Source organism: Altererythrobacter sp. Root672 (assembly GCF_001427865.1).
Classification (GTDB): Bacteria; Pseudomonadota; Alphaproteobacteria; order Sphingomonadales; family Sphingomonadaceae; genus Croceibacterium_A.
In genome coordinates, this window is the sequence record NZ_LMHH01000001.1 from 2189013 (window position 1) to 2246683 (window position 57671).

Annotated in this window: 52 protein-coding genes (2 of these 52 cut by a window edge); 18 read left to right on the forward strand and 34 right to left on the reverse strand. The window is 63.9% G+C overall.

Features of this window, described 5'->3' with window-relative positions; all coding sequences use genetic code 11:
• From ASD76_RS10590 to ASD76_RS10615, 6 genes are all read left to right on the forward strand, one after another.
• Window positions 1-147, forward strand: partial view of a DUF6644 family protein gene (locus tag ASD76_RS10590; protein ID WP_055922283.1) — the 3' portion only. 687 nt of this gene lie to the left of the window's left edge; only the last 147 of its 834 coding nucleotides appear in the window; its start codon lies off the left edge, out of view; it ends in the stop codon at window positions 145-147.
• A gap of 109 nt (window positions 148-256) precedes the next feature.
• Window positions 257-1603, forward strand: a complete 1347-nt coding sequence (locus tag ASD76_RS10595; RefSeq protein ID WP_082553725.1) for an SMP-30/gluconolactonase/LRE family protein — start codon at window positions 257-259, stop codon at window positions 1601-1603.
• Window positions 1604-1645: 42 nt separating this feature from the next.
• Window positions 1646-4111 carry a TonB-dependent receptor gene (locus ASD76_RS10600; RefSeq protein ID WP_055922286.1) on the forward strand — a complete coding sequence of 822 codons (2466 nt, stop codon included), beginning with the start codon at window positions 1646-1648 and terminating at the stop codon, window positions 4109-4111.
• A gap of 11 nt (window positions 4112-4122) precedes the next feature.
• Window positions 4123-4542 carry a DUF6152 family protein gene (locus ASD76_RS10605; protein ID WP_055922289.1) on the forward strand — a complete coding sequence of 140 codons (420 nt, stop codon included), beginning with the start codon at window positions 4123-4125 and terminating at the stop codon, window positions 4540-4542.
• The gene (locus ASD76_RS10610) at window positions 4542-5336 is read left to right on the forward strand and encodes a hypothetical protein (protein WP_055922292.1); all 795 of its coding nucleotides are present in this window, start codon (window positions 4542-4544) and stop codon (window positions 5334-5336) included. The genes ASD76_RS10605 and ASD76_RS10610 overlap by 1 nt, the downstream gene beginning before the upstream one ends.
• Window positions 5333-6316 (forward strand): hypothetical protein, encoded by a 984-nt coding sequence (locus ASD76_RS10615; RefSeq protein WP_055922296.1) that lies wholly within the window; start codon window positions 5333-5335, stop codon window positions 6314-6316. The genes ASD76_RS10610 and ASD76_RS10615 overlap by 4 nt, the downstream gene beginning before the upstream one ends.
• Window positions 6317-6448: 132 nt before the next feature.
• Here ASD76_RS10615 and ASD76_RS10620 read toward each other — a convergent pair whose 3' ends face one another.
• From ASD76_RS10620 to ASD76_RS10665, 10 genes are all read right to left on the reverse strand, one after another.
• The gene (locus tag ASD76_RS10620) at window positions 6449-6760 is read right to left on the reverse strand and encodes a hypothetical protein (protein ID WP_055922299.1); all 312 of its coding nucleotides are present in this window, start codon (window positions 6758-6760) and stop codon (window positions 6449-6451) included.
• Entirely contained in the window at window positions 6757-7953 is a 1197-nt protein-coding gene (locus tag ASD76_RS10625; protein ID WP_055922302.1) for a molybdopterin-dependent oxidoreductase, read from the reverse strand. The genes ASD76_RS10620 and ASD76_RS10625 overlap by 4 nt, the downstream gene beginning before the upstream one ends.
• Window positions 7950-8987, reverse strand: a complete 1038-nt coding sequence (locus tag ASD76_RS10630; RefSeq protein ID WP_082553726.1) for a LysR substrate-binding domain-containing protein — start codon at window positions 8985-8987, stop codon at window positions 7950-7952. Before ASD76_RS10630 ends, ASD76_RS10625 begins: the two co-directional genes overlap by 4 nt.
• 230 nt (window positions 8988-9217) lie before the next feature.
• Complete coding sequence (locus ASD76_RS10635) at window positions 9218-10756, reverse strand: hypothetical protein (RefSeq protein ID WP_235506620.1); 1539 nt, start codon at window positions 10754-10756, stop codon at window positions 9218-9220.
• A gap of 135 nt (window positions 10757-10891) precedes the next feature.
• Window positions 10892-11989 (reverse strand): amidohydrolase family protein, encoded by a 1098-nt coding sequence (locus tag ASD76_RS10640; protein ID WP_055922308.1) that lies wholly within the window; start codon window positions 11987-11989, stop codon window positions 10892-10894.
• A gap of 11 nt (window positions 11990-12000) precedes the next feature.
• The gene (gene glsA, locus ASD76_RS10645; protein WP_055922311.1) at window positions 12001-13050 is read right to left on the reverse strand and encodes a glutaminase A; all 1050 of its coding nucleotides are present in this window, start codon (window positions 13048-13050) and stop codon (window positions 12001-12003) included.
• A gap of 27 nt (window positions 13051-13077) precedes the next feature.
• Window positions 13078-14484 (reverse strand): DcaP family trimeric outer membrane transporter, encoded by a 1407-nt coding sequence (locus tag ASD76_RS10650; RefSeq protein ID WP_200943066.1) that lies wholly within the window; start codon window positions 14482-14484, stop codon window positions 13078-13080.
• Window positions 14485-14680: 196 nt separating this feature from the next.
• A complete protein-coding gene (locus tag ASD76_RS10655; RefSeq protein WP_055922313.1) occupies window positions 14681-16090 on the reverse strand; it encodes an efflux transporter outer membrane subunit in 1410 nt (469 codons plus the stop codon).
• Complete coding sequence (locus tag ASD76_RS10660; protein ID WP_055922316.1) at window positions 16087-19290, reverse strand: efflux RND transporter permease subunit; 3204 nt, start codon at window positions 19288-19290, stop codon at window positions 16087-16089. Before ASD76_RS10660 ends, ASD76_RS10655 begins: the two co-directional genes overlap by 4 nt.
• Before the next feature lie 6 nt (window positions 19291-19296).
• Window positions 19297-20490 (reverse strand): efflux RND transporter periplasmic adaptor subunit, encoded by a 1194-nt coding sequence (locus ASD76_RS10665; RefSeq protein WP_055922320.1) that lies wholly within the window; start codon window positions 20488-20490, stop codon window positions 19297-19299.
• Between the two features lie 233 nt (window positions 20491-20723).
• Between ASD76_RS10665 and ASD76_RS10670 the strand changes: the two genes are divergently transcribed.
• Both ASD76_RS10670 and ASD76_RS10675 read left to right on the forward strand, forming a co-directional pair.
• The gene (locus ASD76_RS10670) at window positions 20724-22217 is read left to right on the forward strand and encodes a DUF4403 family protein (protein ID WP_055922324.1); all 1494 of its coding nucleotides are present in this window, start codon (window positions 20724-20726) and stop codon (window positions 22215-22217) included.
• An 83-nt stretch (window positions 22218-22300) separates the two neighbouring features.
• Window positions 22301-22792, forward strand: coding sequence for a DUF3617 domain-containing protein (locus tag ASD76_RS10675; RefSeq protein ID WP_055922326.1), 492 nt, complete (start codon window positions 22301-22303; stop codon window positions 22790-22792).
• Window positions 22793-23077: 285 nt separating this feature from the next.
• Here the strand turns inward: ASD76_RS10675 and ASD76_RS10680 are convergent, their stop codons facing one another.
• Window positions 23078-24571, reverse strand: coding sequence for an aldehyde dehydrogenase family protein (locus ASD76_RS10680; protein WP_055922329.1), 1494 nt, complete (start codon window positions 24569-24571; stop codon window positions 23078-23080).
• A 142-nt stretch (window positions 24572-24713) separates the two neighbouring features.
• Here ASD76_RS10680 and ASD76_RS10685 point away from each other — a divergent pair, with 142 nt between their 5' ends.
• Both ASD76_RS10685 and ASD76_RS10690 read left to right on the forward strand, forming a co-directional pair.
• A complete protein-coding gene (locus ASD76_RS10685; RefSeq protein WP_055922332.1) occupies window positions 24714-25127 on the forward strand; it encodes a DUF6152 family protein in 414 nt (137 codons plus the stop codon).
• 19 nt (window positions 25128-25146) lie between these two features.
• The gene (locus tag ASD76_RS10690) at window positions 25147-25872 is read left to right on the forward strand and encodes a hypothetical protein (RefSeq protein WP_156457643.1); all 726 of its coding nucleotides are present in this window, start codon (window positions 25147-25149) and stop codon (window positions 25870-25872) included.
• A 463-nt stretch (window positions 25873-26335) separates the two neighbouring features.
• Here ASD76_RS10690 and ASD76_RS10695 read toward each other — a convergent pair whose 3' ends face one another.
• The 12 genes from ASD76_RS10695 to ASD76_RS10750 form a co-directional block, all read right to left on the reverse strand.
• Window positions 26336-28267: a PQQ-binding-like beta-propeller repeat protein gene (locus ASD76_RS10695; protein ID WP_055922339.1), complete on the reverse strand. Its 1932-nt coding sequence runs from the start codon at window positions 28265-28267 to the stop codon at window positions 26336-26338.
• Window positions 28268-28317: 50 nt separating this feature from the next.
• Window positions 28318-29307, reverse strand: coding sequence for a hypothetical protein (locus ASD76_RS10700; RefSeq protein ID WP_055922342.1), 990 nt, complete (start codon window positions 29305-29307; stop codon window positions 28318-28320).
• Window positions 29308-29318: 11 nt separating this feature from the next.
• Entirely contained in the window at window positions 29319-29810 is a 492-nt protein-coding gene (locus ASD76_RS10705) for a hypothetical protein (RefSeq protein ID WP_055922345.1), read from the reverse strand.
• A gap of 128 nt (window positions 29811-29938) precedes the next feature.
• Window positions 29939-30682, reverse strand: a complete 744-nt coding sequence (locus ASD76_RS10710) for an energy transducer TonB (RefSeq protein WP_055922349.1) — start codon at window positions 30680-30682, stop codon at window positions 29939-29941.
• A 27-nt stretch (window positions 30683-30709) separates the two neighbouring features.
• Window positions 30710-30994: a PepSY domain-containing protein gene (locus tag ASD76_RS10715; RefSeq protein WP_055922352.1), complete on the reverse strand. Its 285-nt coding sequence runs from the start codon at window positions 30992-30994 to the stop codon at window positions 30710-30712.
• Window positions 30995-31040: 46 nt separating this feature from the next.
• Window positions 31041-31724 carry a Fe2+-dependent dioxygenase gene (locus ASD76_RS10720; protein ID WP_055922356.1) on the reverse strand — a complete coding sequence of 228 codons (684 nt, stop codon included), beginning with the start codon at window positions 31722-31724 and terminating at the stop codon, window positions 31041-31043.
• Window positions 31721-32842 (reverse strand): alpha-hydroxy acid oxidase, encoded by a 1122-nt coding sequence (locus ASD76_RS10725; RefSeq protein WP_055922359.1) that lies wholly within the window; start codon window positions 32840-32842, stop codon window positions 31721-31723. Before ASD76_RS10725 ends, ASD76_RS10720 begins: the two co-directional genes overlap by 4 nt.
• A gap of 65 nt (window positions 32843-32907) precedes the next feature.
• On the reverse strand, window positions 32908-35190 hold the full coding sequence (locus ASD76_RS10730; protein WP_055922363.1) for a TonB-dependent receptor: 2283 nt from the start codon (window positions 35188-35190) through the stop codon (window positions 32908-32910).
• A gap of 328 nt (window positions 35191-35518) precedes the next feature.
• Window positions 35519-36295, reverse strand: a complete 777-nt coding sequence (locus tag ASD76_RS10735; protein ID WP_055922367.1) for an FkbM family methyltransferase — start codon at window positions 36293-36295, stop codon at window positions 35519-35521.
• Window positions 36292-37476, reverse strand: coding sequence for a hypothetical protein (locus ASD76_RS10740; protein ID WP_055922370.1), 1185 nt, complete (start codon window positions 37474-37476; stop codon window positions 36292-36294). Before ASD76_RS10740 ends, ASD76_RS10735 begins: the two co-directional genes overlap by 4 nt.
• Window positions 37477-37479: 3 nt before the next feature.
• Window positions 37480-38154, reverse strand: coding sequence for an HAD family hydrolase (locus ASD76_RS10745; RefSeq protein ID WP_055922373.1), 675 nt, complete (start codon window positions 38152-38154; stop codon window positions 37480-37482).
• Window positions 38151-38978, reverse strand: coding sequence for a nucleotidyltransferase family protein (locus tag ASD76_RS10750; protein ID WP_055922376.1), 828 nt, complete (start codon window positions 38976-38978; stop codon window positions 38151-38153). The genes ASD76_RS10745 and ASD76_RS10750 overlap by 4 nt, the downstream gene beginning before the upstream one ends.
• Window positions 38979-39137: 159 nt before the next feature.
• Here ASD76_RS10750 and ASD76_RS10755 point away from each other — a divergent pair, with 159 nt between their 5' ends.
• From ASD76_RS10755 to ASD76_RS10780, 6 genes are all read left to right on the forward strand, one after another.
• A complete protein-coding gene (locus ASD76_RS10755; RefSeq protein WP_055922381.1) occupies window positions 39138-39641 on the forward strand; it encodes a PepSY domain-containing protein in 504 nt (167 codons plus the stop codon).
• 35 nt (window positions 39642-39676) lie between these two features.
• Window positions 39677-40354 carry a response regulator transcription factor gene (locus ASD76_RS10760; RefSeq protein WP_055922384.1) on the forward strand — a complete coding sequence of 226 codons (678 nt, stop codon included), beginning with the start codon at window positions 39677-39679 and terminating at the stop codon, window positions 40352-40354.
• A complete protein-coding gene (locus ASD76_RS10765; RefSeq protein ID WP_055922387.1) occupies window positions 40351-41712 on the forward strand; it encodes an ATP-binding protein in 1362 nt (453 codons plus the stop codon). The genes ASD76_RS10760 and ASD76_RS10765 overlap by 4 nt, the downstream gene beginning before the upstream one ends.
• Before the next feature lie 143 nt (window positions 41713-41855).
• Complete coding sequence (locus tag ASD76_RS10770) at window positions 41856-43502, forward strand: ATP-binding protein (RefSeq protein ID WP_082553728.1); 1647 nt, start codon at window positions 41856-41858, stop codon at window positions 43500-43502.
• A complete protein-coding gene (locus ASD76_RS10775; RefSeq protein ID WP_055922393.1) occupies window positions 43499-44137 on the forward strand; it encodes a response regulator in 639 nt (212 codons plus the stop codon). Before ASD76_RS10770 ends, ASD76_RS10775 begins: the two co-directional genes overlap by 4 nt.
• A gap of 2 nt (window positions 44138-44139) precedes the next feature.
• Entirely contained in the window at window positions 44140-45162 is a 1023-nt protein-coding gene (locus ASD76_RS10780) for a lysylphosphatidylglycerol synthase transmembrane domain-containing protein (protein ID WP_055922397.1), read from the forward strand.
• Here ASD76_RS10780 and ASD76_RS10785 read toward each other — a convergent pair.
• From ASD76_RS10785 to ASD76_RS10815, 7 genes are read right to left on the reverse strand one after another with little or no spacing between them, the layout of a single operon-like run.
• On the reverse strand, window positions 45146-46165 hold the full coding sequence (locus ASD76_RS10785) for an NAD-dependent epimerase/dehydratase family protein (RefSeq protein ID WP_055922399.1): 1020 nt from the start codon (window positions 46163-46165) through the stop codon (window positions 45146-45148). The genes ASD76_RS10780 and ASD76_RS10785 overlap by 17 nt on opposite strands.
• Window positions 46166-46174: 9 nt before the next feature.
• Window positions 46175-47617, reverse strand: coding sequence for a GMC family oxidoreductase (locus ASD76_RS10790; RefSeq protein ID WP_055922401.1), 1443 nt, complete (start codon window positions 47615-47617; stop codon window positions 46175-46177).
• The gene (locus ASD76_RS10795) at window positions 47614-47991 is read right to left on the reverse strand and encodes a hypothetical protein (RefSeq protein ID WP_055922411.1); all 378 of its coding nucleotides are present in this window, start codon (window positions 47989-47991) and stop codon (window positions 47614-47616) included. The genes ASD76_RS10790 and ASD76_RS10795 overlap by 4 nt, the downstream gene beginning before the upstream one ends.
• A complete protein-coding gene (locus tag ASD76_RS10800) occupies window positions 47984-48679 on the reverse strand; it encodes an HAD family hydrolase (protein ID WP_055922414.1) in 696 nt (231 codons plus the stop codon). Before ASD76_RS10800 ends, ASD76_RS10795 begins: the two co-directional genes overlap by 8 nt.
• 3 nt (window positions 48680-48682) lie before the next feature.
• Window positions 48683-49678, reverse strand: a complete 996-nt coding sequence (locus tag ASD76_RS10805; protein ID WP_055922417.1) for a UbiA family prenyltransferase — start codon at window positions 49676-49678, stop codon at window positions 48683-48685.
• On the reverse strand, window positions 49671-51248 hold the full coding sequence (locus ASD76_RS10810) for a glycosyltransferase family 39 protein (protein ID WP_055922420.1): 1578 nt from the start codon (window positions 51246-51248) through the stop codon (window positions 49671-49673). Before ASD76_RS10810 ends, ASD76_RS10805 begins: the two co-directional genes overlap by 8 nt.
• Window positions 51248-52660 carry an aspartate aminotransferase family protein gene (locus ASD76_RS10815; protein ID WP_162249658.1) on the reverse strand — a complete coding sequence of 471 codons (1413 nt, stop codon included), beginning with the start codon at window positions 52658-52660 and terminating at the stop codon, window positions 51248-51250. The genes ASD76_RS10810 and ASD76_RS10815 overlap by 1 nt, the downstream gene beginning before the upstream one ends.
• Window positions 52661-52936: 276 nt before the next feature.
• Between ASD76_RS10815 and ASD76_RS10820 the strand changes: the two genes are divergently transcribed.
• Window positions 52937-54802 (forward strand): ABC-F family ATP-binding cassette domain-containing protein, encoded by a 1866-nt coding sequence (locus ASD76_RS10820; protein ID WP_055922427.1) that lies wholly within the window; start codon window positions 52937-52939, stop codon window positions 54800-54802.
• Between the two features lie 16 nt (window positions 54803-54818).
• Entirely contained in the window at window positions 54819-55031 is a 213-nt protein-coding gene (locus ASD76_RS17955; protein ID WP_082553729.1) for a hypothetical protein, read from the forward strand.
• Between the two features lie 10 nt (window positions 55032-55041).
• On the opposite strand, the gene ASD76_RS10825 is transcribed toward ASD76_RS17955, so the two are convergent.
• The 4 genes in view from ASD76_RS10825 to ASD76_RS10840 are tightly spaced (at most 18 nt apart) and all read right to left on the reverse strand, a layout consistent with a single transcriptional unit that may run on beyond the window.
• Window positions 55042-55800: a rhodanese-related sulfurtransferase gene (locus tag ASD76_RS10825; RefSeq protein WP_055922430.1), complete on the reverse strand. Its 759-nt coding sequence runs from the start codon at window positions 55798-55800 to the stop codon at window positions 55042-55044.
• A gap of 18 nt (window positions 55801-55818) precedes the next feature.
• Window positions 55819-56556: a glycosyltransferase family 25 protein gene (locus tag ASD76_RS10830; protein ID WP_055922433.1), complete on the reverse strand. Its 738-nt coding sequence runs from the start codon at window positions 56554-56556 to the stop codon at window positions 55819-55821.
• A complete protein-coding gene (locus ASD76_RS10835) occupies window positions 56553-57422 on the reverse strand; it encodes a glycosyltransferase family 2 protein (RefSeq protein WP_055922436.1) in 870 nt (289 codons plus the stop codon). Before ASD76_RS10835 ends, ASD76_RS10830 begins: the two co-directional genes overlap by 4 nt.
• Window positions 57422-57671, reverse strand: the end of a protein-coding gene (locus ASD76_RS10840) for a polysaccharide pyruvyl transferase family protein (protein WP_082553730.1). It continues 797 nt past the right edge of the window; 250 of the gene's 1047 nt are visible here — the last part of the coding sequence; its start codon lies off the right edge, out of view — the gene reads right to left on this strand; its stop codon occupies window positions 57422-57424. Before ASD76_RS10840 ends, ASD76_RS10835 begins: the two co-directional genes overlap by 1 nt.

The following is a 57671-nucleotide window of genomic DNA, read 5'->3' on the forward strand; positions in this document are numbered from 1 at the left end:
GCGTTGCTCGTCGCCTTGGGCGTGGCCCTGGCCGAGGCCCGTTCGCGAACCGAACCCGCTCCCGGCTTGCACCGCTTGCCCGCCTTCGCCTCGACCTTGGCCTGGGTATCGGTTGCCGCCGCGGGCCGCTGGATCGGATTTAGCTGAGGTCAGCCCAAGTCTATATGCCGTTTTGGCATATTAACATGCCAATGCATTCGTTCACGCTCGCATAGAAGCCAAATATATCCCTCACACAAACGTAGATGAGGGTATAATGCGTAAGATAGAAAAATCACTTAAGCGCAAATGGTTCCTTACAGCAGCGCGAACAACGTTCACGCTTTTCGCTATCGGGGCATGGTCGACAGCTCTCATTACCTATCCGACGCTCTCTCAGGCGCAAACAACTGCCGGAGCCGCTCAGACTGAGAACGAGTTCACCCGAGAACAGCTTGATCAGTTGCTGGCCGCGCCGGACAAAGTAACCTTCATCGACTTGCGCCGGGCAGACGAAATCGCCGCCATCGGCGGTCTGCCGGTCTATCTCAACATCCAGGTCTCCGAACTCGACCGCTTCCTGCCCTACATCCCGCGTGACCGGAGCGTGGTCACCGTCTCCAATCACGCCGGGCGGGCCAAGAGGGCGGCGAACTACCTTCGCTCCCAGGGCTATACGGTCACCGGCGTCGTGGGCGTCGAAAACTACGCTGCCCAGGGCGGAACGCTATACGGCAAGCTGTTTGCCACCCCCGCCATCGACGGCGTCGTTGCCGCGGGCACCCGCGTCGAGGTTATACGCGAAGGGTTCGACGGGACCGAAGGTCCGGTCGCACTGACCGACGGCTCGATCATCTTCACCGAGAACCGCGCAGACCGCATCGTCCGGATTGCGCCGGACAACTCGGTATCGACCTATCTCGAGAAGACCGGCGGGGCGAACTCGCTCGCGATCGGTGCGAAGGGTGAACTACTCGCCGTCCAAACCGCCAAGCCAGGCGTCGCGCAACTGCAGCCTGCGAGCAACGTCCTCGCGGCTGCCTACTCGGGCAAGCCGTTCAACCGGCCCAACGATCTGGCGCTCGCCCGGACCGGCAACATCTACTTCTCGGATCCCGGCGCTCCGCTCGCGGCCGGGACTCCTGCTCCCGCCGTTCCGGCAAAGACCGGCCTCTACTGGCTCAATCCCCGCGGACAGGTGAAGCTGATCACCGACGACATCCGCCGCCCCAACGGCGTCGCGCTGAGCCCGGACGAGAAGACCCTCTACGTCGCCAACACCTGGGGCGAGAACCTGATCGCCTTCAACGTGCAGCCTGACGGAAGCCTTGCCGGTCGGCATGACTTCGCCAAGCTCGCCGGGTTCCGCAACGCCCCCGAAGGTCCCACCAGCGGAGCGGACGGCATCGCGGTCGACGCATCAGGCCGCGTCTATGTCGCGACCAGCGCCGGGGTCGAGGTTTTCTCGCCCGAAGGAACCGCACTCGGCGTCATCGCGCTGCCGAAGCAGCCGCAGAACCTGGCCTTTGGGGGAGCCGATCACTCGCAGCTCTACGTGGTCGGGCGTGGCTCGGTCTACCGCATCAAGACGCTGACCAAGGGCGTCGACCGGCCCGGCAAATAGCCTCGGCCCCGCTCTCATCCCGCCCAGAAAGATAATAAGATCATGAAAAACAATAATCATCTGTCCGGCGCCTCGCGCCGGCCTCTCGCTCGCGCGTCCTGGCTGGCCAGCGCCGCCGCTCTCGCCGCGATTCTCCCGCAGGCGGCGTTTGCTGCCGAGGAGACCGCCGAGGCGGCTAGCGCCGAAGCCCCTGCCACAACCGTCAGCGAAGCCTCGCAAGGCGACATCATCATCGTCACCGCGCGCAACCGCGAAGAGTCGCTCGTCGACGTGCCGATCCCGATCTCGGTCATCAGCTCGGCAACGCTCGAGCAGCAGCATGTCTTTACTCTCGCGGATATCACCCAGCGTGCGCCGGGTCTGACTGCCACCACGCCCAACGCTCGCCGCACCGGCGTGTCGCTGCGCGGCATCGGCAAGACCAGCGGCAACGACAACATGGAAGCCGCCGTCGGCGTGATCGTCGATGACGTGTTCCTCGACCACGTGGGCATGACCTACCAGGACTTCACCGACCTCTCCCAGGTCGAGATCCTGCGCGGTCCGCAGGGCACACTGCTGGGCAAGAACACCTCGCTCGGCGTGATCAAGTACACCAGCAAGCTGCCCTCGTTCACACCTGAAGGCACGCTGGAAGTCGAAGGCGGCCTCGACCGCAGCACCTTCAAGGCGCGGGGCTCGTTCTCCGACGCGCTGGTCGAAGACCTGCTCGCGTTCCGTGCCTCGTTCTTCTACGACAACCAAGCCGGCGACATCCTCAACATCAACCCTGCGGTCGGGGGCCGTTGGCACGAACAGAACCGCTGGGGTGGGCGCCTCCAGCTGCTGCTAGAGCCGAGCGACAACTTCTCGCTCCGCCTCAACGTCGATGGCGCAGAGACCAACGAGCGCAGCAACACCAAGCCGTTCATGGTCGACCCGGCGACGCTCAACGACGGCTCGGTGCGCACCACCACCTACTCGACCCGCCTCGCCCGCAACTACTTCCAGCCCTACACCCCGATCATCGGGTCGTGGGACACGATCGACATCGACGAAGCCCTGCCGCTGATCACGCGCAACTACGGCGCCTCGCTGATCGCGACCTGGGACATCGGCGAGGTCGAGATCAAGTCGATCACCGCTGGACGCTGGTTCCACTTCGACGCGACAAACGACCAAGAGCAGACCCGCTTCCCGATCTCCCGCAGCGGTTCGCTGGTGAACACCGAGCAGTTCTCGCAGGAGTTCCGCTTCACTGGCGATATTACCGACACGATCGACTACCAGGCCGGCCTCTACCTGATGCGGATCGAGACCGACACCAACGGTCGCAGCCGCTTCGGACGTGACGCCGGTGCCTTTTTCGCCACCAACGCACAGTACAACACGCTGAACAACCCGGCCGGCTGGGTGCTGTTGCAGGATGCGCTCGAGAACACCCAGAGCATCAGCAACCAGCACCCGATCTCCAACAGCCAGGCAGCATTCGCCCAGGCCAACTGGGAGATCACCGACCGGGCCAGCCTGACCGCGGGCCTTCGCTACACTCGCGAGCAGAAGACCAGCACGACCACGCGCACGATCGGCACCCAGGACGGAACACCGCTCGTCTCGACTGGCAATGCCACCGCCGACGCGATCCGCGCAGCGCAGCTGCAGACGCCGTTCGCGACCATCCTCGGCGATCCGATCGACGCCGGCGCTTTCGCATGGCTGGTCAACCCGAGCTACAAGATCACCGACGACGTGCTGTTCTATGCTTCGGCCAGCGGCGGCGGCAAATCGGGAGCGGTCGCGTTCGACAACAACGGTACCCGCCGCAACGTCGCTCCTGAAAAGACCACCGACTTCGAGCTGGGCGTGAAGGGCCAGTTCTTCGACAACGTCCTGTGGGTCAGCGCCAACCTCTACTACACCAAGGTTCGCGACTATCAGGCCGTCACCAGCATCGCCGATGCCAACTCCTCGACGGGGTTCAGCTCGGTCCTGGGCAACATCCCCGGGATCCGCGCCCAGGGCATCGAGGTCGACGGCACGCTGACTCCGTTCGAAGGGCTGACGATCAACTTCGGCGGAGCCTACAACGACGCGGTCTACACCGACTGGGCCAACGCCACCTGCCCGCGCTCCTTCCCGACGACCATTCCGACTTGCGACAACACCGGCAAGCAGATCGTCGGTGCGCCCAAGTGGGTCGGCATCATCGGCTTCAACTTCGAACGTGAAGTCGGCTCTTCGGGCGTGTCGTTCTACGCCTATGCCAACGACACCTACCGTACGAAGCATAACCTGGAGCAGCTGCTTTCACCGTACGGCTGGCAGGACTCCTACCATCTGACCGACGCAGGCATCGGCATCATCACCGAGATCGCCGGCGCCCGCACCCAGATCGGCATTGCCGCCAAGAACCTGTTCGACGTCCAGTACACGACCAGCATCAACGATTTCAGCAACAACGCACCGGTTGGCTACGATGGCATCGGCCCCAGCCGCACGATCAACGCTGTTGTCCGAGCGACCTTCTGAGGAGCACCCCTATGAAAACGCGTTTGCACTTATCCCTCGCGGGCTTTGCATTGGCTGCGGTTGGAGCTGGGTTTTCAATACCCAGCCTGGCCCACCACGCTTTCGCCGCGGAGTTCGACTCTTCCAAGCCGCTCGTCATCCAAGGCGCGGTCACCAAGGTCCGGTTGGTCAATCCGCACAGCTGGATCTACCTCGACGTGAAGAATCGCGACGGCTCGGTCACAAACTGGGGCTTCGAGTTCGGAACGCCCAGTTCGCTGAAGGCCAGCGGCCTGACACGCGCGGACGTGGCCGTGGGCACCAAGGTCAAGATCGCGGGCTTCCGGGCCAAGAACGGAGGCGCCTTCGGCTATGCCGGGGCGCTCGCTCTTCCGGATGGCCGCAAGATCAAGACCGGCGGCGCGCCTGACGCTCCGACCCCGTCGTTCTGATGCTGCAAGTCCTCAAACGCAGCAGCCGCGGGCTGCTGGCCGCGGCTGCTCTGGCGACCGTCACGCTGACCGCCGGCCCGATCCAGGCGCAGGATCCCGTCGCAATACCTCGGCTGGCCAGCGGCAAGCCGGACTTCTCGGGGATTTGGCAGACTCTCAGCGAGGCGGACTACGACCTCGAACCGCATGCCGGACGGCGCGATGCGCCGCCGGGGCCGGGCGTGGTGGAAGGCGGGGCAATCCCCTACCTTCCGGGCGCCCAGGAACAACGGGCGCGCAACTTCGAGGCGCGGGCCAAGGAAGATCCTCGGCTCAAGTGCTGGGTGCTCGGCGTGCCGCGCGGGGTTTACTACCCGGCGCCGTTCCAGATCTTCCAGCGCGACAACGACGTGACCCTGGTCCACCAGCTCGGGAATCAGGTCCGCACCATCGTTACCAACGGATCGGACCACCCGGAGGAGAAGCAGCAGGAGTTCTGGCTCGGCGATTCTCGCGGGCACTGGGAAGGCGACACGCTCGTCGTCGACGTAGCCGACTTCAACCCGGAGACCTGGCTCGACCGGGCCGGCAACTACCACAGCGAAGAACTGCATGTGGTCGAGCGCTGGCGCTTCGTCGATCCCGACACGATCGCCTATTCGGCCACGCTCGACGACCCGAAGGTCTACAGCAAGCCGTGGACGATCGACGTGCTGCTGCACCGTCGGCGCGATGCCAACTTCCAGCTCATCGAGGATTACTGCTTCACGCTTCAGTACGAGCAGTACTACCCGCACCATAAGGACGGACAATGATCGCTCGCCGAACTCTCGCGGCCGCGCTCCTGCTGACGGTCGGTACCCTGCCGCAAATCGCGCTGGCCCAGCAGCCCGCCGCCACGACACCCCAGCCAACGGCACCAGGGATCCGCTGGAGCAAGGAAGTCGTCCCGATCGCCTCAGGCGAGTGGACCGGCCCCCGGCTCGCCGATGGTCAGCCCGACGTGCAAGGCTTCTGGTCGAACACGATCTCGAACCACAGCAACTTCACCGATCCCCAGGCCGGGCCTCCCGGAGAGCCCTCTGGCACGGCGAAGCTCCCGCGCGATCAACGGGCACCCAGCCGGGTGTCCGACCCCGCAGATGGTGAGATCCCCTACCGGCCCGAAGCGCGGGCGTTGCAGGCTGACTTCGCGCGTAACTTCGCCAATCCGACCAAGCCGGAATACATAGAACCGCTCGCCCGCTGCGCGCCGGCCGGCGTACCCAAATCGTTCATGTGGCACGGCTACGAGCTGCGGCAATATCCGGGCTACGTCGTGCTGCTGTTCGATTCCGGCACGCGGATCATCCGTCTCGAAGACGGCCCGCCCCTCGCCGACAGCATCAAGCTGTGGAACGGCGATTCCCGTGGGCATTGGGAAGGCAACACCCTGGTCGTCAGCGTGCGCAACAACAACGGCAAGGCCCTGTTCGGCCGCTACGGCGACTTCATGAGCGAGAACGGCACGGTGGAGGAGCGCTACGTCTTCGATCCCGAAGGCAAGCGCTTCAACTACGTCGCCACGTTCACCGATCCCACGGTCTACACTCGGCCCTGGACAGCGACCATTCCCAACCGCCGCTATACCGACGCCGACGAGCCCGATGGCTGGCACTACGACGTCCAGCCGGTGAACATCGCAAGCGATACGCCGCGCTACGAACATCACGAACGGATCTGCGTCGAGAACAACGGTCCCTTCGGTGGCGGCGCCGTGGGCGTTCCGTTCGACGGAGCCGTGATCGCACGCTGAAGTCAGGACTTTCCCCGGATCCGGCCCGCCTGAGTTTCCTCAAGGCATCCTCTCTCCCAGCCGGATTCGTACTTAGGCGGGGCTCCGTTTCGACGGAGCCCCGCTCTTTTTATTCATGCTGGATCGAGGTTGTTACCCGAACTTGCGGGCCAGGACCGCGGCGACCGCGTCGGCGTCCTCAGGCGTCAGGGGAGCCTTGTAGACGTTGACCATCTTGGTCACCGAGTCTTTCCAGAACTGCGCCCCTTTGCCGCGCGGCTGGGTGACGATGTAGTCGAGCGAGTGGCAGCTCGAGCAATTGTTGACCACGACCTCGGCGTCGGGTTCGGCAAGCTCTGTCGGCGTGTCGCCGATCGGGGACTCGAAAGTCACCGGCTGGGCGACCGTTGCGATGCTTAGGACGAACGTACCGGCCCCAAACAGGGTGGCGACGGGGCGGATCATGCAACCTCCAGGGTCAGGGTCTCGACGACGTTGCGCATGTAGCCGGCGGGTTGCCACAGCGGATCTAGCGGCTGCGTTGCGCCGGTCTGGCTGTACGCGCGCACCTTGATCGGATGACGGCCCTTTCCGAGCTTCGAGCCCAGTCGCCACTCGCGGAACGAATAGCGGCCCAGGTCCTCGCCCAACCGGGCTTCCTGCCAGGTCGCGCCGTCGTCGGTGGAAACCAGGACCCGCGCGACACCTTCGCCGCCACTGAAGGCGATCCCCTTGAGTTCAATGTTGCCTGTGCCGGGTACCACTTGGCCATCCCGGTGGCTGGTAACGAACGAACGGACGTTGAGGCGGCTGATGGGCCGGGTCTTGTCCGGCTTGCCGCCGGGTTCGACACAGGCACAGTCGTTGTCGGGCACGCGGTAAGCGGTCTTCATCCAGTAGCCGTCGTAGACGCCTCCGACGACGTTGATCTCATTGAGATGCTTGATCCAGTACGTGCCATAATAGCCCGGCACCACCAGCCGCAGCGGGAAGCCGTTGAGGAACGGCAGATCGGCGCCGTTCATCGCAAACGCGACCAGCACCTCCCCATCGCGCGCATGATCGAGGTCGAGCGCTTTCACGAAGTCCGGGATGGTTTCGAGCGGTGGCTTGTCGAGGCCGTTGAAGGTCACCTGCCCCGCCCCGGCCTTGACCCCCGCACGGTCGAGCAGGGCCTTCAGCGGTACCCCGGTCCAGCGGGCGTTGCCCATGGCGCCATTACCCAGCTGCCCACCGCCGACGCGCGGCTCGAAGAAGCCACGGCTGTTGCCCGAGCATTGGTTGACCGCGACGATCTCCTGGACCGGGAAGCCCGTCTTCAGATCTGCCAGCGACAACGTCAGCGGGGTGTCGACCAGCCCGCCAATGGTCAGCCGATAGGTCGCAGGATCGATCGAACTGGGCAGGCCGGAAAGGTGGTAACGGACGAAGAACACGTCGTTCGGCGTCAGGACCCCCTCGTTGAATATCTCGAACGGGGTTTCCAGCTGCGGCGGGCGCGCCGTCAGCCCGATCAGCGGGCGCTTCTGGGGTAACTGGACCAGCGGACGTTCGCCATTCGCGAAAGGCTGGATGATGCGATCCTGGGCGAGTGCGCGGGCTGACAGGATCGATGCTGCCGCCCCGACGAGAAAGCCCCGCCGTTGTACGAATGTCATGCGGGATTGGCTCCGGAAATGGCGCTTCTCAGGATCGGACGAGGCCCCGCGCCGAAGCGCAGGTCGTGCCGGTCGACAAATGACCTCAGGATATCCGGCTGGTGTACTGTGGTGAGCCGGCGAGAGTCTTTCAGGCTCCGTGCATCTAGGTGCGGCGCCAGCAGCTCGATCAGCCGACCAGTGTAGTTGCGCAGCAGCGCCCCGTGGGGGATGGCGATCTTGGTGCTCGACGCCTTGAAGAACTTGTTCGACCCGGCGACCGTAGCGAAGGCGTCGTCGGGTCCGTTCTCTATCGCCATCTGAGCAACGATCCCCACGCCCATGCCGAGCTTGACGTAAGTCTTGATCACGTCTGCATCGACAGCGGAGAGATGGAAGTCAGGCTGGAGGCCAGCGCTGGCGAACGCGGCGTCGATGTTCGAGCGGCCGGTAAACTCCGGCGTGTAGGTGACGATCGGGTAGCGCACGAGATCGGCCAAGGTGGGCGATTTGACCCGCGCTAGCGGATGCTCATGCGGAACAATGGCCACGTGCTCCCAGGTGAAGCAAGGGAACGTCTGCAACCCCGGCTCGCCATCGACCGCTTCGGTCGCCACGCCGAGATCGGCCTCTCCTCGCAAGAGCATGTCGACCACCAGGCTCGGGCTGCCTTGCCGCAGCTCTACCTCGACATCCGGGAACTCCCGACTGAAGCGGACGAGCACTTGCGGCAGGACATAGTTCGCCTGGTTGTGCGTCGTGGCGATCGTCAGGCGGCCCTTGTCGGCCTGCACGAACTGTTCGGACAGCCGCTTGAGGTTCTCCGATTCCTGCAGCAGCCGATCGATCACTTGCGCGGCGCTGTGCCCGGCTTCGGTCAGGCCCACCAGGCGCTTGCCTCGGCGGACGAAGATCTCGATCCCGAGTTCGGCCTCGAGCTCCTTGATCTGCTTGCTGACCCCGGATTGCGAGGTGAAAAGCTCGTTCGCGACCTTGGTCAGGTTGAGATCGTTCTGAACCGCAGCGCGAATGTATCGGAGTTGCTGGAAGTTCATCGAGTGCCCGCCTTGATGAAAGCGGCGCGACGGCTGTTCAAACCGTTGAATACACGGATTTTCCGAGCTCGCGCCACCATACCACCTACAGATTCAGAGGAGCAGCATCCGGCGTCGGGTAGCTTTCTCTACCGATTTGATTGAGAATCGGCTTGCTGACAAGCCTGAAAGGGCAGACCGGTCTCAAACGGCGGCAAGGAAATCTTCCATCGTCCCAAGGCAGCAACAGGTCAGAACATCACGACCCAGTCGGTCAGGAACACCCAGCCGTTGCCGCCCACGGGAATGGGCAAGTGGTACCCGCCTACAGGAGAGCGATCCAGCTTGAGGGTCTGGAAGTTCACGTGCATCTCACGCCGCCTGAACGGGTAGACGTTCACGCCGAACGAATACTCGGTCGGATTGCCGTTCGCGCCCCAGATCTTCGAGGCCGTAGCGTAGACCTGCAGCAGGTCCTTGATCGGCATGGCCGAGGCTTGCACGACGAAGCCGTTGTCGGTGATGCTGTCGACCGGGACGAAACCGATCGTCTTGAAGTCGTCCACCCAGCGCCAGTACCACTGCCCTTCGAGCGAGAAGCCTTGGTATTTCACCCCGACGTCGACACTCGCCATCTGGAGGCGGGCTTGTTCGAGCTTTCCCCCTGTCATGAACGGGTCGGGGCTGAACAGCAGGGTACCGTCGGTCAGCCTGATCTGGGCGTTCTCGAAGGAATCGTCGCGTGGCTGGCCTTGCGCGGTTTCGGTGCTGCGCGTGTAGTTCACGCCGATAAAGGTCGCGACTTTCTCGTGGTAATCGTAGTCGCCAAAGCCGTTGAGCGCACCAAACTCTCCGGTCGTGGGCATCCACCACAGGGCGCCGGACATGGTATCGAACTTGTTGTCCAACTGCCTGGAACTGACGCCGAGTGTCGACAGGTTGTTGCCGATCATGGCCCGGTATTCGAGGCCCGGCACGATTTCGCCGGATACGTCGATGCCGCTCGTATAAGATGCTCGGTAGAACTCGTCGGCCATCACCCGGTTGTCGTGGCGCAGCCAATTGGGGAAGCTCCAGTTAGTGCTCCGCGTGCTCGGCAGTGGCATGATGCCGGCGGTGACCTTGAAGTGCTTCGAGAAATTGTAGCGCAGGAACCCTGCGAGAACGACTTGGGCCCCTTCGCCCTGGTTGGCGTTGTTGGTCCAGGCGAAGAGCAGATACTGGAACTTGGGGTCGAACAGCCAACCCTTGAAATTGAGGCTCACCTTGTTGAGCTGGACCTCGTTGCGAAGGTCGATCGTCAAATCTCGGCCGAAGCTGTCGGTGTAGGTTTCATCGAGGGCGTTCTGGTTCACGTAACGCGCATAAGTCGTGAAGCTGATGTAGAGCGCGGCGTCATCGTCATCGACGACCACGAAGCCTGCCCCCGGCTGGTAGGTGCCGGATCGTTCCTGGCGTTCGAGGAACCCAGCCGGTCCGCCTCCTTCTGGCGTCGCAGCCTGGGCCAGCTGGGTGTCCTGGGCTTGCCCATCCTGTGTGACGACGACGGGAGCGGGTGCGGTAACGCCTTGCGCCGCTGGAGCAGCGGCAGGCTCCGCGGGCGGTGGTGGTTCCTCCATGCCGAGCCGTTTTTCGAGAGCTTCGATCCGCGCATCAAACTCTCGCCGGGATTGCTGTAGCTCGCGGAGCTCTGCCTGGATCGCCGCGCGGTCCTCGGGGGTGATGGCGGTTTCCTGCGCCTGCGCGGCAAAGGGAAACGCCAGGGCCGCAAGGGAAAGGGAAGCCCTCAACCAGGCCGGTCGTAACCATCGTCCGTTGTTGGACATTTTCCCTCCGCGGCCGGTGCGCTTCGACCAACCTATGCTTCCGCTGAGGGCGTTCACTCGGGTTTTCTCTCAGAAGCGCCGGTATTTACCCTGAGGCGTTCAGCGAGGAACATTGGCGCTTTCCCACGCCCGCACCTTGGCGCGTCCGGCGTCGAACAGCCGCTCGTAGTTCCCGAGGGTAATCGCCTGCCGCGTGTCAAGTCGGATCTGGCCGAAGATGCCGTCCCACAGGTGGAACACCCGCAAGTTGGCCTCGATGTTCGGTGGCGCCACATTGTCGGTGCCGAACAGGAACCGCTGCGGGTACTTGTCGAACAGCTGCGCCGTGCGCCTCATCGTCTCGGGCGAGGTAATGGCGTACTTGGCGACCTCGTCCCAGCTGATGTCGAAGTAGACGTGCGCCAGCTGCGGGTCCGCGAGTATCTGGTCGACCAGTTCAAGGTGATTGGGCGGCCGCTCCCCGTTCGGCCCTGGATCCTGGACCGGTTCGGGCGAGACCACGCGGCCTAGTCCGGTATGCGCCCAGATGATCGTCGTCTTGGGGTGGCGCAGCAGAAGCTCGCGCATCTGAGTGTAGTAGATGGGCAGGGCGTTGCCCTTGGCGAACGGCACGTCGATGTCGCAGTGGAGGATGACGACCAGCCCCACCTCACCCGCCAGATCGAGGATATTGTCGAGCGCGGGATTGAGCAGCGAGGCGGTCTCTCCCGCCACTTTGCTCGACACGAACTCCTTGTGCACGCTGAACTCGCCGATGCCGGTGAACACGCCGGGGTAGATCGTCAGCACGCGGCGGATGTGGTCGACCGCGTACATGTCGGCCGGATTGAACCCGGTAATCATCGGGTCGAGCCGAGCGCGCTGGTCGGGCGGTAGTGCCAGGTACTCGGTCGCGATTATCGCGTCGGTGAAGCTGTAGTAGTAAAGCGAGGCGTCGGACTGCAGGTAATAAGTCGGCGCGAAATCGCCCGAGTTCGGGTGGTACCAGATCTGCTGCAGCGGAATCCCGAACAGGGTCGAGCGCTTGACCGTGTTCCCCATCATCTGGACGTACTGCGCCGCCGTCAGCCCGCGCTGGATGTAGTTGGTCAGGTGAAAGTGGGAGTCACTGTAGAGGTAACCCCCGCTGTCCTGCGGGATCGCAGGCGTGCTGACGAGCGCAGCCCCAAGAGCGGCAAGTGCTGCGACCCCGCGCACGCCGATTCCCCTCAACCGAACTGGGCGTAGGGGTTGGCCTTGAGCTCGTTGACGATGTCGATGATCGCCTTCTGCCCACGCACGCTGTTGCCCGCGTCGTCGAGTGGCGGCGCGAACGTGCCGATGCCGAACTTGCCGGGCACAACCGCGAGGATCCCGCCGCCCACGCCGCTCTTGGCCGGAACGCCGCCGGTGTGGAACGCCCACTTCCCGCTGTCGTCGTACATGCCCGCGGTCGCCATGATCGCGAGCACGCCGGGCACGATGCTCGGATCGAGAACCTGCTTCTTGGTCACCGGATTGCGCCCGCCGAACGCCAGGGTCGCCGCCATCGTGGCGAGGTCGACGGCGTTCACATTGATCGAGCACTGCCGGGTGTAGAGATCGACCGCCACCGCCGGATCGGACGGGAACCGCTCATAGGCGGACATCAGCGAGCCGATCGCCCGGTTGCGCTGGTTGGTGGCGGCTTCGGATTGATAGACCGGCTGGTTCACCTGCAGCTGGCGCCCAGCCATGTCGGAGTGGATGCCGATGATCTTGTTCCACACCTCGTCGGGCGTACCTTTGACGTTGCCCACCGTGGCAATGGCGCCCGGGTTGACCAGTGGGTTCATCTCCTTGCCGCGATATTGCTCGACCGCGGTGATCGAATTGAACACCTGGCCGGTCGCATCCACGCCCACGCTGTCCTCGATCAGCTTCGAGCCCGACTCCTGCATCACCAGTGCGGCAGTGATCGGCTTGGAGACCGACTGGATCGAGAACTCCTGCTTGGAATCCCCGGCCTGATAGACCGTGCCGTCGGCGGTTACGATCGCGATGCCGAAGAAGTTCGACGGCACTTCGGCCAGCGCCGGAATGTAGTCGGCGTTCTTGCCTTCGTTGAGGCCGCGATACTTGCCGTAGGCACTATCGAGCGCAGCCTGGATCGCGCTGGATGACGGGCCAGAACCGCGGCCCTGCGCGAAGGCGACCTCTGGAACGCCAACAACGCCCGCCACTGCACCAAGCGCCAGTACGCCCATCAACTGGCGGCGATCAAGATCGAAATCAGCCATCGCTATCTTCCCTGTCGCTCGTGTGTGTCAGTCGCCCCAGATGTCCTTGCTGGAGAACGACGCCTTGAAGCTGGTCTGCAAGCGCAGGTCGTCGCCTTGCGCGCCATCGTTGTCGGTCCGCTGGCCCCACAGCAGTTCGATGCCTGCCAGGAGCCGGCTCTCGGGCTGCCACAGCAGGTTGACCGAAGCGTACTCGCCTCTGTGGAAGGCTGTCGGGTCCTGGAAGTTGGTGTTGTCGACCTGCGTGAAGCTGTAGCCGAGCGCCGAAGTCAGCTGATCGGTCCACTGCATTTCGATGTAGCCGGTGACACCCAGCAGCTCGACCGCTTGGGCTTCGAGCAGGGTCCCGGCGACGGGTGGCGGCGGGAAGATCGGTGGCACTGGGCCGAGTTGTGCCGAAGGCGCCAGGTCCATGCCGCCGTCGTTCATGTAGCTGGCGATGCCTTCGCCGTAGACGACGCCGCCGCGGAACGTCACCGGCGCGAACTTGAGCACGGTTGTGCCGTTCAACCCCCAGCCCAACTCGCTGCCAGAGGGCTCGTTGTCCGGCGTCCCGGCCGTGTCGTAGCCAACCTTGCGCAAGACACCGGCGAGTTGCACGTGACCCCAGTCACCGCCATAGCGGACTTGGCCGGTCAGGTCGGGAAGCTCCTCGGTGCCGCGCAAGTTCTCTGCCACTTCGGGTGAGACCAACCTGATCGAGCCCGGATCGACGTCGTTGTTCGGCTGTTCGAGGCCGATCTTGGCCGTCCACCCGCCGCCGTTCACCAGGGTCAGGGCGATCTGCGGGTTACGGATGAAAACCATCCCCGCCGGGCCCCAGTAGTCGACGACGTTGGGAAAGATATCGCCGTCCATGAACAGGGTGTTGGTCTGCCCGGCCAGGATCGGACCCCACTTGGCATAGGCGTGCCGCAGGCGAAACGTCGTTTGACCTTCGTCGACACCAACGCCGTAGAGGTCGAATTCAAACTTGGCTTCGTAGGGCTTGCCGGCGATCGTGCCGTCCGCCTTCACGCCAAGGCGGGACTGGCGGGCGCTGGCGATGAACTGGCCGTCGCTGCCAAATTGGCCCTCGGTGGTGGGAATCTTCGAAGGACGCAGCGTGGCATCCCAGCTGGGATTCACGCGGTTGAAGTCCTGGATCAGATCGACCTGGGCAAACCCGTAGAGTTCGAGGTTGTGGTCGCTGCCGATTCCGCCGCCGCCGCTATCGGCTGGCCTGCTTGCGGCAGCCTGCGCGGCCTGGGCGGCTTGCTGCTGTTGTTGCGCGTCCGCCTGGGCCCGTGCAGCCACTTGAGACTCTAGCTCGGCGAGGCGCTGCCGAAGAGCCTCGAACTCGGCCCTTTCGGCCGGTGTCATTCCTGATTGAGCTTGAGCCGGCACCGCTGCCACAACCGCGCTCGCCGCGACGAAAGCCAGAATCCTGCGCATTCTGCTTGCCCCTCATGAGAAAGGTCGCTCCCTGCGACCTATCCAATTCAAGAAGCTGGACTATGAACTTGGGGAAAGGGGAACCAATCAGAAGAATCCCGAAGTCAGGTCGGGGATCATTACCTAGGAGCGCCGTCTTCTCTTGCTAGCCGCACTCTCACGACCAGAAGTCCTTTAAAGGCAAGACTTTCAGAGCTCAGTCAGCTTCACTGACCTCGACACTCGGCGTGGCAACGGCGCTGTCCGACCCCAGCGCGCGATAGAGGTCGATCCGATTGCGCACCCCGATCAGCAAGACCGCCGCCTCACGCTGCCGAGCGATGTAGAGACTGCGCTGCGCGTCGAGGTTGGCGAGGAAGCTGTCGATGCCGCCGCGATAGCGGGCTTCGGTCAGGCGAGCGGTATCGGCCGTCGCGTCGCTGCTCACACGCGCCGCGCGTAGGCGTTCGCCGATAGTGCCCTGCACGGCGAGCGCGTCAGCCACCTCGCGGAAGGCCGTCTGGATGGCACGCTCATACGCGGCGAGCGCGGCGTCGCGCTGCGCTTCGCTTACCTCGACATTGGCGCGGCGGCCGCCTCCATCGAAAATCGTGTAGACGGCATCGACCCCGAGCGTCGTCGGGAATGCGCCGCCAGTGAACAGCGTGCCGAGCGTATCGCTCGCCACACCGACCAGGCCTGTCAGCGAGATGCGCGGGAACATCTCGGCGCGGGCCACGCCGATGTCGGCGTTGGCGGCGCGCAGCAGGTATTCGGCCTCGACGATATCCGGCCGGCGCAACAGCACCGCGGAATCGAGGCCTGCCGGCAAAGTCGCGACCGAGGCGAAGACCTCGTCGAGCCCGGACGGAAGCAATGCCGGATCGACCGGACCGCCGACCAGTAACCGGATCAGGTTCTCGTCCTGCGCTACGGCGGTAGTCTGCGCCGCGAAATCACCCTCGGCGGTCGCCAGCACCTGCTCGGCCTGGCGCACGTCGGTGCGCGGGGCGATGCCGCCTTCGAGCCGTGCCTGGGTCAACTGAACGGCGCGGCGGGCATTGGCGGCGGTGTCGGCGGCGATCGCCAGCAGCTCGCGGTCGGCGGCATAGGTCGCCCAGGCATCGGCGAGGTCAGCGACCAACCCGATACGCACAGTGCGACCCGAAGCCTCGGTCGCCAGCATGCGCTCGCGCTCGGCCGCGGTGGCATTGGCCAGGCGCCCGAACAGGTCGAGCTCGAAGCTCGCGATACCGCCCTGGAGCGCGTAGCTCTCGCTGTCGGCTCCCTCGCGGGTGAGGTAGTCGGCCGAGGCGCTCACGCCCACCTCGGGGAACTGGTTGGACCGCACGACACCAACCCGAGCGCGTGCCGCCGTGAGGTTGGCGGCAGCGATACGCACATCGCGGTTGTTGACCAGCGCCTGGCCGATCAGCGCCTGCAGCCGAGGGTCCTGGAACACGTCGCGATAGGAGACCTCGGGCAGCGCCGCTTCGGTCTGGGTCAGGTAAGCATCACCGGCAGGCCAGGACACCGGCACCGGCGCATCGGGCCGCGCATAGTCGGGCGCCAGCGAACAGCCGCCCAGTGCCAAGGCCAGCAGGCTCACGGAAACGAAGCGGTTCAAGCGGCGGCCTCCGGATCGGAGCGGCGGCCGAACTTGGCGTGCAGCTTCTTGAGCCCTTCGCGAGTGCCGCGGCGAACGAGGACGAACAGTAGCGGAATGTAGAACACCGCCAGCAAGCTCGCCGTAAGCATCCCGCCGATCACCGAGGTACCGATGGCTATGCGGCTGTTGGCGCCGGCGCCGGTTGCCAGAGCCAGCGGCATCACGCCGAAGATAAAGGCGAAGCTGGTCATCAGGATCGGGCGCAAGCGGATGCGGGCAGCTCGCAGCACCGCGTCGATGATGCGAGCGCCCTTCTTCTCCTCGTGCTCGGCGAACTCGATCATCAGGATCGCGTTCTTCGAGGCGAGGCCCATGGTGGTCAGCAGGCCGATCTGAAGGAACACGTCGTTCTCCAGCCCGCGCAAGTTGGCGAGGAACAGCGACCCGACGAGGCCAAGCGGAATGACCAGCAACACCGCCACCGGGATCGACCAGCTTTCGTAGAGCGCCGCCAGGCACAAGAACACGACCAGCAGCGAAACCGCGTAGAGCAGCGGCGCCTGCCCGGAGGCCTGTCGTTCCTCATAGGACGCGCCCGACCAGCCGACGCTGGTGCCCTGGATCCCGCTCGCCAGCCGCTCGATTTCCGCCATCGCCTCGCCCGAGCTGACGCCCGCGGCCGCCTGGCCGGAAATACCGAAGGCCGGAACTCCGCCGAAGCGGCTGGTGCTGGCGGGCGTGGTCGCCCACGCGATGTCGGAGAAGGCGGAGAACGGCGCCATGCTGCCGTCCGCTGAGCGCACGTACCATTGGCCAAGGTCTTCGGGCTTGGCGCGGTACTGCGCATCACCCTGGACGTAGACGCGCTTGACGCGGCCACGCTCAATGAAGTCGTTGACGTAGCGCCCGCCCCAGGCGGTCGCGAGCGTGCTGTTCACGCTGGCCTGGGTCAGGCCGTAAGCGCTGAGCCGCTGGGTATCGAGGTCGACCTTCAAGGTCGCCACGTCGGGCAAGTCGGCCAGGCGGACCTGCGTCAACAGCGGGCTCTTGTTGGCCGCTTCCAGCAGCTGGTCCTTGGCCGCCACAAACTCTGGGCGGGTCATCCCGCTCGAATTCTGGAACTGCATGCTGAAGCCCGAAGCGTCCCCCAGCCCCTGCACCGATCCCGGCACGAGGGTGAAGACCTGGGCGTCGCGCAAGTTGCGGAACGCGGCCGTCGCGCGCTGGGCGATCGCGTCGGCGGTGTTCTCCTTGCCGGGACGGTCGTCCCAGTCCTTGAGGTTGACGAAGCCTTGCCCGGTATTCTGCCCGGCGACACCGCTACCCCCGCCGCCACCGGCGACGAGGAAGTGGAAGTCGACGTTGTTCTTCTCGTAAGTGTCGAGGTACTTCTCGATCTCGTTACGGACCTCGATCGTGCGCGCCTGCGTCGCACCGGCGGGCAAGCGCCACTGAATCTGCACGCGCCCCTGGTCCTCGCCGGGAATGAACCCGCCAGGCAGGCGCCAGAACAGGAACACCAGCAGCACGATGATCACGGCGTAGAGACCCATGAACAGCCACTTGCGGTCGATCACGTTACGCACTGCCGAAACGTAGCGCAGCACCATGCGGTCGAAGGTGACGTTGAACCACACCTTGGCGTGCTCGAGCACGTTCGCGATCCGGGCAAAGCGGCCGTGATGCGGGTGGAACTCGGTCCGGGAACCATGCGACCGGGGCTTGAGCACGTTGGCGGTGATCGCCGGGCTCAGGATCAGCGCGACGAGCACCGAGAGCACCATGCAGGAGATGATGGTGATCGAGAACTGGCGATAGATCACGCCCGTCGACCCGCCGAAGAACGCCATCGGCAGGAACACCGCCGACAGCACCAGCGCGATCGCGATCAGCGCGGTCTGCAGCTCCTTCATCGACTGGATGGTCGCCTCGCGGGCGGTCATGCCCGGGTTCTCTTCCATCAGGCGCTCGACGTTCTCGACCACCACGATCGCGTCGTCGACCAGGAGGCCGATGGCGAGGACCAGCCCGAACAGGGTCAGCGTGTTGATACTGAAATCCGCGAGGTAGAATATTCCCAGCGTGCCGAGCAGCACCACCGGCACGGCGACGGTCGGAACCATCAGCGCGCGCCAGTTCTGCAGGAACACGAACATCACCAACACCACGAGCACGACCGCTTCGAGCAGCGCTTTCTGTACCTCGGATACCGAGAGGCGGATGAAGGTCGAGCTGTCGTTGGCGTAAGTATAGGCGAGGCCTTCGGGCAAGTTGCGCCCGAGCTCTTCCATCTTGGCCTTGACCAGGTCCGCGGTCTTGAGCGCGTCGGCGCCCGGCGTCAGCGAGATCTGCATGCCCGCGCCGGGGTTGCCGTCCATGCGCAGGATCACGTTGTATTGCTCGGCCCCGATCTCGACCCGCGCGACATCCTTGATGCGCACGCTCGAACCGCTGGGCAGGGTCTTGAGGACGATATCGCCGAATTGCTCGGGCGTCTGGAGCTTCGACAACGCGGTGACCGTCGCCTGCAGCATCTGCCCCTCGGGAGAGGGCAAGCCGCCGACATCGCCCGCGGCGACCTCGGTGTTCTGGGACTGGATCGCGCTGACCACGTCGCTCGGCATCAGCCCGAAGCCTGCGAGGCGCTGCGGGTTGAGCCAGATGCGCATGGCGTGGGGCGAGCCGAACACGTTGACGTCGCCAACGCCGGGAATGCGCGACAGCGGGTCCTGGATGTTGGAGGCGAGGTAGTCCGAGATGTCGACGTAATTACGCGTGCCGGTAGTGTCGTAGACCGCCACCATCAGCAGGGTATCGGCGTTCGACTTGGTCACCCGCACGCCCTGCTGCTGCACTTCGGCTGGCAGGCGCGAGATCGCGGTCTGGATCTTGTTCTGCACCTGCACCTGGGCGATGTCGGGATCGACGCCCTTCTCGAAGGTGGCAGTGATGCGGGCCTGGCCGCGCGAGCTGGAGCTGGCGCTGAAGTAGAGTAGGCCGTCGAGCCCGGTGAGCTGTTGCTCAAGGATCTGCGTAACGCTGTTCTCGACCGTCTCGGCCGAGGCGCCCGGATAGTTGGCCTGGATATTGACGTTGGTCGGGGCAATGTCGGGATACTGCTCGACCGGCAGCACGCTGAACGCGCCGATCCCCCCGAGCATCACGATAATCGCGAGCACCCAGGCAAAGATCGGCCGGTCGATGAATATGCGGGACATGGCGCGTTACCGAGCCTTACCCGAAGCCGGCTTGCCGCCACCGTTGCGTCCGGGCGGGGAGACGTTCTGCGGCGCGCTGGCCGGCACTGCCTTTACCTCGCTGTCCGGCCTCAGGTTGTTGCCCAGGCCCTGGGTAATCACCTTGTCGCCCGGCTCGAGGCCGGCGGTCACGACCCAGTTGGTGCCGTTGGTGCGCACGGCGGTCACCTTGCGGCGCTGCGCCTTGTTGTCAGGGGTCACGACGTAGACGAACGCCGAACCGTCGAAGTCACGCTGCAAGGCGGGTTGCGGGACCAGGAACGCGCGCGGCTCCACGGCTTGGTCGAACACGGCCTTCACGAACATGCCCGGAAGGAGCAGGCCCTGTGGGTTGGGGAAGCTCGCGCGGAGCGTGACGGTGCCGGTGCTCTCGTCGACCGCGATGTCGGAGAACTTCACCTGGCCGGTGACGCCATAGTCGCTGCCGTCTTCGAGCAGCAGGTGCACGCTGGTGCTACCCGGAGTGACCTCGCCCCGCTGAAGGGCCTGGCGCAGCGAGGTGAGCTCGGCGCTGGACTGCTGCATGTCGACGAAGATCGGGTCGAGCCGCTGGATCACTGCCAGCGGGCTCGCCTGGCTGGCGTTGACGAGCGCGCCGACGGTGTAAAGCGAACGGCCGATCCGTCCGCCGATCGGCGCGGTGACGGTGGTGTAGCGCAAGTTGATCCGCGCGGTATCGAGCGCGGCCGAGTTCTGCGCGATACCGGCCCTGGCGACGCGAGCTTGCGCCGCGGCGTCGGTGTAGTCCTGCTGGGCGATGGCCTCCATCTCGGCCAACGGCTTGTAACGATCCGCCCGCGCAACCGCCGCGTCGGCGCTGGCGCGCGCACTGGCGAGGTTGGCTTCGGCCTGGTTGACCGCGGCGCGATAGAGGCTGGCGTCGATCTCGTAGAGCGGCTGCCCTGCCCGCACCACACTGCCTTCGGTGAACAGGCGGCGGCGGATCAGCCCATTGATCTGCGGGCGCACTTCGCTCGTCTCGTAAGCCACAGTCCGGCCACCGAGAGTCACCGACACGGGCACAGCGGTAGGTTGGACGACCACATAGCCCACTTGCTGGGCGGGGCGATCGCCCTCACCGCCATTGTCCGAGCATGCCGCCAGGACGGAAAGAAGTAGACAAAGGCCTCCACGAATGAAGGCCGAACGCGGGTTCGTCATTGCTGGGCTGCGCCCCTCACCAATAAGTTCAAGGTCGATTGGGCTTTCAGCGAAAGGGCCGGATATCACAAGGGGGTCGACAACCCTTCTGACAATTTGCGACAAATTCGCGGAAAGGAAGGCGCGTGCCCTGAGGCCCTGTTAGCAGGAATTCCCCGTCCGCCTACAGGGTTTACCCCGATTAAGCCGATCCCCGATTGTCCATAGCTGTGGCGTAAAGGGGGGCACCGCCTTTGCGCTTCACGTCGATACTGATCCTGCTCGTCGCCCTGGTGCTTGGAGGGTGCAACCGACAGGACTCGCTCCCCGTCCCACCCCGGTCGACCACCGTCCCGCAGTTCGAAAGCCAGAACTCGACGCTGGTCGTGCCGATCGAGCTCTCACTCGACGATCTCCAGAGAGCGCTGGAGCGCAAGACACCCCACACGCTGTGGACGATCGACAAGCGCAACAAGAAGTGCGTCAAAGGCCAGCGGGTCAAAGTGTTCGGGGAACGGCTCAAGGTCACGCCCGACATCGACTGCCGGATCGTGGGCCAGGTCACCCGCGGCGCGGTCACCCTTTCGGGTTCGGGCAGCCGGTTGACGATCACGATGCCGATCAAGGCGGTCGTCAGCGCGCGCGATGTCGGCGGGATCCTGAAGGGAGAGACCGCGACCGCCTCAGCCAAAGTCCGCGCCGATGTCGCGTTCGCACTAGACCCCAACTGGAACGCGTCGGCCAGGGTCAACATCTCCTATGACTGGGCCGAACCGCCGGGGATCGACTTCCTCGGCCAGCGGATCGAGTTCGCCAAGAGGGCGGACAAGGAACTCGCCGGCGTGATCGCCAAGCTCGAGCAGGAGGTTCGGCAAGAAGTCGCGCGGGCGAACATCAAGCCGGTCCTGACCGAAGCCTGGAAGCAAGGCTTCACCAACATCCAGCTCAGCAGCAGGAACCCACCCGCGTGGATGCGCATCACACCGCAAGGCATGGGCCTCGCCGGCTATCGCGTGGATGGCCGCAAGGTCATTTTGACGGTCGGCGTCGAAGCCAAGACCGAGACCTTCGTGGGCGACGAACCGCCGGCACCGACACCCACGCCACTGCCGCGGCAACTGGCCAACGTGCAGGACGTCGGGCTCAATTTCTTCATGCCGGTGGTGGCCGACTATGCCCAGCTTGAGCCCGTGGTGCTGAGGGAACTGCGCAAGCTGGCGGCCAAGGGGATCAAGCTCGAAGGCGTCGGCTCGGTGAACGCGCAGTTCAACGCGGTCACGATCTACGCGACCGACGATGGCAGGCTCGCCGTCGGGATCGACGCCGACGTCGAACCGATCGGCGAGCGGACCGGGGTGAGCTTCGGCAAATCGAAAGGCAAAGTCTGGCTAACGGGCCTGCCGATCAGCGAAGCGGACTCCCAAGTGGTCCGCATCAAGGATCTCCAGATCTTCGGCCAGACCGATGGCATGGCCACCAACCTCCTCCTGCGCCTCGCCTCGAGCGAGAGCGTGCTCGAAAGGATCGCCGGCAGTCTTGAGGAGGACTTCACCAAGGACTACGACAAAGTCCTCGGCAAGGCCCAACGCGCCGTGGCTGGCAGGCAGGAGGGCCGGTTCCTGCTGTCGGCGCAAATCGACGAGGTCCACCACGACACGGTGCAGGTCACCGGGGCCGGCCTGTTCACTCCGGTCAGGGTGAACGGCAGGGGCCAGATCAAATTGGTGCCGCAAAAAGGGGCGACCTGAGCCGGCTGCCCTCTGGATGACTACGTATTGTTCGCCGGCGACCCGGTGTGCAGGCAGTGCCCTCAACCAGTGAGGGATCCGACATGAAGAAAATTGCTTTCGCCTGCAGCGCCGCTCTGGGCGCGCTCCTGCTCTCCGCCTGCTCGGGATCGGGCGATGCCGGTTCGTCGGGCGAGGCGGCCGAAGTGAACGCTCTCAAGCCGGGTCTTTGGGAACTGACGACCACCGTGCCCAACACGCCCAAGCCGCTCACCACCAAGGTCTGCATCGGAGAGGCTGTTCCCGGCTCCAACTCTTTCGCCCCGCCTGCCACGGGCGATTGCGCCAAGAACGAATTGACCAAGACCGCCGATGGCCTGGCTCTCGACATGGAATGCACCAACTCGGGCATGACCACGACCACCAAGGGCACGATCACCGGCGATATGACCTCCACCTACAAGGTTGAGATGACCACCAAGACCTCGGGCCCGAACATGCCGGCCGCCGCGCAGGTCGAGATCAGCTCGACTGTCGAGGGCAAGTACCTCGGTGATTGCCCGGCGGATATGAAGCCGGGCCAAGCTCAGAGCTAAGCGATTAGAGGCCGGCACTTTCGGGTGCCGGCCTTTTTCAATTGCGACACCACGCCCGCTCCGTTCCCCTTGTTCGTCATCCTGAACTTGGTTCAGGACCCATCGCGCAGCATTCCTGGAGCTTTCTGGCAAGCGCCACTCCGCGGCTCAGCTTGCGATGATTGCGGGCAAAGCTGCGCTTGGACCGAACGCTCCGTTCGCGCCGAAAGATTGGTCCTGAAACAAGTTCAGGATGACGGAATTTGGTAGGTGAAGCGAGCTTGGCCGCACTTTGTCGGCGGGCGACTAATCCCGCCGGTAGAACGGCGGCAGCTGCGCATCGACGTTGAGCCACACGCTCTTGGGCTCGGTGTATTCGTCCATAGCGTAGAAGCCCATCTCGCGGCCATAGCCCGAGTCCTTGACCCCGCCGAACGGCGAGCCCGGGTGGAACCGCTTGTAGCAGTTGATCCAGACCATGCCCGTGTCCATGCCCCGCGCCATGCGGTGGGCGCGGTTGAGGTCGTTGGTCCACAGCCCACCGCCCAGGCCGTAAGGCGTGCCGTTGGCCATCTCCAGCACCTCTTCCTCGCGAGTGAAGGTGGAGACGGCGGCGAACGGCCCGAACACTTCCTCGTGGCACACCCGGTCCTGCGGCTGCGCGGTGACGACCGTGGGCTCGACGTAGCAGCCCTTGGCGAACTGCTCGCCTTCAGGGGCCTTGCCGCCGGTCAGGATCTCGCTGCCTTCCTGGTGCGCGATCTTGACGTAGCTGAGCACTTTCTCCTGGTGCATGCGGCTGGTCAGCGGACCCATCTCGGTCGCCGGATCGCGCGGGTCGCCAATCTTGATCGACTTCGTCAGCGTCAGGAACTTGTCGAGGAACTGGTCCTTGATCCCTTCGTGCAGGATGATCCGGCTGCCGGCGATGCAGGCCTGGCCCTGGTTGTGGAAGATGGCGAAGGCCGCGCCGTTGACTGCCGCGTCGATATTGGCGTCGTCCCACACGATGTTCGCGCCCTTGCCGCCGAGTTCGAGCTGAACCCGCTTGAGGTTCCCGGCCGAGGCCTCGACGATCTTGCGCCCGGTCGCGGTCGAGCCGGTGAAGCCGATCTTGTCGACGTCCATGTGCTCGGCCAGCGCCTGACCGGCAGTGGCGCCGAAGCCCGGCACGACGTTGATCACGCCCTCGGGGAAGCCGACCTGCGCCGCTAGCTCAGCCACGCGCATGGTCGAGAGCGGCGTCAACTCGGCGGGCTTGAGCACCAGCGTGTTCCCCGCCGCCAGGGCCGGACCCATCTTCCAACTGGTGAACATCAGCGGGAAGTTCCACGGCACCACCAGCCCGACCACGCCCACCGGCACCCGCATCACGTAATTGAGGAACCCGGTGTCCACGGGGATCACTCGCCCCTCATGCTTGTCCGCGATCCCGGCGAAGTAGCGGAACGTCTGCACCGTGCGGAAGATGTCGAGGTTGTGGGTGTCGCGGATCGGGTGGCCGGTATCGAGCGTCTCGGTCAGCGCCAGGGTGTCGCGGTCGCGCTCGATCGCGTCGGCGAGCTTGTAGATCAAGTCGCCGCGCTGGGTGGCCGACATCGCCCGCCAGACGGGCAACGCCTTGCGCGCCGCCGCAACGGCACGGTCGATGTCCTCGCGGTCGCCCTCGGCCACCTTCGCCAGCACCGAATTATCGTGCGGGTTGAGCACGTCGAAGGTCTTGCCGCTCGCCGCGTCGACGAACTGGCCGCCGATGAACAGCTTGGTCTGGAAGGCGGGCACGGTGGCGGTGTCGAGCATGGGCATCCCTCTTGTTTTGCGGCTGTTTGCCACGCCAGCGCGGCCGATGCGAGGCCCTGTGCACAGCCTGCGACAACCCATTGCGGACATTGAACTTAGGGGTACACTCGCCGCCAAGAACAAAGGTTCGGAGAGGGAGCCGATGAATCTGAAAAACCTGGTGAGCAGCCTTGCGCTGCTGAGTTCTGCTGTGGCCTTGCCGTTGCCGGCGCTGGCGCATCACTCGTTCGCGATGTTCGACAATAGCCGGTCGATCACGCTCCACGGCAAGGTCAGCAAGTACCAGTGGACCAACCCGCACGCTTACCTGGAGGTCGACGCCGACCAGCCGGGCGGCGGGACCAAGCACTACACGCTCGAGATGACCAGCATCAACATGATGTCCCGCGGCGGCTGGACCTCGCGGACGGTCAAGACGGGTGATGAGGTGACGGTAGTGGTCGCGCCGTTGCGCGATGGGCAACCGGGCGGACTGGTGCTCGAATTGACGCTGCCGGACGGGCGCAAGATGCTCCCCGGCGTGCCGAACGCGCAGAATTACAAGCGCACGTCCTGAGCCGATGGAGAGGATGATGATGGCTTCGAAAGCCCTGTTGCTTGGCGCCAGCCTGGCGGCGCTGGCCTCCCCTGCTCTGGCGCAAGCGGATTTCAACGGCAGCTGGGAACGATACCCGCCAATGGGCGAGACGCCCGACCCCATGTACGCGCCGACACCGATCCCCAACCCGCCACTCAAGCCCGAATACCTGGCGCAGTGGAAAGAGCACGAGGCCAAGCTGGCGGCGCGAATGGCCGAGGGGCAGCCGGCCGGCGACAACTACGTGAAGTGCCTGCCCGACGGCATGCCAGCGATGATGCAGGGCATGTTCCCGATGGAGATCTTCCAGCGGCCCGAACAGATCAACATCACCCAGGAAGCGTTCAACCAGACGCGCCGCGTCTACATGAACGAGACCCTGCCGCGCTGGGACGAGCTCGACCCAACCTTCTACGGCCGCTCGGTCGCGCACTGGGAGGGCGAGACGCTGGTGATCGAGACCACCGGGATCAAGGAAAACGTCCAGTTCCGCTGGACGCCGCATTCGGAGGGGATGAAGATCACCGAGAGGCTCCACCTGCTCGCGCCCGATATCCTGCGCAACGACATCGTGGTGGAGGACGAGTTCCTGGCCCAGCCCTGGACCTATTCCTACACCTATCGACGGATGCCGGGGTACAAGCTGCTCGAATACGTGTGCGAGGATAATCGCGAGTATGTCGACGAAACGGGCATGGCGCGGTTGCGGATCGAGGAACGGTAGGGGACAAGAATCTTCCCCGAGCTTGTCTCGGGGAGGTGGCGCGCGCTGAAAGCGCGTGACGGAGGGGTAGGCGGCTTTACGCAACACCCCTCCACCACCGACTTCGTCGGCGGTCCCCCTCCCCGAGCAAGCTCGGGGAGGGTATTTGATCACGCAAAGGCGCGAAGAGGGTGCGCTTAACCCCAACCCTTCGTCATCCCCGCGAACGCGGGGACCCAGTCGGCTCTGTTGCGCTATTCCGCCCTAGGTTCCCGCGTTCGCGGGAATGACGAGAGAGGGGAGAAGGCATTGAGCTAGCTCTTAGCGCCTTTGCGCCTTTGCGTGACAAACCCTTTTTCCCTTCTTCCGTTCGTCCTGAGCTTGTCGAAGGACGCTAGCGCGGCGCCAGGGTGGTTCGACAAGCTCACCACGAACGAGAGGTGGATAGCCCTCCCGCAAGCGGGAGGGGGGGGTCAGGCCCGCCTCACCGCGCCGGCAAAGCGAAAGTCACATAACGGCTCGGCCCCGGATCAGGCTGTCCCTTGTGTGAGAACAGCCCGTCACCGCCAACCGGAATGGTGATATACTCGCGCCCGCCGACCTCGAAGATCGCCGGCACGCCTTCGGTCGCCGCGTCGAGCTTGTGCTCCCACAGCACCTTGCCCGTCGCCGCATCGCGCGCACGGAAAGTCCGATCGCCAGCGGTCCCCACGAACAGCAAACCGCTCGCCGTCGCCACCGGGCCGCCGCGCGGGGCCTGGCTACCGGTTCCGGTGATCCCCTGTTGTTGCAGCAGCATGCTCTCCCCGTTGGGGATGTGGTAGAGCATCTCGCCGGTGTTCATGTCGTAGGCGGTCAGGAACGAGAACGGCGGCTTGATCGCCACCATGCCATTCGACTGCATCAGGAAGTTGTACGGCGTGTTGAACGGCGTGACGCCCGGAGTGTAGCCCGGCATCGTCTTCGGATCGGTTTTGGTGTCGGGGATCAGCGTGTTGAGCACCGGGATCTCGCGGCTGACCACGAACAGGCGCTGGTGCACCGGATCGATCGCGGTGTTGCCCCAACTGGTCCCGCCATTGTGGCCCGGGATCGAGATCGAACCCTGCACACTCGGCGGCGTGAACAGGCCCTCGTTGCGCGCGGTGCGCAGCAGCTCGCGCAGCTTGGCCTGATCCTCGGCCGGGATGTAGGGATTGATGTCCGCCTCGGAGAAGGCCTGGCGCGAGAACGGCTTGGGCCAGGTCGGGAACGGCTGGGTCGGCGAGGTATGCTCGCCCGGCGCGTCGGACTGCGGCACGGCCCGCTCCTCGATTGGCCAGATCGGCTCGCCGGTCTTGCGGTCGAAGGCGAACACGAAGCCGTGCTTGGCGACCACGATAACCGCCGGGATCTGCTTCCCGTCCTTGGTGATCGTCATCAGCTTCGGCGCGTTGGGCAGGTCGAAGTCCCACAGGTCGTGATGGACCGTCTGGAAGTGCCACAGTCGCTTGCCGGTGCGCGCATCGAGCGCCAGGATCGAATTGCCGAACAGGTTATCGCCCGGACGGTTGCCACCGTAGAAATCCGAGCGCGCGGTGCCGGTCGGGATGTAAGCGACGCCCGCCTCGGTATCGACCGTGAACTCCGACCAGTTGTGGACCCCGCCGAACTTCTCGCGATCCTGCTCGGGCCAGGTGTCGGAACCGACCTCGCCCACGCGCGGTACGACGTGGAACACCCACTTCAACGCGCCGGTGCGGATGTCGTAAGCCTGGATATCCGCCGGGTGCGAGGCATAGCCGCCGCCCGCGGGCAACGAGATGATGATCGTGTCTTCGAAGATGCGGCCCGGATTGCTGGTCATCAGCGGCCGCGGCGTTTCCGCGTGGCCGGCGGGCAGAGCATCGCGCAAGTCGACGCTGAAGCCCGCAATGTACTTGCCGGTCCGCGCATCGATCGCGCGCAGCAGGCCGTCGTTGAGGAACACCAGGCGCCGGTCGGTGCCGTCCTTGCTCTGCCAGTAGTTGATCCCGCGCGTGCTGATGCGGCCGGTGGTCTCGCTCTTCCACAGCTGCCGTCCAGTAGCCGGATCGAGCGCGGCAAGCTGGCCGTCGCCGGTCTGCACGTACATCATGCCGTTGGCGACGATCGGGTTGAACTGCGGTGCCGCGCCCTCGCCGACCGGATATTCCCACGCGACCTGCAACTGCCCGACGTTGGCCGGGGTGATCTGGTCGAGCGCGGTGTACTGCGAGCTATCCGGCCCGCCGAGGTACTGGTCCCAGCCGACGTAATCAAACTTCTCGTTGGGCAGCGCAGCCTGGTTGGCCGAGCCCGCGCCGGGCGTCTGCGCGCAGGCAGCGAGGGCTAGGGCGAATCCGGAAACGGCAAGCAAATTGGCGCGACGACGCGCGCGGCCGAGGTTGTTGAGCATGGAACTCCCTGATTTCTTTCTATTATGAGTTATTGGGGCAGTAGGTGGGATCAGCCGAAGTCGACCGGATAAGGCTTCAATTCGCCTGAGGCATAGCGCAGTTCAAGCCCCGGTGTACCGTTCTCCATCACCATCAGCATCGATCGCTTGGGGGAAAAGCCTTGATGGCGAATATCGGCCGGCATGGCACAGACGTCACCCGCCTTCATCACGATCCGCCCGCGCGGCAGGCCGGAGTTCTTGTCGGCGATCTGCCAGTGGATCTCGTCGGTCAGTTGGAAGAACCACTCGTTCCGGTCGTTGCCGTGGATGACCGGCAGCATGTGCTCTTCGCTGGTGACGCAGCAGATGCTGGCGCCAGTGATGGCGGTGAACGAGGGGTTCCAGGTCACGTCGGCCCGGGCGATGTGGTCGAACAGGTTGATCGCATGGAGCTGGCCTTCGAAGCCCGGCTCGCATTCGATGTCGGGCTTGTCGAACTCCAGGTCGGCGAAGGCCCGGTTGATCGGGTGGCCGGTGTCGTCGGAGCGGACCGGGGCGTCGCCTTCCAACCCGAGCATGCGAGTGGCGGGCTTGAAGCCGCGCACCAGTTCGTCGGTACGCTCGGTAGTCTTCGATCCAAGCGGCGAGCCTGTTTCGAGCGGAGCGCTCAGCGGATCGTATCCCTCGTTGATCCAGTTGCGGCTAATGGTCTCGAAGGCTTCCTTCACCGCCTCTGCCGGGAACGTCTCCAGGTGATCGATCCCCTGTTCCTTGCACCCTTGGTCATAAGCGCCGGCGAACACATCGACCGTGCCGTAGTGATTGGTGGTGCCGAAGATGTCGTCGAAGAAGATCCAGCCGTAGAAGAAGCCCCAGCCGATATCTCGCACCATGGCGCGCAGGAACCGGTCGATCTCGATGATGTGGCTGCCCTTGGGCCATTCGATGTGGGCGAAATACTCGTCGCGGCGGAAAGTGAACTGGCCGAGGCGGAAGCTGTCGTAGCCGGTGTCCGGTTCGGTGCCGATGGCGACGACTTTGGCAGATTGCACGTCCATCGTTCTCTCCCTCAGCTCAAGGTGCAGATTTCGGCCCAACGCTTGGTCGTCACCGGACCATCCATGGTCTGGACGATGACGACGCCGGGCGCGGTCGAGGTCAGCTGGTAAGCCGCCCCTTTCGGCAACAGCACCTGGTGCCCGCGCCGAGCGGTGACCCGGCCCATCGTCGGGCCGTTGGGCTTGGCGCCAAGCTGCGCCGCCCCGCCCGCGTGACTTGGGACTTGGTCGTCGGCCAGCTTGACGAAGTTGAACGTGACCTCGCCGTCCATGACGATGGCGAACTCGTCGTGCGGGGCGGCGTACCAGGGTGACTCGCCGTCGACGCGCATGACCTCCGCCACGTATTCAAGGTTCTGCGCGACCGCGGTTCGTTCGAACGGAGGACTATGGCTCGCCACCTCGAACACGTTCGAGAACGCGTATTTGCGAAGGTCATCCTTTAGCTCGATCACGCCCTTCTCGAAGGCGTTGAGCGAACTGACATGCGTCTTGTAAGCCACGACGCTATCCTCCCACGACTGTTATGTTCTTGGGTCGTGGCGGGAATGATAACACCGTCGGCAAATCTACGGCAACCGCTCGATTGGGTTGCGGATTCGCCCGATGAGTAAGGCGACTTGCGAGAGGCTTACGAGTCCTTCAGCGAAAACGGAATCCTGACCAACCCGGTGATCGAAACCGGTCGGCCATCCCTAAGCGTCGGGGACCAGCGCCACTTGCGAACTGCCGCCATCGCTGCCTCATCGAGCGCCGGGAAGCCGCTCGTGCGCGAAACCGAGACGGTCTCGACGCGCCCATCTTCCGTAATCACCAGCCGCAGCACGACCATGCCTTCCTCGCGCTTGCGCCGGGAGACGTTTGGATAGGATGGAGGCGCACCGCTCAAGAGGTTGGTGTTGAGATTGGCCACCTTGACCGGTCCAGGCGTCGGCGCCGGGGCAGAGGGCGTAGCCGGTGCAGGGACCGGGGGTGCAGGAGCCTGCGTTTCCATCGCCGGTTGCTGTTCGGCCCGCGGGACCTCGATCTCAGGCTGCGGCAGGATTTCGGCGACCCGAGGTTGCGGTTGCACGACAGGGTCCAGTTCTGCCTGCACCGGTTTGGGCGGAGCAGGCGGCGCGGCCTCGGGCGTGGTCGGGCGAACGTCGAGTACGATCAATTTCTCTGGCTTGGGCTTGTTGAATGACCCAATGCCCAGCGACAGAAGCGCCGCCAGGATCACCCCTTCAAGAGCGAGCGTGACCCCGACCGCGATCCAGTTCAGCCGGCGGAAGCGCTCGACAATCCCATCGCGCACTTGGGCGAACGGCGACACGGCGGTCTCTGGCCGTGCGTCTTCCGGAAGGAGCGGGGCGTTCGCGGACATGATGTTCATCACCAAACTCGATCGTGCAGCCCAGGATCAGCCGTCGGCCTGGATGCGCTGAAGCGTCCGGGGATCGAAGAAGGCTTCGACCTTCTTCCCGTTCTCGTCGAAGCCGTAGACTTCGTAGCAGCCGTAGTAGACCTGGATCTTCTGGATCTTCCAGCCGGCTTCCTTGAGCTGCTGCTGCAACTTGACCGAAGGCTGGCGCTCCTTGCGCGGCACGGTGCACGACACGTTTCCGTGGGCCAGCGCGGGCATGGCGATGAGGCCGGTCGCAAGAACTGCACCTGCTGCCAGCAACGCCGTGATCGTCTTCTTCATGCCATGCTCCTAGTCTTGCATGCCGGGGGGAGGTCGCTGCGCTGCATCAGGTCTTGGCCCAGCGGCGCAGCAGGTTGTGATAGAGGCCGGAAAGGCCCGCGAGTTCGGCGTTTTCTGCTTTCAGTTGCCCGGAAAGCCGCTGGATCGATTGGTCGAGATCGAACAGCATGGTCCGCTCCCCCTCATCGGCCACAAGGCTCTCGATCCAGAAGAACGAGGCCAGGCGCTCTCCGCGGGTGACTGGCGCAACCCGGTGAAGCGTGCTTGCCGGATAGAGCACCGCGTCCCCCGCCGCGAGCTTGACGGCCTGGGCGCCCAGGCTGCTCTCGATCTCCAGCTCTCCACCGTCGTAGTCTTCCGGATCGGACAGGAACACCGTGATCGACAGGTCGGTTCGCACCATCCGGTCCGAGCCCGGCGATCGCATCAGCGCGGCGTCGACATGCGCGCCGTAAGTCTGGCCGACGCCGTAGCGGTTGAACCGCGGCGGATAGAGTTTGCGCGGAAGCGCGGAAGAAATGAACAGTGGGTTGGTCCACAGCCGCTCGACGATCTGTTCGCCCAACTCAAGCGTGAGTGGCGCACCGTCAGGCAGCTGCGAGTTGTTCTTCTGGTCGCGCGCAAAGGCCCCGGCGGTGCGGGCACCGCTTTCCCATTCCGCTGCGGCGAGCTTCGAGCGAATGCTGCCGAGCGTCGCGGGATCCAGCACGCCTTCGAGGACCACGATCATAGCCCCCAGTCTCCAGCGCTAAGCGCAACCAGATCGGTGCCGCGCACGTCGGCCAGCGTGGCGCAACCCGAGAGGGCCATGCACGCTTCGAGCTCCTGGCGCAGAAGCTTTATCATGTGAGCCACCCCAAGCGCCCCGGCCACGGAAAGGGCATAGGCCTGCAGCCGACCGACCAACACAGCGTCGGCACCGCCCGCGATCGCCTTGAACACATCCGAGCCGGAGCGAATTCCGCTGTCGAGCATGAGAGGGACCCGGTCCCCCACCGCCGCACGCACGGCCGAGATGGCCGAAATGCTGGCCGGAGCCCCATCGAGCGCCCGGCCGCCGTGGTTCGAAACGACGATGCCGGAAACGCCGCGCGTGACCAGTTCGCGCGCGTCCTCGGGATGCAGAATGCCTTTGACCCACAACGGCAGGTTGGTCTCTTGCGCCAACCAGTCAATGTCGCCGTAGGTCGGCGCACCGCGCATCATCCCGGACAGGATGTCGCTCTCTCCCGGCTCTAGGTCCGGCAAGGTGGGCTTCGGATAGTCGCGCAGGTTGGCCATGTCCGACGGCGGGACAAAGCCGGCGGCCAAGGCGCGATGGCTGGGAAGCTGGATCGCTGCATCTACCGTGACGACCAATCCGCCATAGCCGGCAGCCTCGGCGCGGCGCACGATGTCTCGGGTGGCCTGGCGATCCGGCTGGAAATAGAGTTGGAACCACCTGTCTCGCCCGGCTCCGGCCGCCACTTCCTCGAGCGTGAGTGACGCCATCGTGCTGGCGACGAAGCAGGTTCCGGTAGCCTCCGCCGCTGCCGCTGAAGCCCGTTCGGCATCAGCATGAAAAAGGGCCTGCGACCCGAGCGGGGCCAGCATGATCGGATGCGGGCGCTCCTGGCCGCCCAGCACGCAACGCGTGTTACCGCCGCTCACCCGCCGCAACGGCCGGGGGATGATGCCAAGATTTGCGAAGGCCGCGAGGTTTTCAGTGGCCGTCCGGCCCGGCCCGCTGCCACCGTCGACATAAGCGAACAGCGCGGGATCCATTACGTCCGCCGCAAGGCGGGCGTAATCGGCCGCGCTGTGCACGCCAGCTGGTATTTCATGAAGGGATAAGGGTTGCTGGTTCATCGTATCCCGCAAGTGTCGGTCCGGACTCGAATGTCCAGACCGACCTTTAGCTTGCGTTTCGTTTATCAGAAACTGATGTTCAACGTTCCCGTTACTCTACGCGCGTCACCCTTGTAGAGGAACGAGCCCGAACGATAGACGGCGAGGTAATAATCCGTGTTGGTCACGTTGTTGACGTTTACACGCAGTTCCATGTTGTCGGTCAGGTGGAGTTCGGCGAACAAGTCGACCACCGTGTAGGCCGGAACCGTGCGCGCACCGGGAGCGGTGATGACAGCGCCGGTATCAGGCTGACCGCCATAGCGCTTGCTCTTGTACTTGAGCGCACCACCCAGAGCGAAGTCCTCGGTGATCTGGTACCGGCTCAGAACCTGCACTTGGTTGTTGGCGAAGTTTGCCAGCGGCAGGCCGATATTCGCCGGGTTGAACGAGTCCGTCACCTTGCTGTCCATGAGGGAGAAGCCGCCCTGGACCGACCAGTCTGGGGTCAGGTAGCCGACCGCCTCGAACTCGAAGCCGCGCACCCGGTTCGCGCCGGTGTTGAGCGTACCGGCGCTGGTGTAGTCAGCGCCGGTCAGACCTTCCATGACGTCGCTCTTCTCGATCTGGAACAAGGCCGCGGTGAGCAGGAGCTTCTCGTCGAACACGTTCCACTTGGTGCCGATTTCGTAGTTCCACGACCGCTCGGGCTTGGCCCCGACGTTCACGCCGCCGACGATAACGAAGCCGCCGTAGCCAGCGCTCGTTCCGACGTCGGATTCGCCACCGTTGATGTCTGCCGAGCTCGCAATCGAGGCGTAGACCACGCCGCCGTTGCCGACTTTGTAGGTCAGACCGAGGTGGCCATTCCACAGGGTGTCGGAATCGTCGTAGCTGGTGACGGCCAAGGCGTTGTTCTGAAGGTTGAGATTGAACTTGTAGTTGTCCAGACGGAGGCCCGCGAACACCGTCAGGGCGCCGATGTCGAACGTATCCATCACGTAGCCGGAGATCGTCTCTACGCGCCAATCCTGGTCCCAGCGGTTCTTGGTGATCCGCCGGCCCATGATCGTGTTGAGCCCGTTCGCGACTTTGCCGCTGGTGTCATAGACGCAGAAGGTCGTTCCACCGCAGTTCGGCGTGCCGGTGTTGACGACCGAGTAGATGCCGTTGAGCACTTTGTGATCGGTGTATTCGGCGCCGAAGATCAGCTCGTGGTCGAGGCCGGCCAGATTGGCTTCGACATAGAGGTTGGTCTGGTTGGCGAAGTACTCGACGTCCTGCCAGCCGTTGTGGGTGCTCAGCGAGACGCGCGGGTTAGTGCGGCCATTGGCGCCAGTGACTACGTACCCGTTGTCCGAGCTGCCGTAGCGCGTCAGGTTGTTGAGGCGAACGGTCGGTGAGAACTCATACTGAATCCTGGCCGTGCCCACGTCGACATCTGCGGTCTGGAAGTCCGGCTGCTGCGCGTAAGTCGGGACTTCGACCGGCTTGTCGTCCGCCGAAAGGTAACCGCCGAGGTCCGGATTGTCCTTCGCCCGCAGGCCGTAATAGTCGGCCGTGATGCTGAAGTTGTCGGTCGGGGTATAGAACGCCGACGTCGCCAGGCCCTTGCGCTCGCGATCCGCAGGACCGCGGTCGGGAACGAGTTCGTAGGCATAGAGCACGTTGGCGCGGACCGCGAAGGTGTTGCCGGTCGAATAGTTGATGTCGGCCGTGGTGCGCACGAACTGGTCGGTGCCAATGCCCACCGATCCCTTGCCGAAGTTGTAGTCGATCGTCGCCTGCTTGGTGATCGCATTGATCGCGCCGCCGGCCGTGCCGCGGCCGCCGAAGCTGGAGCTCGGGCCCTTGGACACTTCGAGCTGCTCGATGGCGAAGCTCTCGCGCGTGGTCATGCCGGGATCGCGCAAACCGTCGACGAACACGTCGCTGCGGGCTTCCTGGCCGCGAATGATGTAGCGATCGCCGAAAGCGTTGCCGTTTTCGCCGGTGCCGACAGTGATGCCCGGCTGCGAGTCGAGGATCTGCTTGAGATCGGTGTAGCCCGAATCCTCGATCTGGGCCCGCGTCAGGACTGTGATCGTCTGCGGCAGTTCCGCGATCGGACGGGTGTGGCGCTCGTCACCCGAAGTCCGCGCCTTGTAAGGCACACCGACCTGAGCATTGGGGTTGGGATCGATCGCAGTGGCTTCCACAGCGACGGTCGCCAGCGGCGCTTCGTCAGCTTCTTCCGCCTCGGTCTGGGCCAGTGCGGGGGTCGGCATCAGCATGGCGACCGAGAGACCCAGAGCCGCACCAGCCTTCAGGCGATCGCTGCTCGAACGGATGCTCACCGGCTGGCGGATGTTGCGAGTTGAAGTCCTCATTGTTTCCCCTGTTAGGATTTATAGGCAATAACAGACACTTCGCTGCGGCATGATCGATGATCACGCTTGGCGAGTCAGAAAAGCAATTGCGATGCAATCGCAATAACGGCGCCATTAACGAGCGGTCTGTTTGAGCACAAGGCCAAATGCGCCAGGGTTTGAGATTATTTTCGCAGGGGGTGCCGAGCCGCAACGACGCGGTGGGGGACTGCGAAGGCCAGGGGCCTCCGGAGTAGTGTCGAGAGCCTCTCTGCGAAACCGGTGCGCAGCCCAAGAAGCCTTGGGCGAGATCTACGGCAGTAGATCCGGCAATGGCGCCGGAATCACGCTATCGCGTGGCCATCACGTCGAAGTGGTGGCCCCTTCCCACTTGCTTGAAGGCGTCGAACCCCGCGCTCCGCAACATCGACGCGATCCGGTCCTTGTCGGACCAGCGCTTGTCGACCTCATAGAAGATGCACTCGATCCGTGGGGCCTGGGAGCAGGCCAGCAACTGTTCGATCACAGTCGCTTCATGCCCTTCGACATCGACCTTGATCACCAGGGGCAAGTTACCGTCGAGCAAGCGATCGAGCTCAACCGCCGAAACCACTTCGATCGTCTCGGTTTCGGAATCCGATCCGGCGGCGGGACGCAAGGTGGCCATGCCGCTGTGCCCCCGCGGGACCGAGATCTCGATACGCTCGGCCTTGTCCGAAACGCCGAGCTTAAGCGCGGTGACCTTCTCGGATCCCGGATTGATCGCGACGTTGGCCGTCAGGGCCGCGAAAGTCGCCGCGACCGGTTCAAATGAAGTGACTTGCCGGCATTGGGGATTTTGCGCTGCAATCAGGCTGTAGAGACCCTGGTTTGCGCCCACGTCGACAAAGGCAAACTCCTCGCGACGGTTCGCCAGGTAGTCCGACAGGAAGCGGCCATAAGTCCCGGCTCGGCAGTACACGAACGTGCGGTCATCCCACCGCTGCCAAAGCCGCACGCCATAGGCTGTGGGGCCATGCACCGGGGGCTGGCCTGCAAGGCGGTTCCACGTCGCACGAACTCGCGCGATCGATAGCCACATGGTCTTGTGAGCAGTCTTGACGATGCCGTAGCGCCAGAAGCTCATGCTTGTTCACCTGCAGCGCAGCGGTCCAACCAGGTGACGATCGCATCGGCTGCCCGGTCGGCGGAGGGCCGCTCGTTCAGATCGAAGCTATAGGCGAAAAGGCGCTTCTGCATGTCGGTATACTCGTTGGGGTAGGCGAGCGCTTGATCGAGGGCGTGAGCCATGGCGTTAACCGAACTCACAACCGGACCGGCCTGCCAATGCGCAAAATCCGCTGAGCCCTGCCAATTGAGCTCCCTCGGATTGAGGAAGATGCACGGGCGCGGCCTGCGGATGAATTCGTAGACCTGGCTGCTCGCATCGCCGAGGTAAATGTCGGCTGCGTTGGTATAAGTCATATCCAGCGAGGCTGAACTACCCAGATCGACGTGGATGTGCGGCAAGCCCAGATAGTGCTCCGGCACTTGCGGCACTCGGGCAATGGAAAGCGGCGACAGCCCGATCGTCCAACGCTTGGCAAACAGCATCACGTGAGGGGCGAAGATCAGGTTGAACCGGTCCTGCCCGGCAAACCAGTCGAGGACGTCCGTCCCCATCCGGTACCACGAGGACAAGGCCGGCGAAGGATGCGGGTTGTAGAGCACCGTCGGGCGATCGTTGTCGAACAGCCGCGCAGCAGGCGCCGCGTCCCCGCAGAGGTCGAACTTGGGATAGCCGACGATCGCATATCCATCGGGCTTCAGCAGGCCGGCCTGCTCCAGCCGGTCCTTGATCTTCGCTCCGGAAAGCAGAACCAGGTCGAACCGTCCGCTGGCCGCATCGAAACCGACCGCGCGATCGCCCGCCCCATGGCGAGTGTGGATCAAGGCCACCTGCTCCAGCCCAAAGCGGGATTTAAGGAGGGTGGAAGTCTTCTCCGGCGCCACGAGCGCATCCAGGCCGCGGAACCGATCGGTGTTGCGGCGCAGGATGGAAATCCGGTCGACCGGCAAGGCTCCACCGGACAGGGAGGCCAGGAAACGGGTCGGGTTGGAGGGCGGGCTCAGTTGCTCGATGCGGCGGTCGTCGAACGAGTGGCCATCGGCCGCCCACGCGCGGCGAACTTCAGCCTCGGCGGCTCCGCCCGAAACGAACAGCTGCAGTTCGACGCCCGGGTAAAGCCGCGCAAGCGCCGAAGCGATCGGGATGGCGTGGCCGACCTGATGCCCCGCCGCGTGATTGAAGAGGAAGCCAACGCGCATGGATCACGCGGTCCGCCAATCGATTATCGGCCACCCCTTTTGCTGGGCAAGGGCCAGCATCTTCGGCGACGGATTGACCGCGAAAGCCTCGTCGGCCCATTCGCAAACGGCACTGTCCGAAGCGTGATCGGTGAAGAACCGGACATGCATTGCCTGCCGATCGATCTGTCTCTCCGACAAGGCATCGACGATCATTGTCAGCTTGTGCGCACCGTAGCAGTTCGTGCCCTGGACCCGATGGGTCAGGACGTCACCGCGACGGATCGCCCCGGTTGCCACGACATCGTCAATCGCCAGGCGTTTGGCGAGCGGTGCAATATAGAGCGAGGGTGCCGCCGTCGCGAGCACGACCGTGCGACCGGCCTCGCGCTCCGCAGCGATCCGCTCGATGGCCTGAGGATAGAGACCGTCGCGATGCAGCTGCACGGCGAATTCCTCTGCCAGCGCCAGCGCTTCCTCGCCGGGCACCGAGCCGCCCAGTGCGACCCAGTGCATGATCTCCTTCATCCGCGTGCGGGTGATCAATCCCGCCGCATAGGCCAACGCGGCTGGGACAAGGATCGGTGTCAGAACCACGCGCCACGGCGCGCGCCGTCGCATCGCGAACAGCAAAAACAAGCTGTAGGTCGGCTTCCGCGTGATCGTGCGGTCGACGTCGAAAATCGAAAGCTCGATCATTGAGGCAGGCGGGCCAGCATGCCTTCCACCAAGGAGTGATCCGCCAGTTTGTCAACGTCCACCCCGGCGTGGGCGAAGGGAATGCGCACCGGTCGCGCCTCGACACCCAGCTTGCGGCCCGCAGCACCGAAGGCTTCGATCAGCGTCAGACGCCGCAGGAGAAAGTTCAACAAGAGCGTTGGACCAAGCTTCCACGCCATGCGCCATGGCTTCTTGCGGTCGCCTTCGAGCGATTGCCAGTAGGTCAGCCCCTTGAACACCGCTCGCGAATTCAACGCGAAGAGATTGGCGCCGGTGACATCGACGTCGCGAAAGCGCAGCCAGGTCCTCTTGGAATCGAGCCCGTCGGTCTTGAAGGCCTCGCGATCGACCATGCCCACAGCAACGTCGCACTCTGCAGAGTGGTCGAGGAACCAGTCGAGCGTTCCCTTGTCGAGCAGAACGTGATCCGAGGTCGTGATCAGTACCGGCCAGTCGAGCCAATCCTGCCGCAGAGTTCCTTCGATCGAGCTGGCGATGCCCGACCCTGATGGCGCAAGGCGAACCCGCGGGTCCGCCCGGAACGGGGCGATAGCCGGATTATCAAACAGCAGCTCGGGATCCTGGGAGAGGACAAAAACCTCGCCGATCTGCGGATGCGACAGCAGTGTTTGCAGCACATGCGCCAGCATCGGCTTCCCGCCGAGCGGGACCAGCGATTTCGAAGCGACACCGAACTCCTGCGCAAGCGGATCGCCGCCCGGTCTATCGCCAGCCAGAAGTATGACATGCCAACGTGTTGCCTGGGACGTAGCGCACGCGGCGGTGACGGGACGCAATTCCATGCGTCGGTCATTTCAGACCAGCCTTGGATCGGTATGGGCGGAAGATTTATTTTCGCCCATGTTTGCCCCCGCAAGTATGTAGGAAACCAAATGTAGCGATAAGCTGGAGCTCACGCTCAATCTCTAGGCCGCCCCCCGAAGCACGACGGAGATGCATGCATGAAAGTTCCTGGGCTCCTGGCCATCGCACTGCTTGCGATCAGTAGCGCCGCGGTGGCGCAACGGCCGGCGTCGATTTCGGTGCTCGAGGCGGTGAAGATCGCCGAGCGCAACGGCAAGGGGCACGTGACCGACGTCGAGAAGGACCGTTGGGGCAAAAAGCCGGTCTACGAGGTAGAGGTCGTGCGCGGCACGAAGTCGCAAGAGTACATCATCGACGCGAGCACAGGGAAGATCCTGCGGCAGAACTCGTCAATGCTCAGAGACTTTTGGGAGGAGGTGTTCGGCCGATCGAACGAGGCCTATCTCAGCCGGGCCCACAGTTTGTCATCGATCATCGCCGCACTCGAGAACCGAACCGGAGGCAAGGTGCTTGCGGCGTCGTTCGACGTTGAGCGCGGCCAAGCCTACTATGAAGTGGAGTTTCTCAGCCAGATCGGCCGCACGAAGCTTTACCTCGATCCGGTAACCGGCCAGCGCCTCAACTTCATTCCCGACGATTAGGCCGTAAACGGTCTAGAACAGGAGTTATCGAAGACGTGCAGGTTCTGCTGATCGAGGATGACCCGCGAGTAGCCGATTTCGTGGCCGGCGGATTGCGGCAGGCCGGACATCAGGTCGACGTTCGGGATGACGGGAAGGACGGCTTGATCCAGGCCAGCTCGGAAGTTTACGATGTGATAGTCCTCGACCGAATGCTGCCCAATGTCGACGGCCTCAAGATCCTCCAGACACTCCGGGCGACCGGCGACACGACGCCGGTGCTGATATTGAGCGCCCTCGCCGATGTCGACGAGCGCGTTCGTGGACTGAAGGCCGGCGGCGACGATTATCTCGGCAAGCCCTTCGCGCTCTCTGAACTGCTGGCGCGCGTCGATGCCCTGGGGCGACGTGCTCCGCAGTCGGACGTCCCGGTCACCGGCTACCAGATCGACGATCTCGAGATCGACCTGCTGGGACATACGGCCCGTCGTGGCGGACGCCGCATCGACCTGACTTCGCGGGAGTTCCAGATACTCTCCTGCCTGGCCGAACACACCGGGAGGGTGGTGACGCGGAACATGCTGCTCGAACAAGTGTGGGACTACAGCTTCGACCCTCAGACGAACGTTATCGACCAGCACATCAGCAAGCTGAGGCAAAAGATCGACCACGAGTTTGAGAAGCAGTTGATCCACACCGTCCGCGGAAGCGGCTACGTGCTCCGCGCAGAATGAAGTACGCCCGCAGTTTCTCGCTGCGCCTGGCGCTGACTTATGTCGGGCTCTTCCTGCTTTCCGTCGGGCTGCTCGTGGGCTCGTTCTACTACGTCAGCGTGTACCGGCCCCATGAGGCCTTGAAGAGGCAGATCAGGCGCGAAGCGCTTCAGCTCGAACAGATCTACGCCGTCGATGGCGAAGCGGCGTTGATTACCGCGCTGGCCTCGCGCGCCGAGGAGCGCGGCGACAGGGCTGCGTTTCATGTCTTCATCGGCCCGGACGGCGATCTGAAGTCGGCCAACATCCCGACCTGGCCATCGGAGCGGGGTGAGCAGTGGCTCGATCTGGAAGCCGACATCTACACCGAAGGGGCCGAGTACGATCAGCATGCCTTCGCCCTCGACGTCGGGTTCGACAATGGGGCGAGGTTGATGGTCGGGCGCGATGCCGAGGATCTGGAGGAGCTTCGCGAGCTGCTTGGGAACGGCATGGTATGGCTGGTGGGCAGCAGTCTGTTTCTCGGCCTGCTCGGCGGCGGCCTGATCAGCCGGGCGATCGGTGTGCGGCTGGAGCAGATCTCAAAAGCGGCGATCCAGGTCATGGAGGGCGACCTGGCCGGAAGAGTCCCGGTTGACAGCAGCAACGACGATTTCGATCGGGTTAGCCAGACCCTCAACCAGATGCTCGATCGGATCGAAGATCTCTTTGCTTCGGTCAGGAGGGTGTCGGACAACGTGGCGCACGAGCTGAGGACCCCGCTTGCTCGCCTGCTCGCAGACATTGAAACACTGGAAGCGGAGTACCCGAGCGAGACCAATCCAGAGGTTAAAAGGATCGGAACCGAAGTTCGGCGGCTGCAGAAGATCTTCGACGGTCTGCTGAGGATTTCACGCATCGAAGCCGGGCGGCATGCGTTGGCCTTCGAACCCATCGCGGCTGCCACTTTGCTGGAGGACCTGAAGGAACTCTACGACCCCGCGGCCGAGGAACTGGGGGGCAGGATAAGGATCGAGGACGTCCCCTCCGACCAGTTCCGGGGCGATCGGGACCTGCTTTTCCAGGCGCTGACCAACCTGATCGACAACGCGATCAAGTACGGTGCTCCCGAACCCGACATCAGCCTTTCGGCATGCCACAAGGATGGTTCGGCCTGCTTCGTGGTTGCCAATCGCGGCCCTGAAGTCAGCGAACACATCCTACGGCGCGCAAGCGAGCGGTTCTTCAGAGGCGAGAATGCCAGCCAGAAGCCTGGAGAGGGACTTGGCCTCCCGGTGGTCCAGGCGATTGCCAAGGCCCACGACGGCAGCATGGAACTGAGCCACGCAAACGGCGTGACCGAGGCGCTTTTTTGCGTACCGTGGCGGCCGGTATCATAGCCTTAGACCACCGCCCCTGCTTGGCTGCGGCACGAGCACCCCTGTGTTTCTATTTGGGATGAGTTGAGAATAGACCTACTCTGAGAGCACCAATTCGGGCTAATTCGCGGCGACCGATCCGATGAAGGCGCGGAAAGGAATATATGCCCCGATCAAGGCGTGAGGTCTTTCTTTCGACGCGGAATACCCTGCTGTTTTCCGATCCCGAGAGACTCATCGGCATCGGACGCGCGGTGACCGTGGGCTTTGCCCTTTTGGCGATGTACCTTGACCCGACCCAACCCCGCAAATTCCAGTACGAAGTCAGCATCCTGCTGGCGAGCTATGCGGTCTTTGCGGCGGTCCTGCTCATAAAGCCGATCGATCGACCGACCCACAGCCTGGCCCACCTCTGGGTCCACCTGATTGACTCGCTTGTCCTTGGAATGTTGGCGTTCCTTTCGAACGAACTGACCAGCCCGTTCTTCTCCTTCTTCTCCTTCCCCTTGCTGGCCATGACCATACGCTGGGGCGTAAAGGGCACGATCTTCGGGGCGGCCATTCTCGAGATCATGCTGCTGGCCATCGGCATCCCGGATATCCTGGATGGCAATTCAGAGCTGAACTACCTGATCGTCCGTGGCGCCTATTTCTTGGTGTTCGCAACGATGCTGGGATACTTCGCAGCCTATCGCGAACAAAGCCGCGCCCGGCTGATAAGCCTCGCAAACTGGCCGGCCGACAATCTCGCCTACGACCAATATGCCTGGCTGAGCCGCATGTGCAGGCACGCGACATCCGTGCTCGACGGTGACGAACTGATCGTCGTCTGGCGCGAACAGGATAGCCCCCGCGGCTGCGTGGCGCATTGGCAGAGCGGCCAATTGTCGATCCAGCGCAATGCCGATCCGCAATACTGGAGCTGGGTCGAAATCGATGCGTTCGACCTGCTCCCCTCGCGCGGGGCGCGGGCAATCGACAGGGCAAGCCATTCGCGCCTGAAGTTGGCGCTAGGCATCGCAGACAAACCTTCGACGGCGAAGGAACCGACGGTCATTGCGGCAAGCTTCCATACCTTGCGGTTTACCGGCCTGTGCGCGATCTCAAATCCCGACAGCCGGCCCGAAGATGCGCTTTCGCTGGTAGAGATCATTGCCTCGCATTTCGCGGGCGAGCTCGAACGGTTCGACCTGGTTTCCCAGGTCTCGGATATCGCGCGTTCCGAAGAGCGAGAGACACTTGCGCGGGACCTCCACGACGGCGTGCTTCAGGACCTGACTGCGATCACGCTCAAGCTCCGCAACGCGTACGTCCCATTGCCTGAGCAAAAGCCCGTCCTGCGGGAGATCGAACTGCTCGTCGCCGAGCAACAGCGCAGGATCAGGTATTTCGTCGAAGGCCAGCGTGACCGCCGTTCGAGCCAGGCGTTTGACGCCTCCTCGGAACTGAGAGTCCTGGTCCAGCGACTGGCAAACCAGTGGGGTATCGACGTCGAGATCGAAGAGATCGACCTTCCGTCCAAGCTTCCCCGACCCGTGCTGGAGAACATCGAACAGCTTGTGTCCGAAGCAACCGCCAACGCCGTTCGTCACGGGGCCGCGCGACAGGTTCTCGTTCGCTTGTCAGGCGATTCCGATAAGCTCTCTTTGGTGATAAGGGATGACGGCAAGGGCATGGCCGACGGGAAGCTGGACAAGGGTTCGAGTTCATTGCGCTCGCGGCTCGACAAGTTTGGCGGCAGCATGTCCATTGGCCGCGCGTTTCCCGGCCTGGAGATCACGATGAGCATTCCCATGCGAGGCCGCGCGTGAACCGGACAGTCGTCCTGTGCGACGATCATCCGCTGTTGCTTCAAGGCCTGGTCGATCTGTTGCGGGGCGCCGGGGGGTTCGACATTCTCGATTCCACCACGAGCGGCCATCGGGCGCTGAGCCAGATCCGCAAGCTTCGGCCTGACATTGCCGTCCTCGACGTTTCGATGCCTGACATTGGCGGCCTCGACATCCTGAGGGCCGTACATACCGAGCGCCTGGGAGTCCGCGTGGTCTTCCTCACGGCGACCATTCCCGGCAAGAAGGTCGCCGAAGCGCTGTCCTACGGGATCTGGGGGCTGCTAACCAAGGACTACGCCACCGAGCACTTTCTCGAATGCCTGGAGACGGTCGCCGCGGGCGAACGGTGGTTGCCCAAGAACCTGCTCGAAAAGGTGGAACTGGACGAGGACCACGACATCGGCGCCCGGCTTGCCACGCTGACATTGCGCGAACTGGAGATCTCTCGCCTGGTGTGCCGCGGTTTGTCCAATCGCTCGATCGCGGCAGAGCTCGGTTCAGCCGAAGGAACGGTCAGCATCCACCTCGGGAACATCTATCGCAAGCTCGACATCTCCAGTCGGACCATGCTCGCCTCGCTCCTCGTCCAGCATCACATGCTGACTGACGACTAGCGATGGAAGCGACCGGGGACACCAAGTCCGCCTCCCCGGCAAGCGGGCGCTGGCGGTGGCTCAAGGCGGCGATTGGGGTTCTTTTCGGCGCCATTGCGCTGATCGTGCTTTGGCAGTCGGTCGACTATCGCGACGTCGCTGCCCATTTTGGCAAAGCTGCGGTGGCTCCGCTCATTGTCGGGCTAATCGCCTACGCGCTCGATTTCCTGCTCCGCGCTTACCGCTTCAAGATCCTGCTCGAAGGCACGCGGCACGAGATTCGCTTCCTCCCCACCGTGGCGCCCTTTGTCGCCAGCTTCGGCATCAACGACATCCTTCCCTTCCGCTTGGGCGACGGCTTTCGGGTTTTCTGGTTTCATGATCGCCTGAACCTGCCGCTGGGAAGAGTCCTGGGCGCGATGTTGCTCGAACGGCTGCTCGATCTCGTCACTATCGTGCTGCTGGCCTGCCTCGCCTTGATCGCCATCGATGTAGTGGTTTCGGACCAGGTGCTGGAGCGGCTTCGCTGGGTCATGATCGCGTGCTCGGTCGGCGGCGTCCTGGTCCTGTTCTCGCCGCTGGCGCTCCACCGCCTCGCCGGCCGCCTGCAACAATCGCCGCGGCGCGCGATCGCGCTGACAGGCAAGGGCATCGCGTCGATGTCGGACGCGATCAAGGAAGCCGGCACGCTTGGCCGCATGAGCCGGCTGATCGCCTTCTCGCTGCTTATCTGGCTACTCGAGAGCGTAGCGGCCTTGGCCGTGTGGGTTAGCCTCGGCGGTCCGCTTGGCGAATGGCTCAAGCCGTTCTTCGCCTTTACCATCGCGATGCTGGGCACGCTGGTGCCGGCCTTGCCGGGGCACTTCGGCTCGTTCGACTACTTTGGCGTGCTGTCGTTCCAGGCCGTCGGGGTCGAGGCCGATTTCGCGGCAGCGGTGATCCTGCTGCTGCATCTCTTGCTGTGGTTGCCCACTGCCCTCTTTGCGGTGGCGTGGCTGATCCTGGCGCCGAAAACCGGCAAGCGCGTTTTCAGGACAGCGTCTTGATGAGGCGCAGCACGCCTTGCCGCAGCGGCGCACGATGGGCGGTTTCCGCCTCTCCCCGCCCCGCGTGTTGCACGAACCAGTCATAGCTTTGCATCAGCATGGACTGGTTCGAATGAGCCGGCTTCCACCCCAGCGCCAGCAGCGGCTGAATGTCGAAGAAGCAGTCGCAGTGATAGGTCTGATAATGCCAAGGCGTCAGCCGCGACAGGCCAAGGGCGTGTAGAACCCGAAGCGACTGCACCGCCGGCCAGACCGGCAGCGATCTGACCTGCGAAGAGGTGCCGGCGTGCGCGATGAGCGCTTCGAGATCTTGGCGGAGTGTGCCGAAACTATCGGTCCCGACGTTGAAGGTGCCCTCCAGCCTCCGCTTCAACGCCAGCGAATGGAACGCGACCAGATCGTCGACATGGATGAATTGCTGGCGCTGCGCGCCGTTGCCGATGATCGGAATCGAGGCTCCGTCCCGGATCCAATCGAACAGGATATGGAAGATACCGAGGCGGCCTGGACCAAGGGTCACTCTCGGGCGGATGGTCGTTAGCGGGATCGAGGCTTCCTCAGTGACCTGCTTCATCGCGATCTCACCGGCGAGCTTCGAGCGGCCATAGTCCTCGATCGGACGCGGCACGACGTAGCTGGTGATCGCTCCGGGCCCGGTCAGTCCATAGACGGCCGTGGTGCTGAGATGGATGATGTGCCCGACATTGCCACGTGCCGCTGCCGCGGCGACGTTTCGCGTGCCATCGCGATTAACCTCGTAGTACCGCTGCCCCGCGGCGGACTGGGCTACCAGGGCCGCGTTGTGGTGGACCACGTCCACGCCGGCCATAGCGCGGGCCACGGCGGCTTCATCGGTGATCGAGCCGCGCTGGAATTCTATTTCCGGGAGCCGGGCCGGATCGTCGACAAGGTCCAACACTCGGACCCGTTCTCCCTGCATCGCCAGCTTTCGGGCAATCGCGCCGCCGATGAATCCCGTGCCGCCGGTGATCAAGTGAAGCATCGGCCGGGCTCAGGAGAACTGGCGTTCGATGGCGTCGAGGGCATTGCGGTGAGCAACGGCCATGACGGTCCCCTGCGGGTTCACCACAGTGGGCGTGCACAGCAGCGAGGCGTCCGCAATGTAGAGACCGTCAGTGCCGTGCACCTTCCCGAACGAATTGGCCGCGGTGCGCCTGTCGTTCTCCCCCATTGGGCAGGATGAGAAGACATGAACTGACGTAACGCTTCCGTCCGAGGCACTCAGGCTGGAGGGCATGAATTCCAGGCTCCGTGTCGAGGCGACGTCGGCATAGCCCGCCACGCACGGCATCACGCGAACCGCATCGGCCGCGCGCAGCGCCTCGCACAGCTTGCGCAGCCCGGTTCCCAGCACGTGGAGGTCGTTCGCGGTGAAGCCTATCCGGACCAACGGATCGGAAAAGCCAGGCAGGTTCCGTACGGTCGCTGTCCCGCCAGTCGTCTGCACGTAGTAGATGCCCATGCGCCGCGAGCGTTCGTGGACCAGGTCCCAAGCACCCTCTCGGTCGGACAAGGCCACGCCCAGCATCGGCCGCTTGCTGATGGAACACCCCATGCCGAAGGAGGGTTCGAATTCCTTGATCTGGTGAACCGGATCCAGGTCGCCCGCGAAATTCACGTCGCGCTCAAATTCGGCGACCACTTTGACCATCGGGTGAAAGCGCAGGCTGTTGCCGACGTTGTGCGTGAACCCGGATCGCCTCAAGAGCGCGGGAGTCTGCACTGCCCCGCAGGCCACGAACACTCGCTGCGCCCGAATCTCGATCGGCCGCGAGTGCCCGGCCTCGTCTTTCGCGCTGCCGGTCGCGAGCCAGGCGCCCGATACCCTGCGAAGGCGATCGATACGTGTGCGAGCGTTCAGACGCCCGCCTTTCTGCAGGAAGCGCCGGACGAATGTCTCCGACATCGACTGCCTGCGACCGCCCTTCCCGTCCGGATCATAGCTGAACAGCCGCGGCGCTTCGATCGATTGCCAGCCAAGCGCCTGTGCGCCGCGCTGCAATTGCTGCGACATCTCGGACGGCGCGCCCGGAACATATTCGACCCGCGCGATCTCCTCGCACGCCGCGAAGTGGGCCTTCATCGAGTTGAAGCCGAGGTTCTCGACACCGAAGTCCTTGCGCCAACTGTCGAGAATGAACTCCGGCGCCCGACGGTAGAGGCCGCGATTGACCTCGCTTCCGCCGCCCACGCAGCGTCCTTCCACCCAGGCCAGCTTCTGCCGCCCCAAGGCGACGCTGACGCCCCCGTTGCGATACTTGCGAAGCATCTCCTCACGGGAAAAATGCGCGGCAGAATCGAGCGAAAGATGCTCGCCCTCCTCGACCATGAGCACGTCATGCCCCGCCTCGACCAGCATGGTCCCGCTGACACATCCGCCCGGACCCGATCCTATGACAAGGATTCCCGCGGTCATGGCGTCCGGCTTGCTCATGCCGCGACCTTGTCGGTTTCAACGTCACCGTCGTCCTGGACCTGCGAATAGAGCCCGAACGCGGTGAAGGTCGTGTAGAAAGCGATCATCGACCGGCGAAAGCCGACGCGGCTCTCCCGCCAGGCCGCGACTTGCGCTTGCCGGCCTGGATGATCGAGCCGGTGAAAGCGAGTGCCGCGCAAAGGCACGCTCCACCAGTCGAACAGGACGGCGAGCCAGCGAAAGCCCACACGAAGGTAGTCGGGCATGACCTCGACGGTCTCCCGCACGTAGTGGCACACAACCGCGCGGTCGGCGACGCTGGCGGCCGGGCACATCTCGATAGCGATTGTGTCGACCAACGCGTCCGTCGCTCGGTCCGCTGCCTTACGCATGGCCGACCTCCGCCAGGATGGGAGCGAATACGCGGTCGCGGAAGTCCCGGAAGGTGGGTGAGCGGTCGTTCTTCCGGAACGACCGGATCAAGGTCGGCACCGAGATGGCGCGCGCGGCCTCCCAATCGCGATCGAACCGGTCACCGACGACGATGGCCTGATCGGGAGAGGTCGCAGTCCGATCAAGTATGAGTTGCAACCCTGCCGGATCCGGCTTGAAGCGATTGACCGCCGGGTCGGACGAGCAGACCGCTAGATCGGCCTTCAGTTCCAAGGTCGCAAGCTTCGGCTCCACCGGATAGTCGGACCAGGCCGCGATCGTGCGCCCATTCCGCTTCAAGGCGGAAAACAGCTCGGACGCCCCGCGCGTCCTGCGGCGTCTCAGGCGCGCCAGCGGCTCCTGCTCGATCCAGCGTTCGACGATCGAGCGAACATGCTCTTCGCTGCACCCACGGTCTTTGGCCGTGCGACGAAACTGTTCGTTGGAGACGCCGACAGATCGGGCGTCGCCAAGGCTTTCCCTGACTTTGCGGAAAGTCGACAGGACGCGGATCGTATCGAGCGTGCGCTGCTGCAAACTGTCTGCGATCAGGGCGCGCGCCATATCCAGCCGCAAGGGCCACTGATCGTAGAGTGTGCCATCCACGTCGAAGATGACCAGCTTGATGCCCGACCAGTCGACCCGCATGGGTTAACCTCCGGCCCCCTTCATCTCGACAGGCGTGAAAGTGCGCTCGGTCAGTTGGCGCAATTCCGGAATGTCCGCAAAGGACAGCAGCAGCAGAGCGAGAGCCGTGACCATCAGCATGGTCATCAGGCGCCGTGAACGGAACATCCTCTCGGGCCGTTGCGCGATCGAATCCTTCATCATCGCCAGCCAGAAATAGCATCCGAACAGACCCACGATGAAGGGAAACGCCAGGAGAAACTCGAGCCGGTACTTGATCAGGAACACGCCGACGAAGAACGACGAGACCATCGCGTAGACCAGGCAGCTGACCGTCAGGCTTTCCGCCGTGTAGCCGCTGAACGATCGGCGGTAGCTTTGCAGCGTCGCGAGCCCTTCGCTTGCGACGATATCGCGATACTCGGACAGGCGCTTCGATCCCATCAGGAACGCCCCACCGAACCAATAGGCCAGAAGCAAGCTGAGCGGCGGGAGGCTGGTCTGGTCGATCATCAGCCAGCCGAGAGTCAGCCGTATCGGGTTGTTGACCGATTCAGAGATCACATCGACGAATGGCCGGTCCTTCGACCGGATCGGGCGGACGTTGTAGATCAGCCCAGAGATCAGGAACGCTGCCGAGGCGAGGAAGAAATAGCCACCCAGCGCCTTGGCGAGCACCATGCCGAGCACGGCGAAAATCAGGTATTCCGCCGTGACCAGAGCTGGCGAGAGCGAGCAGGCGACAGCCGCCCGGCGCGATTTTGTCGGATGGTGGGCGTCGAACTCCCGATCCAGCCATTCGTTGATCACGTAGTTCGCCGAAGCGATGGCGATCGCCGACAACAAGCCAACCGGAACCTTCCACACGGCATCGGCCAATGACGGCTCGCGCAGCGTGTAGGCCAGGACAATACCCGGCAGAATGAAGACGTGCTTGGTGATGTGATCGAAGCGCGCGAGCGACAGGTAATCGCTCAGCTTCGATTGCCGCGACGCGACGGGCGCGATGACCTCAGTCACCTTGAGCGCTTTCGCTGCCGTCGGAAACCAGGCGATAGACCCTGCCGTCGGCGAAGTCCCCGACCAACGTCACCGGCAGGGAGGCGGCAACAACCTGCTCGTCCGCCAAGTAGAACCGCCAGTCGATGCCGTCGAAGAACACGATGGCGATCTCGCCTGAGTTCGCTTCTTCCCGGATCCGTCCGAGTTGTTTCTCCAGCGGATTGCCGGGCTCAGGCAGGTTGGTGCGCAACTGCTTCTCGTGTGGGCTGAACCCGGCAGTCCGCCCGGTCATGTAGGCGATCACGTCAGGCGCGTTCGAATAGATGCGCGTTCCGGCCGGGAGCGTCCTGACCTTGGCCATCGTGGGCGAGTTGCGCCACTGGATCGACTGGAAGCCATAGCCCTCACGAGCCACTTCGATAGTGCGCGAGCTTGTCCTGACCAGGTGGCCGGCGAGGACCACAACGGAGAGCGCGGCGAGGCCATAGAGAGCCACGCGCTCGACGAGGACGTCTCGCGTCAGCTTCGAAGCCTCGATCGACACCAGCATGACCAGGAGCGCGTAAGCCGGGAAAGCGTATCGGCCCGTCAGGCTGAGATTGGCCTCGATCGAAACCGACAGGCCCACGAAGGCCAGGTAGAAGACGAAGAAGGCCCCGAGGATGAGCGGCAGCGAAATCGCCGCGTCGTCAACTCCAGCTTCCGGGTCACGGCGCAACTGACGCGCAGTGAGTAACCAGCGCCAGGCGGCAAAGCAGATCACGGTCAAGACCGCGAGAAAGCGTATCGAGAAGGGAGCCGGTTTCGGCAGGACCCATGCCGCCATTGCCCCGGCGCTGGCGCGCCACTCTGCCGGACCCATCGTCCCGTAGAACCAGAGATCGCGACCGATCGAACGTCCTACTTCCAACTGGCTGATCACGACCCAGGTGAAGAACAGGACTCCGCTCAACCCACCCAGGATGGCGATATCCTTGATCTTCGCCGCGAGCGCTCTCCCAGGAACGAGCAGGATCACACAAGCGATCGCCGCGCCGAGCGGGGGCATGGTGAAGCGGGTCAGCGAACCGACGGCAATCAAGAGCGCCGAAATGATGAGCCAGGAAAGCCGCTCGCTCTCGAAGTAGTTCAGGATCGCCCACAGGGTCAGCAACACACACAGCAGGAACGGCGGTTCCGACAACGCGCCAGTATGAAGTGTGACGAATTGAGGCGAGAATGCGATCAGGGCCGTTCCTGCGAAGGCAAACACCCATCCCTTGGTAGCCCGGGCGATGAGCGCAAAGACCAGGCTGACATTGGCGACTATGAAGATCGCCGCGAAGAACATCGCCACTTGGTCAAAGGTGAAGCCCAGGGCCCGCCCGCCGACGAGCAGCCAGTGGTACATCGGCGCATCGAACCCGACCGGGCTGAGACCCATGTAGCGAGTGCTGTCGATGTAGATGCCAATGCCCTGCCAGGTGTTCGCTATGAACAAGCCGATCGAGGGGATCAGCACTGCCAGCCACGCCAGAATCAGCTGCCGGTTGGTGGCGCTACTGTCGCGGCTTCGAGTGGATGCCTGCGTGGGGAAGAGCGTAGCCATCAGCCAAATATTCGCTTGATGTTCTTGGCAACGAAGCGGACCGTGGCATCCGCAATCCCGCGCCCGAGAACGTCGTCCAGCGCATCGACCAGCCGATCGACTTGCGCTTCATCGACGATGTAGGGTGGCATGAAGTGCAGCACTTCACGCGCGCCCGGCTGGAAGTGCGCCAGGATCGAGTGCCGCTCGAACAGTTCGCGAGTCAGCGCGCCAATCAATACCGTTTGATAGGTCACGAACACCGGGTTCTTGCGAATGTCGACCAGTTTGGCCGCAAGCTCCTCGCCGAAGTTCAGGCGCACCGCCTGGAAACAGCCTTTGCCCCTGAGCTCGACGATGGTGTGCGGGTACTTGATCCTCAGGCGCGCTAGACCGGCTTTCAGGTGCTCGCCGATGCGGCCCGCGCGTTCGATCAGCCGCTCGCCTTCGAGGATGTTGAGCGTCTCGATGGCAACGGCACAGGACTCGCCCATCCCGCTGAAGCTCGAGCTGTGGAGGTTGCAGTCGTTCTTGCTGCCGTAGGCGTTGTCCCACAGCGCCTGCGAGGTGACCATCGCCGCCATCTCGCGTTTGCCGCCGCCCAGGGTCTTGCCCATGGTGACGATGTCGGGAACGGCCTCGGAGTGCTGGAAGGCGCAGAACTGCCCGGTCCGCCCCATGCCGACCTTGATCTCGTCGAAGATCGTCAGGATGTCCGCTTCGCGGCAGATGCGCACGAATTCCTCAAGGTAACCCGGCGGCGGGGTCTCGCACGATGTGCCGCGGATCGTCTCGACGATCCCGGCGATGATGCGGTTCCCCTTGGCCTGGGTCTCCCGCTGAATGGCTTCGCGCACGGATTCGATATTGCCGAATTCGGCGTAGATCATGTTCTCCTTGGGAACGCCCAGGAGGAAACCGGTCTGGACGTCGGTCGCCGTGGTCAGCGACAGCGCTCCGTGGGTCTTGCCGTGGAACGCACCCCGCATGCACAGGAACTTGGTCTTGCCCTTGGGCGTCTGCACCCGCTCCGCGAGCTTCATCGCCGCCTCGTTGGCCTCGGCGCCCGACACGGCCAGGAAGGAAACGTCGAGCGGTTCGGGCAGCATGCGCGAAATATTGTAGGCCAGCGCACCCTGCAGCTTGTGCGGGGCGATCTTGATGCAATCGATCACATGCTCGTCGTGGCATCGGCGTTCGGCGGCGATGATCCGCGGGTGATTGTGACCCAGCCCGAGAACTCCGAACCCGCCTGAGAAATCCAGGATCTTGCGGCCATCGGTGAGGGTAATCTCAGCGCCCTGCGCGCTAGCGATATCGATGTCCCGCAGGCCCAGAATATCGAACACCTGCAACATGTACTTGTTCAGGTGCTGCGAATAGAGCTCCATTGCCGCTGCGTTGTCGAGGCCCAGGCACTGATCGAGGGTCAACAGGCTCTTACCGACAAGCCGGTCCCGTCGCATTTCTGGTGCTCTACCGATTGCCGTCACGGAGAATCCTCACTGAAAGGTCTCCTTTTCTTTAGCCCATGCGAAAACTCAGCGGCATCTACAGACCTCCATAGTCCCGATGGGCAGCGCACCTCTCCAAAGCAGTAGTCTTTTGGGTACGGCCGCGGCGGAAGGCGGACAGAGTTCGAATTTCGCGCCCTGTCTTAATCCGCCGGTTGGGATTGCTGCGTTGCACTGCTAGGGGCCCCGCCGGACATGATCACGATCAACAACATCACTGTGCGCCTCGGCGGCCGCACGATCCTCGACCGCGCCTCGGCTGCTATCCCTCCAGGCGGCCGTGTCGGGCTGATTGGCCGCAATGGCGCGGGCAAGTCGACCTTGATGAAGGTCCTTGTGGGCCAGCTCGATCCTGACGAAGGGTCCATCGAAATGCCCCGCCGCACGAAGCTGGGCTATATCGCTCAAGAAGCGCCAAACGGGACCATTACTCCGTTTGAGGCAGTGCTCGCTGCGGACGTTGAGCGGGCGCAATTGCTTGACGAAGCAGAACATTGCACCGATCCCGACCGGCTTGGCGACATTCACGAGCGACTGCTCGCCATCGACGCCTATACCGCCCCCTCACGTGCGGCGATCATCCTGACGGGGCTCGGCTTCGACGAGGACATGCAGGCGCGGCCGCTCGACAGCTTCTCCGGCGGTTGGAAAATGCGCGTGGCTCTGGCTGCGCTGCTATTCTCGGCGCCCGACGTGCTCCTGCTCGACGAACCGTCAAACCACCTCGACCTCGAATCGACGCTGTGGCTGGAGAACTTTCTCAAGGCCTATCCCGGAACGCTGATCATCATCAGCCACGAACGCGACCTGCTTAACAACGTGGTCGACACGATCGTCCACCTGCAAGGCGGCAAGCTGACCCTCTACCCCGGCGGCTATGACGCGTTCGAGACCCAGCGGGCCGAGCGCGCCGCGCAGCTGGCCGCGGCGAAAGCCTCGCAGGATGCCCAGCGCGCCAGGCTGCAGGACTATGTCGCGCGCAACAGCGCCCGCGCCTCGACCGCGAAACAGGCCCAGTCGCGCGCCAAGATGCTGTCCAAGATGCAGCCCATTGCCGCGCTGATGGAGGACCCGAGCCTCAGCTTCGACTTCCCCAGCCCCGACGAGATGCGCCCGCCGCTGATCACGCTCGACCTGGCGGCGGTGGGATATGGTGGAACGCCGATCCTCCAGCGGCTCAACCTGCGGATCGATCCCGACGACCGGATCGCGCTGCTCGGCCGCAACGGTAACGGCAAGACCACGCTCGCGCGCCTTCTGGCCGCACAGCTCAGCCCGCTCGATGGCCAGATGCAGGCCTCGGGCCGGATGCGGGTCGGCTATTTCACCCAGTACCAGGTGGAAGAACTCGCCTCCGACGATACGCCGCTTGAGCACATGACCCGAGCCATGAAGGGCATGACGCCGGGCGCGGTCAGGGCCCAGCTCGGCCGGTTCGGGTTCTCAGGCAATCGCGCCATGACCAAGGTCGGCCAGCTCTCCGGCGGAGAACGCGCCAGGCTGGCGCTGGCGTTGATCACGCGCGATGCGCCGCATTTGCTGATCCTCGACGAACCGACCAACCACCTCGACGTCGACGCACGCGAGGCCCTGGTTCAGGCGCTCAACGACTTCGACGGGGCGGTCATCCTGATCAGCCACGACCGCCACATGGTCGAACTGACCGCCGACCGCCTGGTACTCGTCGATAACGGCACTGCGGTGGACTACGCAGGCAGTATCGAAGACTACATCGACTTCGTGCTGGGCCGGAACCAGCCAAAGGCGGGTTCGCGACCGAAGGGCGAGAAGAAGGACCGCAAGGCCGCCGCCCAGGCGCGCGAGGAGGCCCGGCAGATCGGCAAGGAAGTCTCGGACGCGGAAGCGGCGATCGCGCGGCTGCACGCCCAGGCCACCAGCATCGACCTTGCGATGGCCGACCCCACGTCGGCGGAGGCAGCGCTCCGCGGGCTGACGATGGGCGAGCTTGCTCGCCGGAGAGCGGAAATCGGCGAGGAGCTTGAACGCGCGGAGCTGCGCTGGATGGCCGCAAGCGAGCGCCTGGAAGGTCAAGCCGCGTAATTGCTGGAGAGGCTGGGTGCGAACCAGGCTGAGCATCTGCAAGAAGAAGGTACGCTACGGCTCTGAAGAGGACGCCACTGCAGCTGCGCTGCGTGATGGCTTGCGGCTCAGGCCCTATCGCTGCGATCGATGCGGCAGGTTTCACCTGACCAGCCGGACCAAGGGCAAGCGGGTGCCGACATACGAGCGTCAGGGTGAGCCCACCCAGTCGCAAGGTACCGACAAGTGACCCTGGCGCGCTAGCCTTGATCCCCGGACGGCGAATGGCCTTCCGGCTTCTCCCCGACCTCTACCAACCCGTGCCCGACGCTGACTCTTTCGTCGAAGACGAAGCAGCTACCCTGCCAGCGGCTCTCGCTCTCGGGCACCTGCTCCAGGTAGGCGAGTATCCCCCCCTTTAGATGGACGACATCGTCCACGCCCTCTGCGCGCAGGAATGCGGTCGACTTCTCGCAGCGGATGCCGCCGGTGCAGTACATCGCGATGCGTTTGCCGGCGAAGGTCTGGGCATTGGCGCGCCACCATCCGGGAAAGTCGCCAAAGGCCTGGGTCTGCGGATTCACCGCACCATCGAAGCTGCCATAGCTCACTTCGAAAGCGTTCCGCGTATCGATCAGCACCGTGTTGGGATCGTCTGCCAGTGCATTCCAGGCAGCGGGGTCGATGTAGGTTCCAGCATCGCGCGCCGGGTCGATCCCCGGAACCTTCATGGTCACGATTTCCTTCTTCAGCCGCACCTTCAGCCGCTGAAATGGCATCGACGCCGCCAGCGAATATTTGACGTCGAGTTCGGCGCAGCCAGGAAGCCCCCTTATGTGCTCGATTACCGCCGCGATCGCCACGGCACTGCCCGCGATCGTCCCGTTGATCCCTTCACGCGCAAGCAGCAGCGTGCCTTTGACCCCCTGTTCCGCGCACAAGCCGAGCAGCGGCTCACGCAGCGCGGCGGGCTCGTCGAAAGGCGCAAAACGGTAGAGGGCGGCAACGGTAAGACTCATCGCGCCGCCCCATAGCGCTCAAGCTGATCTTGTCGAGGAGCGACGTCGGCGCGCGACCGAGATGCGTTTGTTTATCCGGTCCCGCCACATGTCGACGCGCCTGGCTAGCGTTCTCGGTGGTTGAGCGGCGAACCGGTCGTCGCCAATGTCCGATTCCAGCATCATTTCGAACAACGGGAATGGAAAAACGCTGAGGTTGGGCACCCCGTGTTCCCAATGACGGTCGAGCTGGTCGTCGATGGGCCTGACGACATTGCGAAAGGTCTCCACGAAGATCGCTGCCGCTGGCTTGGTGATGACGTAGCCCTGGGTGCCGAACGCAAGATCGAGCAGTTCGATGATCGAGGTCGAACGGCGGACGAAGTTCCGTTCCCGCACGATGTAGCGTGCAGGGTATTTGTAATAGAGCCTCAGGTAGCGAATGCCGCGCTCGACCAGCGGCTGCCGCGCGAGTGCCGCCAGGAACTGCCAGTCGGGAACCACGTCATCCTCAAGCACGATGTAAGCATCGTCATCGCTTTCGAGCAGCTGCTGCCAGATGGCATAGTGGCTCGAATAGCAGCCGAGTTCACCGGGCTTGAGCGGGCGGCCTTTGCGGCGGACGGCCTCCGCCTCGTCATAGTGCAGGCCCGGCGCGAGGCCGCGATGCGCGTCGAAAAACGTCCAGTCGAGCGCGTCTTCGGGTGCCGTGGCTGAAAATCGGGCACGGCGCTCGCTGGCCGTGTCGAGGCTGACAACGAGGACTTTCACTTTCATGAGCGAGCCACGCCCAACTTCTTCTTCAGCACGCCCGTAACCCCGCGCGCCTTTGCGATCGCCAAGCTGTGTTCGAAGTAGCCGGCCCAGCTTCCGCTCAAGTCCCGGCGTATCGATGCAGCGGTCGCGCGCAGTTCGGCAATCAGCTCAGGCGGCATGTACCGCGCGTAACGGTCGACGAAGAACTCCAGGCCCTGGGCGCGCTTCAGCGACCGTGAACCGATGCGCTCGCCCTCATGTTGCCTCCATTCCACCAGCGGCTCCTCTACGACCGCATAGGCGGGGTCCGCGGCGATAAGGCGGAACAGCAGATCCCAGTCGTTGAACACACGGACCTTCGGGTCGAACCCGCCGGCCGCCAGGAATCGGTCCCGCGTGATGGCGAAGTTGCTTCCCGTCATGCCGCCCGGGACGCTGAAGAGCGACTTCTGGTCGAGGCCTTCCGGGAAGGAACGGATGCGATCTTCCCGCTCTGGGGAGCGTTCAACCAGGGTCGTCAGGATCAGGGACGCGCCGTCCCGAAGGGCGGTTTCGGCAGAGCGACGCAGGAATTCAGGCCGCCACAAGTCGTCATCGTCGAGGAACGCCAGCCAGTCACAGACTGCCAGCTGCGCGCCCAGGTTGCGTGAGCCGCAGGCTCCCGGCTCATTGCGGTTGACGACATAACGCAACGGGAAAGGAATGCCGGGCTGCAGGGCGGCGACCAGTTCGCGCGTCGTGTTTTCGTCCACGTCGCTGACGACGATCAGTTCTAGCGGCGGCATCGACTGCGCAGCGACACTCGAGATGGCCTCCGAAAGCAGGTCCGCGCGAAGGTGTGTCGGAATGATCGCGCTGAAGTACAGTTTGTCTATCGTGTCACACATTATCGAATGAGTTCCCCGCGCGCGGCCAGGGCCGTTTCGGCGCTCACGGCCAGCCGATGGTGCTCATAGTTCCGGTTCCACGCCGCGACGTAGCCGGAAACCTTGCCGTAGCTGTTGTCGAGCGTGACGTGCGGCATGTCGAGCAGCAGCGAGAGAATGTGGCCGTGGAGCCGATCGGTGATCACCGCCTCTCCCTGCGAGAGCATCGTCAGCCCGCGCTCGAGCCGCTGGCGGGCAAGCCGATCGAAC

Coding starts and splice junctions, on each gene's coding strand:
- ASD76_RS10595 (WP_082553725.1), top strand. CDS start 257: ATGCGTAAGATAGAAAAATCACTTAAGCGCAAATGGTTCCTTACAGCA.
- ASD76_RS10600 (WP_055922286.1), top strand. CDS start 1,646: ATGAAAAACAATAATCATCTGTCCGGCGCCTCGCGCCGGCCTCTCGCT.
- ASD76_RS10605 (WP_055922289.1), top strand. CDS start 4,123: ATGAAAACGCGTTTGCACTTATCCCTCGCGGGCTTTGCATTGGCTGCG.
- ASD76_RS10610 (WP_055922292.1), top strand. CDS start 4,542: ATGCTGCAAGTCCTCAAACGCAGCAGCCGCGGGCTGCTGGCCGCGGCT.
- ASD76_RS10615 (WP_055922296.1), top strand. CDS start 5,333: ATGATCGCTCGCCGAACTCTCGCGGCCGCGCTCCTGCTGACGGTCGGT.
- ASD76_RS10620 (WP_055922299.1), bottom strand. CDS start 6,760: ATGATCCGCCCCGTCGCCACCCTGTTTGGGGCCGGTACGTTCGTCCTA.
- ASD76_RS10625 (WP_055922302.1), bottom strand. CDS start 7,953: ATGACATTCGTACAACGGCGGGGCTTTCTCGTCGGGGCGGCAGCATCG.
- ASD76_RS10630 (WP_082553726.1), bottom strand. CDS start 8,987: ATGAACTTCCAGCAACTCCGATACATTCGCGCTGCGGTTCAGAACGAT.
- glsA (WP_055922311.1), bottom strand. CDS start 13,050: ATGGCTGATTTCGATCTTGATCGCCGCCAGTTGATGGGCGTACTGGCG.
- ASD76_RS10650 (WP_200943066.1), bottom strand. CDS start 14,484: ATGCGCAGGATTCTGGCTTTCGTCGCGGCGAGCGCGGTTGTGGCAGCG.
- ASD76_RS10660 (WP_055922316.1), bottom strand. CDS start 19,290: ATGTCCCGCATATTCATCGACCGGCCGATCTTTGCCTGGGTGCTCGCG.
- ASD76_RS10665 (WP_055922320.1), bottom strand. CDS start 20,490: ATGACGAACCCGCGTTCGGCCTTCATTCGTGGAGGCCTTTGTCTACTT.
- ASD76_RS10675 (WP_055922326.1), top strand. CDS start 22,301: ATGAAGAAAATTGCTTTCGCCTGCAGCGCCGCTCTGGGCGCGCTCCTG.
- ASD76_RS10680 (WP_055922329.1), bottom strand. CDS start 24,571: ATGCTCGACACCGCCACCGTGCCCGCCTTCCAGACCAAGCTGTTCATC.
- ASD76_RS10685 (WP_055922332.1), top strand. CDS start 24,714: ATGAATCTGAAAAACCTGGTGAGCAGCCTTGCGCTGCTGAGTTCTGCT.
- ASD76_RS10690 (WP_156457643.1), top strand. CDS start 25,147: ATGGCTTCGAAAGCCCTGTTGCTTGGCGCCAGCCTGGCGGCGCTGGCC.
- ASD76_RS10695 (WP_055922339.1), bottom strand. CDS start 28,267: ATGCTCAACAACCTCGGCCGCGCGCGTCGTCGCGCCAATTTGCTTGCC.
- ASD76_RS10700 (WP_055922342.1), bottom strand. CDS start 29,307: ATGGACGTGCAATCTGCCAAAGTCGTCGCCATCGGCACCGAACCGGAC.
- ASD76_RS10710 (WP_055922349.1), bottom strand. CDS start 30,682: ATGAACATCATGTCCGCGAACGCCCCGCTCCTTCCGGAAGACGCACGG.
- ASD76_RS10715 (WP_055922352.1), bottom strand. CDS start 30,994: ATGAAGAAGACGATCACGGCGTTGCTGGCAGCAGGTGCAGTTCTTGCG.
- ASD76_RS10720 (WP_055922356.1), bottom strand. CDS start 31,724: ATGATCGTGGTCCTCGAAGGCGTGCTGGATCCCGCGACGCTCGGCAGC.
- ASD76_RS10725 (WP_055922359.1), bottom strand. CDS start 32,842: ATGAACCAGCAACCCTTATCCCTTCATGAAATACCAGCTGGCGTGCAC.
- ASD76_RS10730 (WP_055922363.1), bottom strand. CDS start 35,190: ATGAGGACTTCAACTCGCAACATCCGCCAGCCGGTGAGCATCCGTTCG.
- ASD76_RS10735 (WP_055922367.1), bottom strand. CDS start 36,295: ATGAGCTTCTGGCGCTACGGCATCGTCAAGACTGCTCACAAGACCATG.
- ASD76_RS10740 (WP_055922370.1), bottom strand. CDS start 37,476: ATGCGCGTTGGCTTCCTCTTCAATCACGCGGCGGGGCATCAGGTCGGC.
- ASD76_RS10745 (WP_055922373.1), bottom strand. CDS start 38,154: ATGATCGAGCTTTCGATTTTCGACGTCGACCGCACGATCACGCGGAAG.
- ASD76_RS10750 (WP_055922376.1), bottom strand. CDS start 38,978: ATGGAATTGCGTCCCGTCACCGCCGCGTGCGCTACGTCCCAGGCAACA.
- ASD76_RS10755 (WP_055922381.1), top strand. CDS start 39,138: ATGAAAGTTCCTGGGCTCCTGGCCATCGCACTGCTTGCGATCAGTAGC.
- ASD76_RS10765 (WP_055922387.1), top strand. CDS start 40,351: ATGAAGTACGCCCGCAGTTTCTCGCTGCGCCTGGCGCTGACTTATGTC.
- ASD76_RS10770 (WP_082553728.1), top strand. CDS start 41,856: ATGCCCCGATCAAGGCGTGAGGTCTTTCTTTCGACGCGGAATACCCTG.
- ASD76_RS10780 (WP_055922397.1), top strand. CDS start 44,140: ATGGAAGCGACCGGGGACACCAAGTCCGCCTCCCCGGCAAGCGGGCGC.
- ASD76_RS10785 (WP_055922399.1), bottom strand. CDS start 46,165: ATGCTTCACTTGATCACCGGCGGCACGGGATTCATCGGCGGCGCGATT.
- ASD76_RS10790 (WP_055922401.1), bottom strand. CDS start 47,617: ATGAGCAAGCCGGACGCCATGACCGCGGGAATCCTTGTCATAGGATCG.
- ASD76_RS10795 (WP_055922411.1), bottom strand. CDS start 47,991: ATGCGTAAGGCAGCGGACCGAGCGACGGACGCGTTGGTCGACACAATC.
- ASD76_RS10800 (WP_055922414.1), bottom strand. CDS start 48,679: ATGCGGGTCGACTGGTCGGGCATCAAGCTGGTCATCTTCGACGTGGAT.
- ASD76_RS10810 (WP_055922420.1), bottom strand. CDS start 51,248: ATGGCTACGCTCTTCCCCACGCAGGCATCCACTCGAAGCCGCGACAGT.
- ASD76_RS10820 (WP_055922427.1), top strand. CDS start 52,937: ATGATCACGATCAACAACATCACTGTGCGCCTCGGCGGCCGCACGATC.
- ASD76_RS10825 (WP_055922430.1), bottom strand. CDS start 55,800: ATGAGTCTTACCGTTGCCGCCCTCTACCGTTTTGCGCCTTTCGACGAG.
- ASD76_RS10830 (WP_055922433.1), bottom strand. CDS start 56,556: ATGAAAGTGAAAGTCCTCGTTGTCAGCCTCGACACGGCCAGCGAGCGC.
- ASD76_RS10835 (WP_055922436.1), bottom strand. CDS start 57,422: ATGTGTGACACGATAGACAAACTGTACTTCAGCGCGATCATTCCGACA.